General features: G+C 71.0%; 55 protein-coding genes and 1 riboswitch (2 of these 56 cut by a window edge). Of the genes, 17 read left to right on the top strand and 38 right to left on the bottom strand.

The annotated features are described in order from the left end of the window. The 3 genes from ASG74_RS16020 to ASG74_RS16010 all read right to left on the bottom strand — a co-directional run. Window positions 1-341, bottom strand: the beginning of a protein-coding gene (locus ASG74_RS16020; RefSeq protein WP_056146050.1) for a LemA family protein. 406 nt of this gene lie to the left of the window's left edge; only the first 341 of its 747 coding nucleotides appear in the window; its start codon is at window positions 339-341; its stop codon lies beyond the left edge, outside the window. Between the two features lie 75 nt (window positions 342-416). Continuing rightward, entirely contained in the window at window positions 417-971 is a 555-nt protein-coding gene (pyrE, locus tag ASG74_RS16015) for an orotate phosphoribosyltransferase (RefSeq protein ID WP_056145947.1), read from the bottom strand. Between the two features lie 20 nt (window positions 972-991). Next, window positions 992-1,762, bottom strand: a complete 771-nt coding sequence (locus ASG74_RS16010) for an SDR family NAD(P)-dependent oxidoreductase (RefSeq protein ID WP_056145944.1) — start codon at window positions 1,760-1,762, stop codon at window positions 992-994. Between the two features lie 203 nt (window positions 1,763-1,965). Between ASG74_RS16010 and ASG74_RS16005 the strand changes: the two genes are divergently transcribed. The 5 genes from ASG74_RS16005 to ASG74_RS15985 are packed head-to-tail and all read left to right on the top strand — an operon-like array spanning window position 1,966 to window position 6,141. Then, window positions 1,966-2,514 carry a hypothetical protein gene (locus tag ASG74_RS16005; protein WP_056145941.1) on the top strand — a complete coding sequence of 183 codons (549 nt, stop codon included), beginning with the start codon at window positions 1,966-1,968 and terminating at the stop codon, window positions 2,512-2,514. Next, on the top strand, window positions 2,507-3,886 hold the full coding sequence (locus ASG74_RS16000; RefSeq protein WP_156465448.1) for a sensor histidine kinase: 1,380 nt from the start codon (window positions 2,507-2,509) through the stop codon (window positions 3,884-3,886). The genes ASG74_RS16005 and ASG74_RS16000 overlap by 8 nt, the downstream gene beginning before the upstream one ends. Further along, a complete protein-coding gene (locus tag ASG74_RS15995; protein WP_082569846.1) occupies window positions 3,883-4,497 on the top strand; it encodes a response regulator in 615 nt (204 codons plus the stop codon). The genes ASG74_RS16000 and ASG74_RS15995 overlap by 4 nt, the downstream gene beginning before the upstream one ends. 4 nt (window positions 4,498-4,501) lie before the next feature. After that, a complete protein-coding gene (locus ASG74_RS15990; protein ID WP_056145935.1) occupies window positions 4,502-5,287 on the top strand; it encodes an exodeoxyribonuclease III in 786 nt (261 codons plus the stop codon). Beyond that, window positions 5,284-6,141 carry an alpha/beta fold hydrolase gene (locus ASG74_RS15985; protein ID WP_235499051.1) on the top strand — a complete coding sequence of 286 codons (858 nt, stop codon included), beginning with the start codon at window positions 5,284-5,286 and terminating at the stop codon, window positions 6,139-6,141. Before ASG74_RS15990 ends, ASG74_RS15985 begins: the two co-directional genes overlap by 4 nt. 1 nt (window position 6,142) lies before the next feature. Here the strand turns inward: ASG74_RS15985 and ASG74_RS15980 are convergent, their stop codons facing one another. The 3 genes from ASG74_RS15980 to ASG74_RS15970 are packed head-to-tail and all read right to left on the bottom strand — an operon-like array spanning window position 6,143 to window position 9,197. Beyond that, the gene (locus tag ASG74_RS15980; protein ID WP_056145933.1) at window positions 6,143-7,981 is read right to left on the bottom strand and encodes a hypothetical protein; all 1,839 of its coding nucleotides are present in this window, start codon (window positions 7,979-7,981) and stop codon (window positions 6,143-6,145) included. A gap of 44 nt (window positions 7,982-8,025) precedes the next feature. Further along, on the bottom strand, window positions 8,026-8,667 hold the full coding sequence (locus tag ASG74_RS15975; RefSeq protein WP_056145930.1) for a hypothetical protein: 642 nt from the start codon (window positions 8,665-8,667) through the stop codon (window positions 8,026-8,028). Next, the gene (locus ASG74_RS15970; protein ID WP_056145928.1) at window positions 8,664-9,197 is read right to left on the bottom strand and encodes an RNA polymerase sigma factor; all 534 of its coding nucleotides are present in this window, start codon (window positions 9,195-9,197) and stop codon (window positions 8,664-8,666) included. The genes ASG74_RS15975 and ASG74_RS15970 overlap by 4 nt, the downstream gene beginning before the upstream one ends. Before the next feature lie 145 nt (window positions 9,198-9,342). Here ASG74_RS15970 and ASG74_RS15965 point away from each other — a divergent pair, with 145 nt between their 5' ends. After that, window positions 9,343-9,870, top strand: a complete 528-nt coding sequence (locus ASG74_RS15965) for a superoxide dismutase family protein (RefSeq protein WP_056145926.1) — start codon at window positions 9,343-9,345, stop codon at window positions 9,868-9,870. Between the two features lie 488 nt (window positions 9,871-10,358). Here the strand turns inward: ASG74_RS15965 and ASG74_RS15960 are convergent, their stop codons facing one another. The 11 genes from ASG74_RS15960 to ASG74_RS15910 form a co-directional block, all read right to left on the bottom strand. After that, window positions 10,359-11,996, bottom strand: a complete 1,638-nt coding sequence (locus ASG74_RS15960; protein WP_056145924.1) for an MFS transporter — start codon at window positions 11,994-11,996, stop codon at window positions 10,359-10,361. Further along, window positions 11,977-12,672: an LppX_LprAFG lipoprotein gene (locus ASG74_RS15955; protein WP_056145921.1), complete on the bottom strand. Its 696-nt coding sequence runs from the start codon at window positions 12,670-12,672 to the stop codon at window positions 11,977-11,979. The genes ASG74_RS15960 and ASG74_RS15955 overlap by 20 nt, the downstream gene beginning before the upstream one ends. 32 nt (window positions 12,673-12,704) lie before the next feature. Further along, entirely contained in the window at window positions 12,705-15,275 is a 2,571-nt protein-coding gene (gene clpB, locus ASG74_RS15950; protein WP_056145918.1) for an ATP-dependent chaperone ClpB, read from the bottom strand. Between the two features lie 96 nt (window positions 15,276-15,371). After that, window positions 15,372-16,850: an LCP family protein gene (locus tag ASG74_RS15945; protein WP_056145917.1), complete on the bottom strand. Its 1,479-nt coding sequence runs from the start codon at window positions 16,848-16,850 to the stop codon at window positions 15,372-15,374. Between the two features lie 141 nt (window positions 16,851-16,991). After that, window positions 16,992-17,519, bottom strand: a complete 528-nt coding sequence (locus ASG74_RS15940) for a gluconokinase (protein WP_056145913.1) — start codon at window positions 17,517-17,519, stop codon at window positions 16,992-16,994. An 88-nt stretch (window positions 17,520-17,607) separates the two neighbouring features. After that, the gene (locus ASG74_RS15935) at window positions 17,608-18,552 is read right to left on the bottom strand and encodes a sugar kinase (protein WP_056145911.1); all 945 of its coding nucleotides are present in this window, start codon (window positions 18,550-18,552) and stop codon (window positions 17,608-17,610) included. Next, window positions 18,549-19,193 (bottom strand): bifunctional 4-hydroxy-2-oxoglutarate aldolase/2-dehydro-3-deoxy-phosphogluconate aldolase, encoded by a 645-nt coding sequence (locus ASG74_RS15930; protein ID WP_056145908.1) that lies wholly within the window; start codon window positions 19,191-19,193, stop codon window positions 18,549-18,551. Before ASG74_RS15930 ends, ASG74_RS15935 begins: the two co-directional genes overlap by 4 nt. Beyond that, on the bottom strand, window positions 19,193-20,344 hold the full coding sequence (dgoD, locus tag ASG74_RS15925) for a galactonate dehydratase (RefSeq protein WP_056145906.1): 1,152 nt from the start codon (window positions 20,342-20,344) through the stop codon (window positions 19,193-19,195). Before dgoD ends, ASG74_RS15930 begins: the two co-directional genes overlap by 1 nt. Before the next feature lie 6 nt (window positions 20,345-20,350). Next, entirely contained in the window at window positions 20,351-21,166 is an 816-nt protein-coding gene (locus ASG74_RS15920) for a carbohydrate ABC transporter permease (RefSeq protein WP_056145903.1), read from the bottom strand. Beyond that, on the bottom strand, window positions 21,166-22,083 hold the full coding sequence (locus tag ASG74_RS15915) for a carbohydrate ABC transporter permease (protein ID WP_235499049.1): 918 nt from the start codon (window positions 22,081-22,083) through the stop codon (window positions 21,166-21,168). The genes ASG74_RS15920 and ASG74_RS15915 overlap by 1 nt, the downstream gene beginning before the upstream one ends. Before the next feature lie 101 nt (window positions 22,084-22,184). Continuing rightward, on the bottom strand, window positions 22,185-23,477 hold the full coding sequence (locus tag ASG74_RS15910; RefSeq protein ID WP_200942648.1) for an ABC transporter substrate-binding protein: 1,293 nt from the start codon (window positions 23,475-23,477) through the stop codon (window positions 22,185-22,187). Between the two features lie 138 nt (window positions 23,478-23,615). Between ASG74_RS15910 and ASG74_RS15905 the strand changes: the two genes are divergently transcribed. Then, a complete protein-coding gene (locus ASG74_RS15905; RefSeq protein WP_056145899.1) occupies window positions 23,616-24,347 on the top strand; it encodes a FadR/GntR family transcriptional regulator in 732 nt (243 codons plus the stop codon). A 16-nt stretch (window positions 24,348-24,363) separates the two neighbouring features. On the opposite strand, the gene ASG74_RS15900 is transcribed toward ASG74_RS15905, so the two are convergent. The 7 genes from ASG74_RS15900 to ASG74_RS15870 all read right to left on the bottom strand — a co-directional run bounded on the left by ASG74_RS15900 (window position 24,364) and on the right by ASG74_RS15870 (window position 30,501). Continuing rightward, a complete protein-coding gene (locus ASG74_RS15900; RefSeq protein ID WP_056145895.1) occupies window positions 24,364-24,633 on the bottom strand; it encodes a ribonuclease E inhibitor RraB in 270 nt (89 codons plus the stop codon). 55 nt (window positions 24,634-24,688) lie between these two features. Beyond that, a complete protein-coding gene (locus tag ASG74_RS15895; protein ID WP_056145893.1) occupies window positions 24,689-25,147 on the bottom strand; it encodes a heat shock protein transcriptional repressor HspR in 459 nt (152 codons plus the stop codon). Between the two features lie 2 nt (window positions 25,148-25,149). Further along, window positions 25,150-26,196 carry a DnaJ C-terminal domain-containing protein gene (locus ASG74_RS15890; RefSeq protein ID WP_056145889.1) on the bottom strand — a complete coding sequence of 349 codons (1,047 nt, stop codon included), beginning with the start codon at window positions 26,194-26,196 and terminating at the stop codon, window positions 25,150-25,152. A 22-nt stretch (window positions 26,197-26,218) separates the two neighbouring features. Beyond that, window positions 26,219-26,860, bottom strand: a complete 642-nt coding sequence (grpE, locus tag ASG74_RS15885) for a nucleotide exchange factor GrpE (protein WP_442910093.1) — start codon at window positions 26,858-26,860, stop codon at window positions 26,219-26,221. Then, window positions 26,857-28,755 (bottom strand): molecular chaperone DnaK, encoded by a 1,899-nt coding sequence (dnaK, locus tag ASG74_RS15880; RefSeq protein ID WP_056145882.1) that lies wholly within the window; start codon window positions 28,753-28,755, stop codon window positions 26,857-26,859. Before dnaK ends, grpE begins: the two co-directional genes overlap by 4 nt. A 268-nt stretch (window positions 28,756-29,023) precedes the next feature. Then, window positions 29,024-29,731 carry a class F sortase gene (locus ASG74_RS15875; protein ID WP_156465447.1) on the bottom strand — a complete coding sequence of 236 codons (708 nt, stop codon included), beginning with the start codon at window positions 29,729-29,731 and terminating at the stop codon, window positions 29,024-29,026. After that, the gene (locus ASG74_RS15870) at window positions 29,731-30,501 is read right to left on the bottom strand and encodes a CHRD domain-containing protein (RefSeq protein WP_056145879.1); all 771 of its coding nucleotides are present in this window, start codon (window positions 30,499-30,501) and stop codon (window positions 29,731-29,733) included. The genes ASG74_RS15875 and ASG74_RS15870 overlap by 1 nt, the downstream gene beginning before the upstream one ends. 170 nt (window positions 30,502-30,671) lie before the next feature. On the opposite strand from ASG74_RS15870, the gene ASG74_RS17300 reads away from it, so the two are divergent. Then, window positions 30,672-30,869 (top strand): hypothetical protein, encoded by a 198-nt coding sequence (locus ASG74_RS17300; RefSeq protein ID WP_156465446.1) that lies wholly within the window; start codon window positions 30,672-30,674, stop codon window positions 30,867-30,869. Between the two features lie 55 nt (window positions 30,870-30,924). Further along, window positions 30,925-31,818, top strand: a complete 894-nt coding sequence (locus ASG74_RS15865) for an alpha/beta fold hydrolase (RefSeq protein WP_056145877.1) — start codon at window positions 30,925-30,927, stop codon at window positions 31,816-31,818. A gap of 4 nt (window positions 31,819-31,822) precedes the next feature. On the opposite strand, the gene ASG74_RS15860 is transcribed toward ASG74_RS15865, so the two are convergent. From ASG74_RS15860 to ASG74_RS15850, 3 genes are all read right to left on the bottom strand, one after another. Beyond that, entirely contained in the window at window positions 31,823-32,545 is a 723-nt protein-coding gene (locus ASG74_RS15860) for an alpha/beta fold hydrolase (RefSeq protein WP_056145874.1), read from the bottom strand. An 84-nt stretch (window positions 32,546-32,629) separates the two neighbouring features. After that, window positions 32,630-33,649 (bottom strand): NADP-dependent oxidoreductase, encoded by a 1,020-nt coding sequence (locus tag ASG74_RS15855; RefSeq protein WP_056145872.1) that lies wholly within the window; start codon window positions 33,647-33,649, stop codon window positions 32,630-32,632. A gap of 129 nt (window positions 33,650-33,778) precedes the next feature. After that, window positions 33,779-34,702, bottom strand: a complete 924-nt coding sequence (locus ASG74_RS15850; protein WP_056145869.1) for an NAD(P)/FAD-dependent oxidoreductase — start codon at window positions 34,700-34,702, stop codon at window positions 33,779-33,781. A gap of 99 nt (window positions 34,703-34,801) precedes the next feature. Here ASG74_RS15850 and ASG74_RS15845 point away from each other — a divergent pair, with 99 nt between their 5' ends. Then, complete coding sequence (locus ASG74_RS15845; RefSeq protein WP_082569850.1) at window positions 34,802-35,083, top strand: antitoxin; 282 nt, start codon at window positions 34,802-34,804, stop codon at window positions 35,081-35,083. On the opposite strand, the gene ASG74_RS15840 is transcribed toward ASG74_RS15845, so the two are convergent. After that, on the bottom strand, window positions 35,080-36,183 hold the full coding sequence (locus ASG74_RS15840; protein ID WP_082569843.1) for a DNA polymerase IV: 1,104 nt from the start codon (window positions 36,181-36,183) through the stop codon (window positions 35,080-35,082). The genes ASG74_RS15845 and ASG74_RS15840 overlap by 4 nt on opposite strands. Before the next feature lie 72 nt (window positions 36,184-36,255). Here ASG74_RS15840 and ASG74_RS15835 point away from each other — a divergent pair, with 72 nt between their 5' ends. From ASG74_RS15835 to ASG74_RS15825, 3 genes are read left to right on the top strand one after another with little or no spacing between them, the layout of a single operon-like run. Next, complete coding sequence (locus ASG74_RS15835) at window positions 36,256-36,681, top strand: MerR family transcriptional regulator (RefSeq protein WP_056145865.1); 426 nt, start codon at window positions 36,256-36,258, stop codon at window positions 36,679-36,681. Further along, complete coding sequence (lhgO, locus tag ASG74_RS15830) at window positions 36,678-37,910, top strand: L-2-hydroxyglutarate oxidase (protein WP_056145862.1); 1,233 nt, start codon at window positions 36,678-36,680, stop codon at window positions 37,908-37,910. The genes ASG74_RS15835 and lhgO overlap by 4 nt, the downstream gene beginning before the upstream one ends. Continuing rightward, on the top strand, window positions 37,907-38,998 hold the full coding sequence (locus ASG74_RS15825; RefSeq protein WP_156465445.1) for an SLC13 family permease: 1,092 nt from the start codon (window positions 37,907-37,909) through the stop codon (window positions 38,996-38,998). The genes lhgO and ASG74_RS15825 overlap by 4 nt, the downstream gene beginning before the upstream one ends. Here the strand turns inward: ASG74_RS15825 and ASG74_RS15820 are convergent. Beyond that, complete coding sequence (locus tag ASG74_RS15820; protein WP_056145859.1) at window positions 38,985-39,842, bottom strand: alpha/beta hydrolase family protein; 858 nt, start codon at window positions 39,840-39,842, stop codon at window positions 38,985-38,987. The genes ASG74_RS15825 and ASG74_RS15820 overlap by 14 nt on opposite strands. Before the next feature lie 556 nt (window positions 39,843-40,398). Between ASG74_RS15820 and ASG74_RS15815 the strand changes: the two genes are divergently transcribed. Beyond that, on the top strand, window positions 40,399-40,980 hold the full coding sequence (locus ASG74_RS15815; RefSeq protein ID WP_056146031.1) for a L,D-transpeptidase family protein: 582 nt from the start codon (window positions 40,399-40,401) through the stop codon (window positions 40,978-40,980). 32 nt (window positions 40,981-41,012) lie between these two features. On the opposite strand, the gene ASG74_RS15810 is transcribed toward ASG74_RS15815, so the two are convergent. The 3 genes from ASG74_RS15810 to ASG74_RS15800 form a co-directional block, all read right to left on the bottom strand. Beyond that, window positions 41,013-41,855, bottom strand: coding sequence for an SGNH/GDSL hydrolase family protein (locus tag ASG74_RS15810; RefSeq protein ID WP_156465444.1), 843 nt, complete (start codon window positions 41,853-41,855; stop codon window positions 41,013-41,015). Between the two features lie 41 nt (window positions 41,856-41,896). Continuing rightward, a complete protein-coding gene (locus tag ASG74_RS15805; protein ID WP_056145853.1) occupies window positions 41,897-42,988 on the bottom strand; it encodes an alpha/beta hydrolase in 1,092 nt (363 codons plus the stop codon). A 74-nt stretch (window positions 42,989-43,062) separates the two neighbouring features. After that, window positions 43,063-43,953 (bottom strand): hypothetical protein, encoded by an 891-nt coding sequence (locus tag ASG74_RS15800; RefSeq protein WP_056145850.1) that lies wholly within the window; start codon window positions 43,951-43,953, stop codon window positions 43,063-43,065. A gap of 106 nt (window positions 43,954-44,059) precedes the next feature. Here ASG74_RS15800 and ASG74_RS17035 point away from each other — a divergent pair, with 106 nt between their 5' ends. After that, window positions 44,060-47,284, top strand: a complete 3,225-nt coding sequence (locus ASG74_RS17035; RefSeq protein ID WP_082569840.1) for a phosphatidylglycerol lysyltransferase domain-containing protein — start codon at window positions 44,060-44,062, stop codon at window positions 47,282-47,284. Window positions 47,285-47,348: 64 nt separating this feature from the next. Here the strand turns inward: ASG74_RS17035 and ASG74_RS15790 are convergent, their stop codons facing one another. From ASG74_RS15790 to ASG74_RS15780, 3 genes are all read right to left on the bottom strand, one after another. Then, entirely contained in the window at window positions 47,349-48,584 is a 1,236-nt protein-coding gene (locus tag ASG74_RS15790; RefSeq protein WP_056145848.1) for an MFS transporter, read from the bottom strand. 128 nt (window positions 48,585-48,712) lie between these two features. Beyond that, window positions 48,713-50,896: an ATP-binding cassette domain-containing protein gene (locus ASG74_RS15785; protein ID WP_056146028.1), complete on the bottom strand. Its 2,184-nt coding sequence runs from the start codon at window positions 50,894-50,896 to the stop codon at window positions 48,713-48,715. A gap of 55 nt (window positions 50,897-50,951) precedes the next feature. Further along, window positions 50,952-51,623 (bottom strand): ECF transporter S component, encoded by a 672-nt coding sequence (locus tag ASG74_RS15780; RefSeq protein WP_056146024.1) that lies wholly within the window; start codon window positions 51,621-51,623, stop codon window positions 50,952-50,954. An 85-nt stretch (window positions 51,624-51,708) separates the two neighbouring features. Further along, window positions 51,709-51,811, bottom strand: a riboswitch (TPP riboswitch). Window positions 51,812-51,895: 84 nt separating this feature from the next. Between ASG74_RS15780 and ASG74_RS15775 the strand changes: the two genes are divergently transcribed. Beyond that, the gene (locus ASG74_RS15775; protein WP_056145846.1) at window positions 51,896-52,174 is read left to right on the top strand and encodes a DUF4235 domain-containing protein; all 279 of its coding nucleotides are present in this window, start codon (window positions 51,896-51,898) and stop codon (window positions 52,172-52,174) included. 26 nt (window positions 52,175-52,200) lie between these two features. On the opposite strand, the gene hutI is transcribed toward ASG74_RS15775, so the two are convergent. The 3 genes from hutI to ASG74_RS15760 are packed head-to-tail and all read right to left on the bottom strand — an operon-like array spanning window position 52,201 to window position 56,005. Next, window positions 52,201-53,439 carry an imidazolonepropionase gene (gene hutI, locus ASG74_RS15770; RefSeq protein ID WP_235499046.1) on the bottom strand — a complete coding sequence of 413 codons (1,239 nt, stop codon included), beginning with the start codon at window positions 53,437-53,439 and terminating at the stop codon, window positions 52,201-52,203. Beyond that, a complete protein-coding gene (locus ASG74_RS15765; protein WP_056145842.1) occupies window positions 53,436-54,758 on the bottom strand; it encodes a formimidoylglutamate deiminase in 1,323 nt (440 codons plus the stop codon). The genes hutI and ASG74_RS15765 overlap by 4 nt, the downstream gene beginning before the upstream one ends. After that, on the bottom strand, window positions 54,755-56,005 hold the full coding sequence (locus tag ASG74_RS15760) for an allantoate amidohydrolase (protein WP_268766039.1): 1,251 nt from the start codon (window positions 56,003-56,005) through the stop codon (window positions 54,755-54,757). The genes ASG74_RS15765 and ASG74_RS15760 overlap by 4 nt, the downstream gene beginning before the upstream one ends. 104 nt (window positions 56,006-56,109) lie before the next feature. On the opposite strand from ASG74_RS15760, the gene ASG74_RS15755 reads away from it, so the two are divergent. Continuing rightward, window positions 56,110-56,283 carry the start of an aminoacyl-tRNA deacylase gene (locus ASG74_RS15755; RefSeq protein ID WP_056145839.1) on the top strand. It continues 351 nt past the right edge of the window, so only the first 174 of its 525 coding nucleotides appear in the window; the start codon lies at window positions 56,110-56,112; its stop codon lies off the right edge, out of view.

Here is a 56,283-nt window from a genome sequence, read left to right as displayed (position 1 = left end):
GCCTTGAGGTCGGGGTAGGCCTCGGCGATGGCCAGCAGCCGCCCGAGCGCCTGGCTGAGCATGTTCTCGCTCTCGGCCTGCTGCCCCGGGGACTGGTTGGGGGCCATGGCCGCGCTGCGGGCCCTGATGACGTCCTCGAGGGTGCCGCGTTCGTGCGCCGCGTAGCCCTTGACCGTCTCGACGAGGTTGCCGATGAGGTCGTGGCGTCGGGTGAGCTCGACATCGATCTGCCGCCAGGCCTCCTGCACGAGGTTGCGCAGCTTGATGAGGCCGTTGTACATCCCCACGACGATGCCGACGAGCAGGAGGAGGACGACGACGATGACAACGATGATGATGATGGTGGTCACTGGGAACTCCCCTGTCGGTGGCGTCTCGTCCGCGATCCTAGGGCCTGCGGGCCCCAGGGCCCGGGATCAGGCGAGTCCGAGGTCGGCCAGCCCGAAGGCGTGGCGGTACTCCAGGCCGGCCTCGGCGAAGACCTCGGCAGCACCGGTGGCGCGGTCAGCGATGGTCGCCACGCCGACCACGGTGGCCCCGGCCTCCTGGGCGGCCTTGGCGGCATCCAGCGGAGACGCGCCCGTGGTGGAGGTGTCCTCGACGACGAGGACGCGACGGCCCTCGATCGACGGGCCCTCGATGCGCTGCTGCAGTCCGTGGGCCTTGCCGGCCTTGCGGACGACGAACGCGTCGAGGCGCTGGCCAACAGCCGCCGCAGCGTGGAGCATCGAGGTGGCGACCGGGTCGGCGCCCAGCGTGAGGCCACCGACGGCATCGAAGTCGAGGTCGGCCACGAGGTCGCGCATGACACGGCCGACGAGCGGGCTGGCCTCACCGTCGAGGGTGATGCGGCGCAGGTCGACGTAGTAGTCGGCCTCCTTGCCGGAGGACAGGGTGACGCGGCCGTGGACGATGGCCTTGTCCTTGATGATCTCGAGCAGGCGGGCGCGGTCGGCGGAGGTGTCAGTCACGCTGGCGACCCTACCGATCCTCACCTCGCGCTGGGACGGTGGAACCGGCGGGAGCGACCCCTGATGAGCGGACGCGGGACGAGGCGGAGCGCAGCGACGGCCACCTTGTACTGGAGTCCCGGCACGGACACGACCTTGCCCTTGTCGGCATCCGCGAGGGCGTCGCGCACGAGCCGCGGGGCGTCGAGCCAGGCGAAGGAGGGCAGGGCCGACATGTCGAGGTCCGCCCGGTCGTGGAACTCCGTGCGGGTGAAGCCGGGGCACAGGGCGGTGACGCTCACCCCCGTGCCGGCGAGCTCGGACGCCAGCCCCTCGCTGAAGACCGTGACGAACGCCTTCTCGGCGCTGTAGGTCCCCGACGTCATGAACGAGGCGACCGACGACACGTTGATGATCGCCCCGCGTCCCCGCTCGCGCATCGCCCTCCCGGCCGCGTGCGAAAGCACGAGGACCGCACGGGTGAGGACGTCGAAGCGGGCCACCTCGTCCTCGAGCGCAGTGTCGAGGAATCCCTCGGTGAGGGAGTAGCCCGCGTTGTTGACGAGCACGTCGACCGGCCGCTCCCGGGAGGCCAGCCGCTCGGCCACCCGCTGCGTCGCCTCGTGGTCGCTGAGGTCCGCGGGCAGCACCTCGACCTCCACCGCGTGCGCCTCGCCCAGCTTCCGGGCCAGGGCCTCGAGGCGCGCGACGTCCCGCGCGACGAGGACGAGGTCGTCGCCCCGGGAGGCGAGCTGGACGGCGAACTCACGGCCGATGCCGGCGGTGGCTCCCGTGACGAGTGCAGTGCTCATGCGCTCACCGTAGGTGCCCCCTCACCGATGCGCGTGGACGGCCCGCCCGGCGTATGCCCTCCGCGCAGCTGTCGTATGCCGTCCCCGCAGCTGCCGTATGCCGTCCGCCCACCGCGGAGGTACTACGACCATCGCCCAATGGCGCCGGTCCACCACGGCGGCTGACGCTGATCTCCTCACACCCCCTCACCCAAGGAGACATCATGAAGCGCATGGGAATGGTTCTGGCGGGACTCACCGTGGCGGTCTGCCCCGCAGTCATCGGTCTGTGGTCCAACGCGTCCTTCTCGGAGGCCGTCCCGGTGCGGGTCCCGGCCAGCGGTCAGGTCATCCGCATCACGTCGACTCCAACGCCGTCGCTCTCGCCGAGCCCCAGTGCGTCGGCCAGCGACGACCATGGCGGCCGCACCCCCCGCGACCAGCGCACCGAGCCGGGCGACGACCACCGACGGCAGAGTGGCAGCGACGACTCGACCAGCGGCTCGCACTCCGGCCACTCGACCAGCGGCTCGCGCTCGGACGACTCGAACTCCCGCCACCACGATGACACGACTGCCGACGACCACGGTGGCGACGTCCCGCGCGACCAGCGCACGGAGGTCGGCGACGACCGCGACAGCCGCAGCCACGACTCGACCAGCGGCTCACACTCGAGCGGGTCCGGGTCCAGCGGCTCGGGACGCTCCGGTGGTTCTGACGACACCCAGCCCGACGACCACGGTGGCCATGGCGGCCACGGAGCCGATGACTGAGCTGACCCCGACCTCGGAACCGGCGTGGGCGCTCGTCTCGACACCGAGCGCCCACACCGATGCCTCCCCCGCGGTGACGCCACGGCGGGTCGTGACCCAGATGGTCGCGGCGCTGGCCCTCGTGCTCGTCGTCGTCGCCGGCCTCGCCACCTTCGCCGCCAGCCGGCTCGCGGAGCGTGAGGCCGTCAACGACGCGGCGGCCGCCGCCGACCTCATCGCCCAGGCGGTCGTCACTCCACTGCTCACCGACGACCTGCTCGACGGGGCCGACGGGGCATCGGACGACCTGGACAAGGTGGTGCGGGACGTCGTCCTCGGTGACGAGATCGTCCGGGTCAAGATCTGGGCACCCGACGGCACCATCGTCTATGCCGACGAGAGCCACCTCATCGGGCGCACGTTCGAGCTGTCGCAGAACCAGAAGGACTCCCTCGCCGAGCCCCGCACCATCGCCGAGGTGTCGCGGCTCGACCAGACCGAGAACGAGTTCGAGACCGGGGGCCGGCTCCTCGAGGTCTACCGGCCGGTGTGGACGCCGACGGGGCGGGAGATGCTCTTCGAGACCTACACGGCATACGACGTCGTGAGCGAGCGGGCAGCCGAGCTGCGGCGCGGGTTCGTCGGCGTCACGCTGAGCAGCCTGCTCCTCCTCGTCGTCCTCATGGCACCGGTGCTGTCCCGGCTCCTGCACCGGCTGCGGGACGTCACCCGGCACCGGGAGCGTGTGCTCGAGCGCTCGCTGGAGGCCTCGGACGCCGAGCGGCGCCGGATCGCCGGCACGCTGCACGACGGGCCCGTGCAAGAGCTCGTCGCGTCGTCCTTCGCCGCCTCGGGCGCTGCCGAGCAGGCGGCCCAGCGGGGCGACACCGAGCTCGCCGCCACCCTCGAACGGGTCGCCGGCGCCACGCGGGGCAACGCCCGGGCCCTGCGCTCGCTGCTCGTCGAGATCTATCCGGAGAGCCTGTCCGGCGCCGACGCCACCACGGTCCTGGCGGACGTGGCGGCCACGACCCACGGGCGCGACGTCGAGGTCGAGCTCGACGTCGACCCGGGCATCACCCTCCCCGAGGACGAGCAGCGCCTCATCCACCGGGTCGCCCAGGAGTGCCTGCGCAACGCGGCCACGCACGCGGCTCCCTGCCGCGTCCTCCTCCGCCTCACCCGCGAGGACGGGGTCGTCACGCTCCTCGTCGCCGACGACGGGTCCGGCTTCGACCCGGCCGTGCTGGACGACCCGCCCGCCGGACACCTCGGCACCAAGGTCCTGGCCGACCTCGCCTCCGACGCCGGCGCCGAGCTCGCGCTGCGGACGGCTCCGGGGCATGGGACGCAGTGGCGCCTGCGCCTACCTGACGAAGGGAGCTCCCAGTGATCCGCGTCCTCGTCGTCGACGACCACGCGATGGTTCGGGCCGGCCTCACCAGCCTGCTCGAAGCCAGCGGCGACATCATGGTCGTCGGCCAGGCAGCTGACGGTTCTGAGGCCGTCGCACTCGCCGTCGAGCTGCGGCCCGACGTCGTGCTCATGGACCTGTCGATGCCGGGCACGGACGGTGTGACGGCGACCGCAGCGGTGCTCGAGGAGCTGCCGGAGCTGCGCGTCGTCGTGCTCACGTCGTTCTCGGACCGGGCGCGGGTCACGGCGGCGCTCGACGCGGGTGCCGTCGGGTACCAGCTCAAGGACGGCGAACCCGCCACCCTGCTCGCGGCCGTGCGCGCCGCGGCGGCCGGTCATGCCCCGCTCGACCCTCGTGTCGCCCAGGTCCTGCTGCCGACCAAAGGACAGCGGGCCGGCGACGGGCTCAGCTCACGGGAGGAGCAGGTGCTGCGACTCGTGGCGGACGGTTTGGCCAACAAGCAGATCGCGCGCGCGCTCGGGATCAGCGAGCGCACCGTCAAGGCCCACCTCGGCAAGGTCTTCCGCGAGCTCGGGGTCGCCGACCGCACCAGCGCCGCGCTCTGGGCTCGCGACCACCTAGTGTGACGGGGTGCGAATCGCCACCTGGAACGTCAACTCCATCCGCTCCCGCATCGACCGGGTCGAGGCATGGTTGCAGCGCAACGACGTCGACGTCCTCGCGATCCAGGAGACGAAGTGCCGCGAGGACCAGTTCCCGTTCGACCGCTTCACCGCGCTCGGCTACGAGGTCGCGCACCACGGGCTGAGCCAGTGGAACGGCGTCGCGATCGCCTCGCGGGTGGGACTCGACGACGTGAGCCGCGGCTTTCCCGGCGCGCCGCACTGGGGTGAGCCGGCGGTCGCCGAGGCGCGAGCCATCGGAGCGACGTGCGACGGTATCCGCCTCTGGTCCCTCTACGTCCCCAACGGACGCTCGCTCGAGGACCCGCACATGGCCTACAAGCTCGCCTGGCTCGAGCAGCTGAGGGCCCAGACCGCCACCTGGGCGGCCGAGGGACTCCCCTTCGCGCTCATGGGTGACTGGAACATCGCGCCGCAGGACGAGGACGTCTGGTCGATGGAGTACTACCTCGACAGGAGTCACGTCAGCCCGCCCGAGCGCGCTGCCTACCAAGGCGTCCTCGACGCCGGGGTGGTCGACGTCGTGCGGCCGCACACCGAGCCGGGCACGTTCACCTACTGGGACTACCAGCGGCTCGCGTTCCAGAAGCGGCGGGGCATGCGCATCGACTTCATCCTCGCCTCGGACCCGTTGGCCCAGCGCGTGCGCGGCGCCGCGATCGACCGCGAGGAGCGCAAGGGCAAGGGTGCAAGCGACCACGCTCCCGTCGTCATCGAGGTGGCGGACGCGTGAGCGACCGGACGCTGCGCATTCCCGCTCCGAGCGGCGCGATGCTCGCGGCGAGCGAGCTCATGCCGCAGGGCACAGCCGACCCCGGTGCTCCGACCGTGGTCCTGGCTCACGGCTGGACGCTCGGCCGGGAGAGCTGGGCTCCCGTCGTGCGAGAGCTGCAGTCGCACAGGCCCGTTCGCGTCATCACCTATGACCAGCGCGGACACGGCGGCTCGACCTGGGGGTCCGCCAGGTCCATGTCCATCAAGGGCCTGGCCGAGGACCTCGGCGCCGTCATCGAGGCCACGGCTCCCACCGGACCCCTCGTCCTCGGCGGCCACTCCATGGGTGGGATGACGGTCCTCGCGTATGCCGGTGCGCACCGTTCCACGTTCCGTGACCGCGTGCGTGGTGTTGCGCTGGTGTCGACATCCGCCTCGCTCGAGGGCCGGCCCGAGGCCCGGGGAGAGGCGATTGCCATGGCGCTCGCTGCGCGAGTTCCGTTGCTGCGCGCGGGGATGTTCGTGCCGAGCAGGGTCCTGCGCGAGCTCAACTTCGGCGAGAACCCCGACAAGCAGCACGTGCGTGACTTGACGCGCCTCATGGGCCGCACCTCCCTCGCCACCATGGGCCGCTACTTCGCCTCGATCCGCGACCACGACGAGACGGCCTCGCTCGACGAGCTCGCCGGCGTCCCGACCCACATCCTCGTCGGCACCAAGGACCGGCTCACCCCGGTGCGGTGGGCACGCAGCCTGCACGACGGCATACCGGGCTCTCGACTCACCGTGCTGCCCGGCAAGGGTCACCTGCTCACGCACGAGGCGACCGACGTCGTCGCCGACGCGCTTCTCGAGCTGGTCGACCAGCGCTGACTCAGCCGACGTTCTCGCCGGCGCCGAAGGTGTCGAGCAGGACGTTGACCGCACCGATGGCGCCATTGGGTCCGGTCCAGAACTGGGCCGACCTGGGATCGAGCGCGACCACGGACCCGTCGCCGAGGACCGTCGCCTCGCCGCCGGGAACGACGCGGACGGCGGTGTCCTCGTCGATCCCCCACGCGACCTGCTCCGGTGCGAGCTGGCCGAGGTCGAACAGCTTGCCCCAGCGGTAGTCCAGCGTCAGCGACGGTACGAGCGAGCCCGTCACGAGCCCCAGTCCGCGCTGCCACTGGCCGTCACCAGTGCGGAAGTTGGCAATCGCCTCGTCCTCGTAGTTCTCGTCCGTCGGGTCGGCCTTCGTCGAGAACCAGGTCCCGAGCGCGGCGGTGAGGTGGCGGTCGGCGAGGACCACCGGTGCCGTGAGCACGGCCGAGCGCACGAGAGCGGCGAACGCGGGGTCGGCCAGCGCCGTGGCGACGCTGGCGGGGGTCTCGCCCACCAGGAGCGTGCCGGCCGCACCGGAGGTCACGACCTTGGACTTCTTGTCCTGCTCGACGACCTCGACCTTGCCGGTCCAGCCGGTGGCCTTGAGCGCCTTGGTGTAGGCCTTCGTCGCCTTCTTGTCCTTGGACGACGCGGCGAGCACCACGACGCGCGCCTGCGCGCCAGCGGCGACTGCGGCCTGCGCATCGGTGACGAACCGGCTCACGACGGTGCTGGATGCGCCACCCACCACGTCTCCACCCAGGTAGACGGTGCCGGTCGCTCCCGGCACTGCGGGTGCGGGAAGTGCGGCCGGGGTCGGCGCGGGCACGGCGACGCCCGCTCGGGTCACCGCGCGCGTCGCGAGGTCGTATGCCGTCGCGCTGCCCTCACTGTTCGGCGGCAGGAGGTGCGTGAGGACGTTGCGGGTCGAGAGCACCTTGTTGGGCCCCACCCACGAGATGGGCGAGGACAGGGACTCGAGGTCGAGGACCGCCGCCGAGGACGCACCGAACACGTCGGAGAGGGTCCTGTCGCCCGTGTTCTCGATGCCCGTCGCGTAGTCCACCCCGACGCCGACCTTGCTCACGCCGCCGAAGTGCTCGTCCGAGGTGGCGAGCGTGGAGAGGAGCCGCCCGAAGCGACCTCGCTGGTAGAAGTGCTGGTCGAAGATCGCCCGCTCGGAGCCGAAGGTCAGTCCGCGTTCGCGATCACCGTCGTCGCCCCACCAGATGAGCGAGCTGCCCTGTCGCAGACCGTCCCATGGGCCCAGGTCACCGACGTAGCCGTTGATCATCGTGCGTGACTCGACCGCCGCACCGGCGCTCGTGCCACCGACTGCGGCACCGCGTTCGAAAGCCGCCTGCATGGCCGCCTCGGCCGGCGAGTCGGCGAGGATCGACATGGCCAGGCCCTGGTCCCCACCCAGGATGAAGAGCCCGTCCGTCTGCTCGGTGATGCTCGCCGAGTTCGCCGGGTCCTCGGCGTCGGCCCGGTCGAGCAGCGGTGCGAGGACGGCGGTGCACCCGGTGAACGGCGCCGCGACGACCTCGTCGCAGGCGGCGTCGACCTGGTCGGTGCGCTCCTGTGCGAGGGCAAGGTTCTCCTCGCGGTCCGCGGGGGCGTCGCCGTAGGACGAGGGGATGACGACGATGTCCACCGTCGGCCCACTCGCTCCGTCGGCTGCGGCGCGCCCGAAGCCCTGCAGGGTCTCGAGGGCGTAGCCACCGCCGATCGGCGTCATGGTCGTGGGGGCGTCGGCTCGGGCCGCTCCCCCGGCGAGACCGGCACCACAGGCAGCAGCCGTGGCGAGGGCGAGGACACGGGCAGCACGAGCGCGCGAGATGGCCATGGGCCCAACCTAGGGCCACGGAGCCGTTCTCGCTCGGCGAGCGCTCAGCGTCGGAGGCGGTCCTCGTCGAGCGCTCCGGCCACACGCTCGGGCAGGCGGCGGTTCAGCGAGAACAACCTGCCGAGCACCGGCATGAGCACGATGTTGAGCCCGTGGAGGATGCCGATGATGAGCAGGATCCCGCCGAGCCTGATGAGCTCGTAGGTGACCTGTCCCGCGGTGACGTCCGTGACCGGCTGAACCACCGCCCAGGTCGACGTGGGGGCGACCTTGACGGTGAAGAGGATGTAGGCGGCGAAGATCAGGTAGTAGACGATGTCCGTGAGGACGATGTAGCTCTTGCCGGTGAGCGGGTTGTCGTGGAAGACGTCGGCGGCGTAGGCGCGGCCGAACCGCTTGATGAACGGTCCGAGCCACACGGCCATGCCGACGAGGACGAGGTTCGTGGCGACTTCGAGGATCCACCAGGGCATGGCGAGGGTTCCGTTCACTCGGGGCGTGAGGGTGAGGACGGCCGTGGCGGCCACGGCGACGACGAGGACAGCGGCGAGCAACCACCGGAGCACCGAGCGACGGCGGAGCCGGTCGGCTGCGATGCTCTCGACGACGCGGTCGAAGAGGTCGGGAGCGGGTTCCACCGGGTAGTCGGACAGGGCACGGGTCAGCCGGTCCTCGAGATTGCTCATCGGTGGGCCTCCAGGATCGCCGCCAGGCTGGTGAGCCCGCGTTGGAGATGGGTCTTGACGGTGTTGTTCGACAGTCCGAGCGTCTCGGCGATGTCGGGGATCGACAGGTCGAGGTAGTAGCGCAGCGTCACGCAGTCCCGCTGTCGCCGAGGCAGTGAGCGCAGGGCGTCGATGACCTCCTGCCGCTCGGCCTTGGCGTGCGCGTCCTCCTCGGCGGAGGGTGCGTCGGGCAGCGCCGAGGGCCGGTGCCGGAGGGAGACCAGGCCTCGCCGGTTGTGGTCACGCGCCAGGTTGATGACGATGGAACGCAGGTATGCCGCCGGGTTGCCACCGCGACGGATCCGGCCCGATGCTCTCGAGAGCCGGATGAACGCCTCCTGCACGAGGTCCTCGGCCGCGGTGCGGTCGTCGAGGTAGAACCGGGCGAGCCGGGTCAGGGACGTCGCCTCCTGCGCGAACAGCTCGACGACGTCGGGGGCGGTCTCCCCGACGTCGAGCGGTTCGAGATCGATCTCGGCAACGGTCTCCATCGCCCTGACAGACGTCTGGCCGACCCGGTTCGGGTGACGCTCCGGAGCACCTTTTTTCCGTGTCTTCGTGCTGTCACCCGGGAGCGCGACAGGCGCGTCTGCACCGTTGTCGAAACTTCGTCGACTCCGAAGAAGGGACACCCTGATGCTCACCTCCACCCAGAAGCGGGCGGCCGCCACCGCTACGGCGATCGTCCTCCTCACCGCCACCCCCGCGCTGGCACTTGGGCCATTCGTCCGCACAGACGGAGTCCTGCGCGACCTCGCACCCGGCTCGGCGAGTCCCTTCGACGGGGCCCGTGCGCGGGTCCAGATCGTCGAGTCCGGCAACGGCGCCAGCCACGCAGTCCTCACGGTCAAGGGCATCGGCGCCGCGGCCGAGGGCCAGACGTTCGGGGCGCACCTCCACGAGGGCCCGTGCATCGCCGGTGACGGAGCGGCGGCCGGACCCCACTACAACTCGCACGTGCACAGCGGTGCCCCCAAAGAGGTGAGCGACCGGACGGAGTTCTGGCTGGACTTCACCGTCGCGGACGGCACCGGCACCGGGACGACCACCGTTCCGTTCGTCCCCGAGTCCGGCTCACGGTCGGTGGTCGTGCACGCCCTGCCGACGAACCCCGCCAACGGCGGCGCCGGTGATCGCCTCGCCTGCCTGACGGTGGCGTGGTGATGCGGGCCCTGCTGCGCCACGTGGGCGTCGGCCTGGTTCTCGGCACGGTGACCGGCATCGTGGCCCGTGGCTTCATGGCGCTCCTCACCGAGGACCCGCACTTCAGCTGGGCCGGAACCGGATTCATCGTCGGCGTCTTTGCCTTCTCCGGACTCTCCATGGCGGCTGCCTACCACCTGCGGACGAGGCGGCGCTCCCGGTGGTGGAACCTGCTTGCGCTGCCGACAGTCGTCATCGGCTTCGGGCCTGGCATGCTGATGGTGCCGGGCATCGTGGGCATGGCGCTCGCCGCGTCCCGACGCCGCTGGACGAGAGTGCTCGGCGCTCTGGTCATCGTCGGATTCGCCGTTCTGGTGGTCTACCTCACGCTGACGTCCACCGACCCGTTCACTGTGCGCACAGCCGCCGGGCTCGCGGTGATGTTCGCGGTGTGCGCGGCCGTGGCGGCAGGCCTTCGTGTCGCCCTGACAGGTTGGGCGCCGAAGCGGTCAGGAGCTGCGGTGGCGTCGGGTGAGGCCCAGCGTGACCGAGCTGACCGCTCCGAGGGCACCGGCGACGGCCGCTCCGCGGAACACCCACTCGACCTGCACGACGGCGGCGTCGAGGAGCTTCTGGGCGTCGGTCTGGTCCGGCAGGGCGGCGACGGCTGAGTAGTACTGGTGCAGCCCGATGGCCGTGAGGAGCGCCAGCCCGACGACCATCCCGATCATCCGGGCGACGACGACGAGGGCACTGGCCGTGCCGTGGGCCTCCGCGGGCGCGTCGGCCAGTGCCGCGTTGTTGACGGGCGCGAGCGCCAGCCCGATCCCGAGACCGACGAGTGCGAGGACGACGGTCGAGCTGACCTCGGCGAGGGACCCGCGCCCCCACGTCGACATGATGACGAGCCCGAGGGTGGCCAGCGCCAGTCCGGTTCCGCTCACGAGCCCGTCCCCCAGCCACCGCAGGGACCAGCCGCCCACCAGCGCGCCGACCGGGACGGCGACGAGGAAGCGCACGAGCACGAACGCCGCCACCGTCTCGCTCTCGGTGTGGACGAGCCGCGCGAGCAGAGGGACGTCCACGACGACCGCCACGAGCGCGACTCCGACGCAGAGGCTGACGAGGAGCGACCACCGGGTCCGGCCCACGAGCAGACCACGCGGGACGAGTGGTGAGTCGGCACGACGGTGGTGCAGCAGGTAGAGGCCCGCGAGCACTGCCGCTGCGGGCAGGAGCGCGAAGCCGAGTGGGCCGACGATCTCCTTCTCCGGGTCGGCCGCGGCGAAGGTGAGGACGATGCAGCCCAGCGAGCCACCGAGGAGCAGCGCCCCCAGGAGGTCGGCCCGGCGCAGCACCGGCCAGGCGCTGTGCACCCACATCATGAGTGCCACGACAGCCAGCACCAGTGCGGTCACCCCGACGGGCGTCGCCAGCCGCGAGGTGGAGGACCCGAACGGCACGAACGGCACCCCGAGCGACACCGACGTCACGAGCGAGGTCGGCGCGGCCAGCGCCAGCCAGCCCACGACACCGGCCACGAGCGATACGGCAACGGGAAGCGCACGCGGGCGGGCCGGCATACCCCCTCCGACGACCACCACAGCGGCGGCGAGCAGGACACCGAGCAACGCGTTGAGCCAGAAGATCGCGCGCCAGTCAGCGACGACGAGGACGGCCGCGCCGAGCACCGGACCCACGACGGAACCGAGCTCCTGCACGGCGCCGACGACCCCCAACGGCGTTCCTCGGTTGTCGCTGTCCCAGAGCTGCCCGACGATCGCGAGGGTCGCCGGGACGAGGCCGCCACCGCCGATGCCCTGGATGACGCGGCCGCCGACGAGCACCGGCAGCTCGACCGCGAGCGCGGTGATGGCGGAGCCGACCACGAAGATGGCGAGGCAGCCGAGCAGGACTCGTTGTCGTTCGGTCAGGTCCGCGAGGCGGCCGATCAGTGGCAGCACGGCAATGTAGCCGAGGAGGAAGCCCGAGATGATGGGGGTCGCGCGCTGCAGCGAGTCGATCCCGATGCCGACGCCGGACATCATGTCGGTCAGTGCGAGGACGACGACGTAGGTGTCGGCCGCCGCGAGCGCGACCGCGACGGATGCCGTCGCGAGCAGCGCCCTAGGGGCGGGTGATCGCAACCGCGGTCCCGTAGTCCTTGAGGCGCAGCGTGTAGGTCGAGGTCGCCCCGGCGAAGAACGGGCCGGTCACCGTGGCGAGCTGGAGCTTGTTCCCGTCGGCGATCCCGTAGGTCACCTGGAACTCGCTCGTGCCGTCACCGAGGTTGAGCAGCTCCTTGATGCGCGCGCCGGGCAGGGTGCCGGTGTACTGCTGGAGCACGACGGCGCCGTCACGCACCTTGTCGCCCGCGACGGGGCTGCCGGTCTGGACGAGGAGCGAGGAGATGCCCTTGTCGGGGGAGAAGAAGTTCGAGGGGTTCGGCGCGCCGAGATCGGCGAGGTCGGCCGGGTTGTAGGTCGGCGTGAAGAACTTCATGAAGGCCTCGTCGCCGATCGTGATGACCTCGGCCGAGCCACTGACACCCTTGATCGTCGCGGTGACGCTGCCCTTGAACTTCGGCTCGGTGGCGCTGATCGCGCCCGTGCCCACGGCGCCGGTGACGCCGTTCTCGGTCTGGGGGACATCCTTGCTCGACAGGGTGAGGCCCACGAACTTGGCCTCGTCGAACGTCTTCTTGGCCGCGGCGAGCGCGTCCTTGGGGCTCGTCGTGGCCACGGGTTCGTCGCTCCCGGAGCAACCGGTGAGCAGGACGGCGGCCACGGTGACGGAGCTGGCCAGCAGGGCACGTCGTCGCATGACGCACACCCTACTGGCCGGTCGCCCTGCCCTCAGTGCAGCGTGAGCCCGTCGTCACCGCGGTCCACGGTGACGCTCTGTCCGTCGCGCACCTCGCCGGCGAGCAGGGCTCGGGCCAGCCGGTCGCCGATCTCCTTCTGGACGAGCCGACGCAGCGGACGTGCACCGTATGCCGGGTCGTATCCGGTGTCCGCCAGCCACTCGCGGGCCGCTTCGGTCACCTCGAGCTCGATGCGACGGTCCTTGAGGCGCGCGCCCAGGGCACGCACCTGGAGCTCGACGATGTGGGTGAGCTCGTCGCGGGTCAGCGGGTCGAAGATGACGACCTCGTCGAGACGGTTGAGGAACTCCGGCTTGAACGCGGTGCGCACGGCAGCCATCACCGCGTCGCGCTTGGCCTCGGGGTCCAGCGTGGGGTCGATGAGGAACTGGCTGCCGAGGTTGCTCGTCATCACGAGGATGACGTTGCGGAAGTCGACCGTGCGGCCCTGACCGTCGGTGAGCCGGCCGTCGTCGAGCACCTGCAGGAGGATGTCGAAGGTCTCGGGGTGGGCCTTCTCGACCTCGTCGAGCAGCACGACCGAGTAGGGCCTGCGTCGCACGGCTTCGGTGAGCTGGCCGCCCTCCTCGTGCCCGACGTAGCCGGGAGGAGCACCGATGAGCCGCGCGACGGCGTGCCGCTCGGAGTACTCACTCATGTCGATGCGGACCATGGCCCGCTCGTCGTCGAAGAGGAAGTCGGCCAGCGACTTGGCGAGCTCGGTCTTGCCCACGCCGGTCGGGCCGAGGAAGAGGAAGCTGCCCGTGGGCCGGTCGGGGTCGGCGATGCCGGCACGGCTGCGCCGCACCGCGTCGGACACGGCCTCGACCGCGCTGGACTGGCCGATGAGGCGGGAGCCGATGATCGACTCCATCGACAGCAGCTTCTCGGTCTCGCCCTGCAGCAGTCGCCCGGCGGGGATTCCGGTCCAGGCAGAGATGACCTCGGCGATGTCGTCGGCACCGACGCGCTCCTTGACCATGAGGTCGGAGCCCGAGCCGGTGTCGGCCTCCGCGGCGGCGTTCGCGGCCGCGAGCTGCTTCTCGAGCTCGGGGATCTCGCCGTACAGCAGGCGCGAGGCGCCCTCGTAGTCCCCGTCACGCTGGAGGCGGTCGGCACGCGTACGGGCCTCGTCGACCTGGGCCTTGAGGTCACCGACCCGGTTGAGGCCGGACTTCTCCGCGTCCCACCGGGCATTGAGGGCCGCGAGCTCCTCCGTCTTGTCGGCGAGGTCCTCGCGCAGTCGCGCCAGCCGTTCGATCGAGGCGTCGTCGGTCTCACGCTCGAGGTGCAGCTCCTCCATCTTGAGCCGGTCGACGGCGCGACGCAGCTCGTCGATCTCGACCGGGCTGGAGTCGATCTCCATGCGCAGCCGGGACGCAGCCTCGTCGACGAGGTCGATCGCCTTGTCCGGCAGCTGGCGGCCGGTGATGTAGCGGTCGGACAGTGAGGCAGCCGCCACCAGGGCGGCGTCCTCGATCTCGACCTTGTGGTGGCCCTCGTAGCGCTCCTTGAGCCCGCGCAGGATCGCAATGGTGTCCTCCACCGAGGGCTCACCGACGAAGACCTGCTGGAAGCGACGCTCCAGGGCCGGGTCCTTCTCGATGTGCTCGCGGAACTCGTCGAGGGTCGTGGCCCCGACGAGGCGCAGCTCCCCACGAGCGAGCATGGGCTTGAGCATGTTGCCGGCGTCCATCGCGGAGTCGCCGGTCGCGCCGGCCCCGACCACGGTGTGCAGCTCGTCGATGAAGGTGACGATCTGGCCGTTGCTCGCCTTGATCTCCTCGAGGACGGCCTTGAGCCGCTCCTCGAACTCCCCGCGGTACTTCGCACCGGCGACCATCGCGCCGAGGTCGAGACTGATGAGTCGCTTGTCCCGCAACGACTCGGGGACATCACCGTCGACCATGCGCTGGGCCAGGCCCTCGACGACGGCCGTCTTGCCGACACCGGGGTCGCCGATGAGCACGGGGTTGTTCTTGGTGCGGCGCGAAAGCACCTGGACGACGCGCCGGATCTCGGAGTCACGCCCGATGACCGGGTCGAGCTTGCCGTCACGCGCCTCGGCGGTGAGGTCGGTGCCGTACTTCTCGAGCGCCTCACTGCCGCTCTCCTGGGCCTCGGACGTCACCTTGCGACCGGCTCGCAGCTCGTCGATGCGTGCCTCGACCCCCCCGGCGGTGGACCGGTCGACACCGGGCAGCGCGCCCCTCTCGACGAGGGCGAGGACGAGCAGGTCTGTTGCGAGGTGGGTGTCGCCCTTGGCGGACATCAGGGTGCTCGCGTGCTGGAGCACCCCCAGAGCCGCCTGGCTGAGGGACGGGGTGGCCGCGCTGGGACCGGAGCTCACCGGCATACGGGACAGCGCGGAGCGCGCCGCGGCGGTGACGGCCGCGGCAGAGGTGCCGGCAGCCTCGAGCAGCGCCGGGGTCGAGGTGTCCTCCTGCTCGGTCAGCGCGAGGACGAGGTGGTCGGGCGTGATCTCGGGGTTCCCCGCGCTCTGCGCGGTCCGCTGAGCCAGCGCAAGGGCCTCGGCAACCCGGGTCGTCGGGGTGAGTTCCATCTGGGCGGTCTCCTCAGGGGTCGTGGCAACACTCTTCATGAGGTCCAACGAGCACGGAGTTGAGTTGATTCCGCTCAACTCTGGGGACGTGCCGAGTCAGCAGGTGGCGGCCAGGTCCTCAACCTCGTCGGTCGGCTCACTGGGACTCGGGCTGCTGCTCGGCGTCGTCGTGGTGGGCGTCGCACTCGCTGTGGGGCTCGCGGTGGTCGGCTTCGGCTTGGGCGTCGCCGGCCGGGGCGTGATCGCCGCCTGGACGAGGCTGCGGATCTTGTCGTAGTCGGGGTTGCCGACGCGGACGACCTTGTTGGTGATCGGCAGGCTGCGGATCGACCCCGTCGACTGCACGGTGCCGATCAGCTGCGCCCACGCGGGCAGCTCGGACGTCGGGATGTCGACGGTGACGTTGTCCTTGACCACCTTGGCCAGCGCCGGGTAGTTGCGCAACAGCTCGGTGGGGTTGGCCTGGTCGAGGATCGCCCCCGTGACGCAGCGCTGGCGACGCATGCGGCTGAAGTCGTCGCTCCCCGCGCGCGACCGGGCGTACCAGAGGGCGTGGAACCCGTCGAGGTGCTGCAGTCCGGGCTCGATCCACTCCTCCTTGTCGGTGGTGAACTCGGTGCGGCCGTTGACGAGGTGGCAGCGGACGCAGACCCGTTCCTTGACGTTGATGTCGACCCCGCCCATGGCGTTGACGAGTGCCTGGAAGCCGCGCAGGTCGACGACGAGGCTGCGGTCGATGTCGAGGCCGAGGATCTCGGCGATGACGTCACGGGTCGTCCTCAGCCCCGGGTTGGTGTCACCCGGGAAGAGGTCGGGGTGCTCCGTGGCCAGGGTCCACACACCGTTGAGCAGGCACTCGTCGCCGCAGTCGTAGCCGTTGGGATAGAGCTTCGACAGGGGGTTGGACGAGGGGATCGGCACCTTCTCGAGGTTGCGAGGGAGGCCGAAGAGGACGGTGTTGCCCGTCTTCGTGTCGATGCTGGCCACCATCATCGAGTCGGTGCGCACCCCGACCCGGTCCTTGCCGGCGTCCGAGCCGAGGAGCAGCACGTTGACCCGTGGCTTGTCCGCCCACGCGTTGGCGGTGGCCTCGTCACTGTCGTTGGTGAGGACCCGGATGACGCCGTGCTGGATGCTCAGGTAGCGCACGGCAGTGGCTGCCGGGGCGACGACGAGCAGGCAGCACAGTGCGGCGAAGGCCACCCTCCACTCCCTGCCCGGACCGCGCGGGGCGGTCTCGCGGGCGGTGAGCACGATCCCGATGCACCACACCAGGGCCACCGCCACCGTCGCGACGATGAGGCCCACGAGGACGCGCGGCCGCACGGCGAGGTCCAGCGCGCCGGCGACGAGGCCCTTGCGCCAGAGGTAGAACAGGGCGAGGGCCCCGACGAGCAGTGCCGCGAGCAGCAGCGCCAGTCCGTAACCGCGACGACGGGTCGGCAGGAGCCCGGCACCGGGGATGAGCGTGCTCAGTGCGGTGAGCCCGAAGAACCGGCCCGTGTCCTCGCGACCGTCGGCATCGTCCAGGTCGTCGTCGAGGTCGTCCTCGAAGGCATCGTCGCGGGGGGGCACTGGGTCATCATGCCGTCCGAAGCCGGAAGATCCCTGAGGCTGAGCAGAACGCGCCGCCAGAACGTTGCCGACGCCATGGTCGGCGGCGCGGTGGGCGCCGACGCCATGGTGGGCGCCGAGGTGCGCGCCGCGGTGCGTGACCTAGGGCGTCGCCGGGGGGATGTCCAGCCAGTCGAGGGCACGCTCGATGAGCACCTCCGGCGGCTCGCGCAGGTCCAGCACGATGCCGCTCTCGTCGGGGTCGAGCGGTTCGAGGGTGTCGATCTGCGACTGGAGCAGGCTGGTCGGCATGAAGTGGCCCTCACGCTGGGACATGCGGCCCCTGATGAGCTCGGCTGGGCCGTCCAGGTGCAGGAAGTCCACGGAGGGCGGGCCGTCGCGCAGGACATCGCGGTAGGTGCGCTTGAGGGCCGAGCAGGTGATGACCGTGGACACCCCGGCGTCCGCCCTCGAGGCCATCCACTGCGCGAGCGCGCGCAGCCAGGGCCAGCGGTCCTCGTCGGTCAGGGCGATGCCGGCTTCCATCTTGGCGATGTTCTCGGGCGAGTGGAACGCGTCGGCCTCGGAGAACTCCAGGCCGGTGGCCTTGACGAGCCCCCGGGCGATGGTGGTCTTCCCGCTGCCGGACACCCCCATCACGACCACGTGCCTCGTCGGTGTGTCGGTCATGACGGTCAGTCCTTCCGTGTCGGCTTCGTGCCCGGCTCAGGGTTTGTTCAGGGTCCGTTCCTACCGCACCGTATGCCGTGCGGCACCGCTAGCGCGCGGTGTCGCCGGGCCGATGGGTGGCGAGGTCGTGAAGCTCCTCGCGGGTGGGGAGCCCCTGCCAGTCCCCACGAGTGCTGACGGCCCACGCACCGAGCAACCCCGCCCTCTGCAGCCGCGCCCGGGGGTCAAGGCCGTCGAGGATGCCCGAGATCAGCCCGGCCGAGAACGCGTCTCCAGCACCGACCGTGTCGACGGGCGTCACGGGAAGGGCGTCGGCGTCGTACCGTCCCTCTGCGAGGAAGAGGGTGGCACCGGCGGCGCCCCGCTTGACGGCGACCTGCTCGATGCCGCTGTCGAGCAGGCTTGCCACGGCATCGTCCTCGGGTCCATCGCCCAGGACCGCGAGCTCGTCCTCGCCCGCGACCACGAGCGAGACGTGGGGCAGGAGCCGGCGAAGCGTGGTCGAGGCGGCCTCGCGCGACCAGAGGCGCAGGCGGTGGTTGACGTCGAGCGAGACGAGAACGCCCGCGGCAGAAGCCTGTTCGACGGCCGTCTGGATGGTGGCCGCCGCTGACGCCGAGAGGGCCGGCGTGACGCCGGTGACGTGCAGGACACGGATCCCTTCGAGGTCGGCCCCTGCGAGGTCGTCCGGCGAGAGGGCGGCACCGGCAGAGCCGGCTCGGCGGTACTCCACCCGCGTGAGGTCGGCAGTGCGTTGCTCGAGCAGCATCAGGCCAGTGGGTGCGCCATCGTCGACACCCACGTGGTCGACCGCCACGCCCTCGGCACGCAACGTGCGTACGACCTCGGCACCGTAGGCGTCGCGGCCGACCCTGCCCAGCCACTCGACGCGGTGCCCGAGACGAGCCAGGCCAATGGCGACGTTCGTCTCGGCGCCTGCGAGGTCGGGAGCCAAGGGGGCGCCGAACGCCAGCGGCCGGTCCGAACGCATCGAGACGAGAGCCTCGCCGAGGGTGAGCACCTCGACGGTCACAGGGGCTCCCCCGCCTGCTCGGCCCAGGCCACGAAACTCCGGGCACGGTCACGCAGCGCCTCGAGCGAGCCTCCACTGGCGGCATCGCCGACGAGCGGACCGCCGACACCGGCCCCGATGGCGCCCGCCGCCACGAAGGCCCGGGCCTCCTCAAGTCCCACGCCACCCACGACCATGAAGGGGATGTGCGGCAGTGGGTCACGCAGGGCCTTGAGGTAGCCCGGTCCCGCCGCGGAGGCCGGGAAGAGCTTGACCACCTCTGCCCCAGCCGCGTGGGCGGCATAGGCCTCGCTGGCCGTGAAAGCGCCTGCGGCACAGGGGATCGAGCGGCGACTCGCCTCCGCCACCGCCGGGACGACCGCCGGCGTGACGATGAACTGAGCCCCGGCCTTCTCGACAGCGGCCACGTCCTCGACGCTCAGCACCGTGCCGGCACCGACGAAGGTGCCCTCGGGCGCATGGTGGCGCAGTGCACCGATGGTCGCGAGCGCCCCGGGGGTCGTGAGCGTGATCTCGATGAGTCGGATGCCCTCATCCAACAGGGCCTTGCCGGTCGCGAGAGCGGCCTCCTGCGACGTGCCACGGACGATGGCCATGACCCGGTGCGCCCGGACGAGCGCCGGAAGCTGCCCCGCGTCCATCACCACTCCGCGAAGGTGCCGTCGAGCTGGCGCCACACGGGCCCACGCCAGGCGTGCCCGACCTTGTCGGCGGCCCGCACGGCGGCCTCGTCGATCTCGATGCCGAGACCCGGACCGGTCAGGCGCTCGATGTGTCCGTCGACGAACTCCAGGGGCGAGGTGTCGACGAGGTAGTCGAGGACGTCGGCGCCCTGGTTGTAGTGGATGCCGATGCTCTGCTCCTGGATGAGGTGGTTCGACGTCGCGAAGGCCACCTGCAGGGAGGACGCGAGAGCGAGGGGGCCCAACGGGCAGTGCGGCGCCAGGGCTGCGTCGAACGTCTCGGCGAGGGAGGCGATCTTGCGCACCTCGGTGATCCCACCGGCGTGCGAGAGGTCCGGCTGGACCACGGCCACCCCGGCCTCCAGCACGGGCAGGAACTCCTGGCGCCCGTAGAGGCGCTCCCCCGTGGACACGGGCGTGGTCGTCGACCTGACGAACGCGCCGATGAGGTGTGAGTTCTCGGGCGTCACCGGCTCCTCGAGGAACATCGGCCGGAAGGGCTCGAGCAGTGGCGCGACCCGGCGGGCGTTGGCGAGGCTGAAGCGGCCGTGGAAGTCCACGGCAACGTCCCCGTCCTCACCGAGCACCTCACGGGCGGCAGCCACCCGCGCGACGACACCGTCGACCTCGGCCACGGACCCGAGCGGCGACATGCGACCGCTCGCGTTCATCTTCACCGCGGTGAGCCCGGCCTCGACCTGCTCGGCGATGTGGTCACTGACCTCGTTGGGCTCGTCACCGCCGACCCAGCCATAGACACGGACCCGGTCACGCACGGCCCCACCGAGGACCTGGTGCACGGGCACGCCATACCGCTTTCCCTTGATGTCCCACAGCGCCTGGTCGATGCCGGACACGGCACTGCCCAGGATCGGGCCACCGCGGTAGAACGACCCCTTGGTCATGACGACCCAGTGGTCCTCGATGCGCTCCGGGTCACCACCCAGGATCATCTCGCTGAGCTGCTCCACGGCGGTGCGCACGGTCTCGGAGCGGCCCTCGCACGAGGCCTCGCCCCAACCGACCAGTCCGTCGGAGGTCGCGATGCGCACGAAGAGCCACCGCGGTGCGACGAGGAAGGTCTCGACCTGCTCGATCGTCGATGCCATCGCCGCTCAGCCCTTGGTCGCGCCGGCGGTGAGGCCGGAGACGACGTACTTCTGGGCGAAGAGGGCGATGAGCATGATCGGCACCGTGACGACGGTCGCGGCTGCCATGAGGCCACCCCAGTCGATGGCGGCGTATCCGACGAAGTTGAAGATCGCCACTGGCAGCGTCTTGGTGTCGGCTCCGGAGAGCACCAGCGCGAACATGAAGTTGTTCCACGAGAAGATGAACGCGAGGATCCCCGCCGTCGCGATGCCGGGCGTCGACAGGGGCAGGGTGATCCTGCGGAAGGCGCCGATCGGGGTGAGCCCGTCCACCTGCGCCGACTCCTCGAGCTCGAGCGGCATGCCGTCGAAGTAGCCCATCATGATGTAGACGACGAGCGGCAGCCCCACGAACATGTGGCTGAGGATGAGGACCGTGAAGCCCCCGACCAGCTTGAGGTTGGAGAAGACGTAGAACCACGGCACGAGCAGCGACACACCGGGGATGACGCGCGCCATGAGCACCACGAGCGCCGAACGCTTCATGGCGAACCGGCTCATCGAGTACGCCGCGGGAACTCCCAGCAGAAGCGACAGCACGGTCGAGGCGAACGCCACCCAGAGGCTGTTGAGGATGAACGTGACGTAGTTGGCCTGGTCGAGGACCTTCGCGTAGTTCTCGGAGGTCGGCGAGAAGAGCAGGGCCTTGCTCGTGTCGTAGATGTCGACGTTGGTCTTGAGTGATGCCGCGACCATCCAGATGAGGGGCATGAGGAGCCCGACGACGACGAGGACGAGGGCACCGACCCGAAAGGCCTTGTATGCCGTTCCGCTGCGCATCAGTAGTCCGCCTTCCGGCGCGAGGTGAGGACCCACATGGACCCGATGATGAGGAGGAAGAAGATGATGAGCACCGTTGAGCTGGTGCCGTACTCGTTGTAGTCGAAGCTCAGGCCGTAGGCGTAGACGTTGAGCGTCTCGACCTCGTGGTAGCTGCCGCCGCCCTTGCCCTTGGTCGCATAGAGGATGTCGAAGGTCTTGAGCGCGTCGATGCCGCGCAGCAGGACCGCGACGAGCACCGTGGGCATGAGCAGCGGGAGGGTGATGAAGCGAAAACGCTGCCAGCCACTGGCCCCGTCGATGAGCGCGGCTTCCTGCGGCTCGTCCGAGAGAGAGGTCAGGCCGGCCAGCAGGATGAGGACCACCATGGGCGTCCACTGCCAGATGTCGATGAGCATCGTCGTCCACAGCGCCGACGTCTCGCCGGCAAGCCATGGCTGGGCCGGGATGCCGAACCAGCCGATGACCTGGTTGGCCAGGCCGATGTTGGGGTCGAAGATGAGCCGGAACATCATGCCCACCGCGACAGGGGTCGCCACGAGCGGCATGAGGATCGCGACGCGAACCCACTTCTCGCCCCGGAACGGCCGCCACAGGAGCAGGGCGATGGCCATGCCGAGGACGACCTCGACGATGAGCACGACACCGGTGAACTGCACCGTGCGCCACACCGCGGGCCAGAACCGCGCGGTGTCGCTGAGGACGTCGAGGTAGTTGCGTCCGCCGACGAACTCCTTCTCGGCGCGCACCGACCCCTCGGCGTCGGTGAGGCTGAGGTAGAGGGTCCACGCGACCGGGAAGATGATGAGCACTGCGACGAATGCCATGGCGGGAGAGGCAAAGAGCCACTTGCGATGGTTGTTCGCCCAGCGCGAGAACCCGGAGGTTCCCGTCACGGGCAGGGTGTCAGCGGACATGGGCGCTCACCTTCGATGCTGGTTCTGGCGGGGGGGTGGTGCCGAGCGCCCGCGAGCGCTCGGCACCACCCTCAGGGATGCGTGACCGTGAGGTCAGGCGGTCACTTGGCCTCGTCGTCGAGCAGGGCCTGGAACTTCTTGGCCGCTTCCTCGGCCGACGCAGCCGCGTCCTTGCCGGTGATCGCGTCGACGATCGGCAGACCGACGATCTCGCGGGCCTCGGGGACCTTGACGACCTTGGGGCGGTCGAAACCGACTCCGTTCTTGGCGCCCTCGGCCGCCGCGGCGACGAGGTCCTTCGGGTAGGTCGACGTGGCCTCCGGGTCGTTGGCGACCGAGCTGCGCGCACCAGGGACTCCGGCCTTCTGGTTGGCGAGCGTCTGCTCCTTGCTGGTCGCCCACTCGATGAACTTCCAGGCGTTGGCCTTGTTCTCGGAGGACTCGTTGATGCCGAGCGCCCACGACGGGACGTTGTAGGGCTTGGAGCCGGCGGGGCCGGCCGGGAACGCTGCGAAGCCGACGGTGTCGGAGACCTTGGACTTGGCCGGATCGGTGGCGTTCTTGTACAGGGAGCTCGCCTCGGTGTAGAAGGCGGACTTGCCCTGCGTGAAGATCGCCATGGCCTCGGGCCAGCTCATGTCCGTGCTGACGTTCTTGGGACCGTGGTCGTGGATGAGCCCCCCGTAGTAGGCGTAGGCCTGCTTGGCCTCAGGGGAGTCGATTGCAGCCTTGTCGTCGTCGGTGGCCCACTTGCCACCGAAGCTGTAGAGGTAGCTCGAGAACTGGGTCACTGCGGCGGACTTGCCGGTGCGGGCCACGAAGCCCGCCACGCCGGGGTTGGCGGCCTGGATCTTGGCCGACTGCGCCTTGAGCTCGTCGAGGGTCTTGGGCGGCTCGGAGAAGCCGGCCTTCTTCAGCAGGTCCTTGCGGTAGTACAGGACCTCGGTCTCGGTGATGAGCGGGACCCCCTCGACCTTGCCGTCGTAGGTGGTGGCCTCGACCGGGCCGGGCTGGAAGTCGCTCCAGTTCCAGTCCTTGGCGCCCTTGACGTCCTTGGTGAGGTCGGCGAGGTAGCCGTTCTTGCCGAAGAGCTTGCCCTCCTGCAGGGGGCGGTACATCATCACGTCGAGGTCGCTCGTGCCCGCGTTGAGCTTGACGTTGTACTGGTCGGAGAGCTGGTCCTCGCCGAGCTGGGTGAGCTTGACCTTGAGGCCGGTGGACTTCTCGAACTCGGGCAGCGCTGCCTTGATGTTCTCGGTCCACACGTGGTTGGCCAGGGTGACCTGGATGGTCTTGGAGCCGGTGCTCTGGTCGTCGCCACCGCCGCCGCACGCCGACAGGCTGAGCGCCGCGGCGAGTGCGAGAGCGGAACCGGTTGCTGTGCGTCGCAACACGTCGATCTCCTTCAGTGTCGTGGCCGCTCCCTCGTTGGAGCCGTCGCCGCGGCGGACTACGTCCGTCTAATCGAGTAACTCTAGATACATAAGTATGACTTAGGCAAGCCCCGAAGCCTGATGAGTATGATTTGTTACATGACCACCGCCCCTCGACCCGCCGATGAGATCACCGGCCTGCATGCTCGCCTGGTCGAGAACCTGGGACTGGCCATCTGTGGCGGCACACTCGCTCCCGGCACCGTCCTGTTCATCGACGAGCTGGTCAGCGAGCACGCCGTCTCACGCTCGGTGGTGCGTGAGGCCCTGCGGGTCCTGGCGTCCATGGGTCTGGTCGCCTCGCGTCGCCGGGTCGGCACCCTCGTCCTCGACCACGGGGCCTGGAACGTCTACGACCCCCTCGTCATCCGCTGGCGTCTCGCGACCGACGGCCGCATCGCGCAGCTGCGCTCGATCACCGAGCTGCGCACGGCCGTGGAGCCCCAAGCCGCCCGACTGGCCGCCGAGCGTGCCCTCCCCCTCGAGGCCAGCGAGCTCGTGACCCTTGCCGGCCAGCTCTGGGCCGCGGGTCGGGACGGCCGGATGGACGACTTCCTCGCCCTCGACATCGAGTTCCACCGACGTGTTCTCGCCGCCTCCGGCAACGAGATGTTCGAGCACCTGCACCGCCAGGTGGCGGAGGTGCTCACCGGTCGGCACGCCTACGGCCTCATGCCCCACCACCCCCACGTCGACGCCCTGCAGCTGCACACCGACGTCGCCTCCTCGATCCAGCGTGGGGACGGGGACATGGCCCACGCCGCGATGGTCGCGATCATGGACCGCACCATGGGCGAGACCCGGCAGTTCTGGGCCGACCAGGGTCACTGAGCGACAGCTGGCGCGGTCAGGAGGGCGTCGGTTCCGGGTCGTACCAGCCGTCGCGCTCGTCGGCCAGCGCCCGGAACCGTTCGCGCAGGCCACCCTCGACCGGGCCGGACTCGTCCGCGACCATCTCCTCGCGCACGTGGACACCCCATTCGTGGTCCTCGGCGTCGTCCTCGCCCGCATGCGCGACGCGCAGCACCCGGACCTCGGTGAAGCCCTCCTGGGTGAGCTCGGCCGCGATCTCGTCAGCGGTGTCACGGTCGGGGAAGAGAAGCAGATGCTCGCTCATGACCCGAGAGTATGCCGTCCGCCCACGTCTTGACCTCGTCCCCAGCCGGGTCCGGTCAGGGGCGCCAGAGGACGAGGGCCTGGGACGCCGAGCCCCCACCGGGCCGACGTCGCGGGCGCTCGCCCAGACGGCTCGCGCGGATCTCGCCGCCCGGGCCGACGGAGAAGACCCGAGAACCCCCGGCAGTAGCGATGCGCAGCCGGTTGACCTCGTGGCTCGCCTCGGCCAAGCGGGCCTCGAGCAGGCTCACCTGGTTCTCGAGCTCGAGGATGCGGGCGATCCCGGCGAGGCTGACTCCCTCGTCCTGGGACAGTCGCTGCACCTCACGCAGCAGCTCGACGTCGTGCGCGGAGTAGCGGCGACCACCGCCCCTGGTGCGCGAGGGGGTGACGAGCCCGAGCCGGTCGTACTGGCGCAGTGTCTGGGCGTGCATGCCCGCGAGCTCGGCCGCGACCGAGATGACGAAGAGGGGCGCCTCGTCATCCGGTCGCGGCAGGCGCTGGCGCGTGGACATGGTCAGGCCCTGGCCCTTTCGGTGAGCTCGGCGCGTGGGTCGACACCGTCGGCCTCACGGCGCAGCACCTCGACGGCCTCACGAGCCTTGTCCGACAGCGTGTCGGGCACGATGACCTGCACCTTGACGAGCAGGTCACCGGTCGAGCTCTTGCCCTTGACTCCACGCCCCTTGACGCGCAGGACGCGGCCGGACGGCGTGCCGGGGGCGATGCGCACCTTGACGCTCGTCCCATCGAGGGTGGGGACCGCGACGGTGGCCCCGAGCGTGGCCTCGGCGAACGTCACCGGCAGGTCGAGCGTGAGGTTGTCGCCCTCACGTCCGAAGACCGGGTGCTTCTCGACCGAGACGGCGAGCAGCAGGTCGCCGGCAGCGGCGCCCGGTTCTCCGGGCTGTCCCTTGCCACGCAGCCGGATCTTCTGGCCGTCCTTGACCCCGGCGGGGATGCGGGCGTTGATCGTGCGCCCCTCGGCGGTGCGCAGCGACACCGTCGAGCCCTCGACGGCATCGCGGAACGGCAGCGTCGTCGACGCCTGGACGTCGGCTCCCTTGCGCGGACCACGGGGGGCGCCGTAGCCGGCATAGCCCGCCTGTCCGCCGCGCCCGGCGGCACCCCCGGCTGCCCCACCGAACATCTGGGACAGCAGGTCGTTGATGTCTGCGTCGCCGCCGCCCGGGTAGCCGCCGTAGGACGACCCACCGCCGGTGTCGAAGCGCACTCGTGAGCCGCCACCCCCACCGCCGAAGGCGCTGAAGATGTCGTCGAAGCCACCGTTGCCTCCGGCACCGCCGGCGGTGAAGCGTGCTCCGCCCTGCGACATCTGCCGCACGGCGTCGTACTCCTCGCGCTGCTTGGGGTCCGACAGCACCGCGTTGGCCTCACCGATGTCCTTGAACTTCTGCTCGGCCGCCGCATCACCCGGGTTCTTGTCCGGGTGATGCGTGCGGGCCAGCTTGCGGTAGGCCTTCTTGATCGCCGCGGCGTCGGCGTCCTTGGAGACGCCGAGGATCGCGTAGAAGTCCTTCTCGAACCAGTCCTGGCTGGCCATCAGCGCCTCCTCTCAGGCATCGTCATTCAGGGTCGGCGACCGACACACGGGCCGGGCGCAGGACCTGCTCGCCGGCGCGGTAGCCGGGCTGGAGCACCTGGATGACCGTGGTGGTCGTCGCATCGCTCGGCAGCTCGGTGTTGGTGGGGTCCCACGCGGCGTGCATGAGGGCCTCGTGGTGCATCGGGTCGAAGGCCTCACCCACGGCACCGAAGCGGCTCAGGCCGAACTTGCCGAGGCTGCCCTCGAGCTTGTCGGCGATGGCCGCGAACGGGCCGTCGGTGAGGTCACCGTGCTCGCGGGCGAGGTGGATGTCGTCGAGCACCGGCAGGAGGGTCTCGAGGACGTCGCGCACCGCCCGCTCCTGGACGGCAGCCCGGTCACGGTCGACCCGACGCTTGTAGTTGACGTACTCGGCATTGAGCCGCTGGAGGTCGTCGAGCCGCGAGGCCGCGAGCGCCGTGTCCGGGTGCTCGCCGCTGTCACCGTAGACCGGCGTCTCGTCCGTCACGGGGGTGGCGGCCCCGGCTGCTGCCGGAGCCACCTCCTCACCGTCGTTGGCGGACTCGGTGTTGATCGCGTCCGAACCCTCGTCCGCGACCTCGCCGTCCACGATCTCGCCGTCGAAGATCTCGCCCTCGTCCGGCATACGTGAGTCCGTCACTTCTTGTCCTCGGACTCGTCGTCCTCGACGACCTCCGCGTCGACGACGTCCTCGTCGGAGGGTGCGTCACCCGCCGGGGCGCCCTCGGAGCCGTCGCCGGGAGCCTCGCCGGACTCGCCCTGCTCGGCCGCCGCGGCATACATTGCGGCGCCCATCTTCTGGGACTCCTCGTTGAGGGTGTCGATCTTGGCCTGAATGTCCTCACGGGAGGCCTCGGACTCCGGCTTGATGGCGTCCTTGAGTGCGACGAGCGCCTCGTCGACGGGCTTGCGCGCGTCGTCGCTGAGCTTGTCGCCGGACTCGGCGAGGAACTTATCGGTGGAGAAGACGAGGGACTCGGCCATGTTGCGGGTCTCGGTCTCCTCGCGACGCTTCTTGTCCTCGTCGGCGTGGGCCTCGGCGTCCTTGACCATGCGCTCGATCTCCTCCTTGGACAGCGCGCTGCCGCCCGAGATGGTGATCTTCTGCTCCTTGCCGGTCCCGCGGTCCTTGGCCGTCACGTGGACGATGCCGTTGGCGTCGATGTCGAAGGTGACCTCGACCTGCGGGACGCCACGCGGGGCGGGCGCGATGCCGGAGAGCTCGAAGGTGCCGAGCGCCTTGTTCTGCTGGGCGATCTCGCGCTCACCCTGGAAGACCTGGATGAGGACGCTGGGCTGGTTGTCCTCGGCGGTCGAGAACACCTCGGAGCGCTTGGTCGGGATCGCGGTGTTGCGCTCGATGAGCTTGGTGAAGAGCCCACCCTTGGTCTCGATGCCGAGCGAGAGCGGCGTGACGTCGATGAGGAGGACGTCCTTGCGCTCACCCTTGAGGACACCGGCCTGAAGCGCAGCGCCGAGCGCGACGACCTCGTCGGGGTTGACGCCCTTGTTGGGCTCCTTGCCGCCGGTGAGCTCCTTGACCAGCTCGGTCACGGCGGGCATGCGGGTCGAGCCACCGACGAGGACCACGTGGTCGATGTCGGCGAGGTTGATCCCCGCGTCCTTGATGACGTTCTGGAACGGCTGCTTGGTGCGGTCGAGCAGGTCCTTGGTCATCTGCTCGAACTGCGCACGCGTGAGCGTCTCGTCGAGGTGGATGGGACCGTTCTCGCTCATCGAGAGGTACTGCATCGAGATGTTGGTCGAGCTGGCCGAGGAGAGCTCCTTCTTGGCCTGCTCGGCGGCGTCGCGCAGACGCTGCATGGCGATCTTGTCCTTGGACAGGTCCACCCCGGTGTTGTTCTTGACGATGGTGAGGAGGTGCTGGACGACACGGTCGTCCCAGTCGTCTCCACCGAGCTGGTTGTCACCGCTGGTCGCGCGGACCTGGATGGTCGCGAAGCCGTCCTCCGGGTCCTTGCCGACCTCGAGGAGGGACACGTCGAAAGTGCCACCACCGAGGTCGAAGACGAGGATGAGCTCGTCCTCCTTGCCCTTGTCGAGGCCGTAGGCGAGGGCCGCAGCAGTCGGCTCGTTGACGATGCGCAGGACGTTGAGGCCCGCGATCTCACCGGCCTCCTTGGTCGCCTGGCGCTCGGCGTCGTCGAAGTAGGCGGGGACGGTGATGACGGCGTCCGTGACGGGCTCACCGAGGTAGGACTCGGCGTCGCGCTTGAGCTTCTGCAACGTGCGCGCGCTGATCTCCTGGGAGGTGTACTTCTTGCCGTCGATGTCCTCGCTCGTCCAGTCGGTGCCGATGTGGCGCTTGACCGAGCGCAGCGTGCGGTCGGCGTTGGTCACGGCCTGGCGCTTGGCGATCTCGCCGACGAGGACCTCACCGCCCTTGGAGAAGGCGACGACCGACGGGGTGGTGCGGCCACCCTCGGAGTTCGCAATGATCGTGGGCTCGCCGCCCTCGAGGACGGCGACGGCGGAGTTGGTGGTGCCGAGGTCGATTCCGACTGCACGGGCCATGTGGGTGTCTCCTTGTGTTCGGTGGTGCGGAGTTGAGTTGCCTTCACTCAAGTTAGAACGCGGTGTGCCGTGTGGCAAATCGGTGGCGCTCAAACTTGCGTTCACCTGACTCAACTCTTGACCGGGCCTCGTTGTTCCCCGGGACGCACGAAAGGCCCCCTCTCCGCTGCGGGCACCTGGCGGGGGACGGCAACGACGTGCGGATGCCCTGATGGGGCATCCGCACGTCACGTCGGGCTGTCAGGCCGTCAACCAAGGGGCCCGGGACTCAGCCCACCAGATGGGCGTAGGCCACGACGTTGTCCGCGTAGTGACCGGTCCGGGGGTCGATCTCCCCGCCACAGGTGATGAGCCTGAGCTCGGCGCGGCCGGCCGTGTCGCCGTAGACCTCCGCCGTCGGGAACTTCGCCTTGGGGTAGCGGGCGACGCGGTCCACGACGAACGTGGCGGTGGTGCCGTCCTTGCGGTCGACGATCGCCTTGGCGCCCTTCTTGAGCCTGCCGAGGTTGTAGAAGACCGCGGGGATGCGGCTGCTGTCCACATGGGCGGCGATGACCGCCGGGCCGAACTCACCGGGGGTCGGACCGCCGACGTACCAACCGGCCCGCTGGGCGTCGCGAGGTGCCTCGAGCTCGCCCTTGTCGTCCAGGTTGAGGTCGACGAGGCCCTTGGTGCTGACCTTGATGGAGGGAATGCGCAGTGCCACCGGTGCACTGGGTGCCATGAGGGTGCCGAAGTCCGACGCCGGCACCACGGCCTCCGGAGCCGCCGTGGGCGCGGTCGACTCGGCGGGGGCAGGGTCCGAGGTGGCTGGGGTGGGCGCCGCGGCGGACGCCTGGCTGCTGTCGGGCTGCGGGGGCGGGCCGGGGGCAGTGGCGGCCCTCGCGAGAATCCCGCCGCCGAGCACGAGAAGCACCACGGTGACCACCGCGGCAAGAGCACCGCGGCGGTCACCGAACTTCGTGGAGAGGGACATCAGATGCGGTTGGTCACCTTGCGGGTGGCGAACGCACCGGTGCCCATGGCGGCGAGGAGGAGGCCGCCACCGAGGGCGAGCCCGAGGGCCTGGTTGTTGTCGGCCGTGCCACCGCCACCGGTCTGCACGCCACCGGAGGGGGCCGAGGCGAGCACGCCACAGATCGCCGGGTCGGTCGCCTCGGTCGGCAGCTTCGGGTCGAGTTCGCTCTTGGTCTCCCCGTCGTACTTGCCGTTGTCGTTGTGGTCCACGCCGTGCACGACGACCGCGCTCTTGCCTGCGGAGATCGCAGCGGCGACGTCGGAGGAGACGTTGATGCTGCCCCGCTCATAGCTGATCTTGCCGCCCGGAGCGGTGTCGAAGCGGTCGATGGCGAGTGCGCTCTTGGGAGAGGTGTCCCCGCTCTTGGTGAGTGACACGACGATGGGCCCGTATGCCGGTCCACCCTCGGTCGTGTTCAACGTGCCATTGCCATCCTTGTCGTCGGAGGCGGTGGGGCACTCGTTGCGCGCCTCGGCCCCGAAGTGGATGTGGGCAGCGTGCGGGCTGTCGGCGAGCAGTCCGGAGGCAGCCATGGTCACGTCGATCCGGTTGCCGGTGACGGTGACCATCGCGGTGCCGCTGGCGTCGACCCCGTTGAGGGCCACGGGTCGCAGCTTGGCCATGGTGTTGCCGTCGGCCGAGGTGGCTGCCTGCGCCATGCCGGCGCCGAGCGTGAGCAGAAGCGCCGACCCGAGGGTGGCGGTGCCGAGCTTGATGGTGGTGCGCATGCGGGAACTCCCTTGTTGGTGGGCCCGGCTGGGCCCGTCGCGTGCATCGGACCTTCCTTGTTCGGCGCGGCGGGACCGACGGATTGGATCCTTGGTCGACGAATTTCCCAGCGCTCGGTGTCGCGATCCCCCAGCCTTGGGTGTCAGTGCCGCGTCATACCGTTTCCGGCATGGAAGAGCAGCACCGCACAAGGCGCCTTCGAGTGGTCCGAACCGCCTCGATCCCGCGGGGCTCGGTTTGGGGCAGCGACGGGGAGGTGGGTCTGGACGCGAGCGTCGGCGTGGGCCCGGCTGAGCCCGACCGGGCCGCCTACTGGGCTCAGGTCAACGCCCTGCGGGCCGAGCGGCAGCGCCTGAACGCCAGCTGAGCTCGATTGCCGTGAGAGCGTGAGACCCGTCGGCCACCAGGGAAGGACCACCACCATGCCGTCGTCGGACACGCCGCTGTTGGAGCCGGGCTGGCGCGAGAGCGTCCGAAGCGTCAACGGGGTCGACCTGCACGTGGTCGAGGCCGGAGCCGAGGGCGCACCGCTGCTGGTCCTGCTGCACGGCTTTCCGGAGTTCTGGTGGGCCTGGCGCCACCAGATCACACCCCTGGCCGAGGCCGGTCACCACGTCGTCGTGCCCGACCTGCGCGGCTATGCCACCAGCTCGGCTCCCCAGCAGCTGGACGCCTACCGGCTCGACGTCCTCGCGCGGGACGTGCTCGGGCTCGCCGACGAGCTGGGCGCCGAGCGCATCGACCTCGTCGGCCACGACTGGGGCGGGGTTCTCGCCTGGGAGTTCGCCGCGCGCCATCCCGAGCGGCTCCACCGGCTCGTGGTCCTCGCCGGGCCCCACCCCGACACACTGCTCCGGCAGATCCTGCGGCACCCCACGCAGGGGCTGCGCAGCGCCTATGCCGGCTTCTTCCAGCTGCCGTGGCTGCCCGAGACCGCCCTGAGGGCGTTCGGGTTCGCCGCGCTGCGGGCGTCGATGCAGCGGTCCGCACGCGCAGGGACCTTCGAGCCCGGAGCCCTGGACCGCTATGCCGCGGCTTGGTCGCAGCCCGGCTCCCTCACCGCGATGCTCAACTACTACCGGGCCGTGCGCCTTCGGCGGCCGGGGTCGTCGCCGTCCCGGCACGCGCACCCCACCCTCGTCCTCTGGGGCGAGCACGACGACTTCCTCGAGCAGCACGTCGCCCGCCAGAGCCTCACCCGGTGCGACGACGGACGCCTGGTCGTCATCGAGGACGCGGGGCACTGGCTCCACCTCGAGCAGCCCGACCTCGTCACGGCCGAGATCCTCAGCTTCCTGGGCGCCCCCGGCGACTGACGGCTCAGGTCGTCGCCACCTGCGGCGCCGACGGCGTCGGTTCCTCCCGTGACAGGAAGGGCAGCACCGCCTCGAGGAACTCCGCCGGCCGGCCGGCATGGATCTCGTGGCCCGCATCGACCGTCACCATTGCGGCATCGGGGACGACGGCGACGAGGTCCTCGACCCACTCCACCGGCACGAAGCTCGTGCTGCCGCCGCTCACCGCCAGGACGGGAACCGGCAGCGAGCGCAGGACCTCGCGCCACCGCCGCGACGGGCTGTCGACCTCGGGACGGACCTGCTCCACCACCGCCCAGTCGAACGGCAGGGTGCCCGGCGGCCGCTCCAGCGGCGCCGGCGTCCGAGGGCGCAGGAGACCCACGTCCTCCAGCACGAGCCGCCGGACACCAGGCGACGACACCCCGACGAGGCAGGCGACCAGGCCCCCGAGGGAGTGGCCGACAAGGTCGAGGCGCGCACCAAGGCGCGGGAGCAGCCGGGCGACGTCACCCGCCATGAGCTCGATCGAGTAGGTGCCCGGCCAGCTGCTTGCGCCATGACCGCGCAGGTCCACGGCGTGGACGCGCCGGGCGTGGGCGAGGTTCGCCGCGACCGGCTCCCAGTCGGTCGCGGTGAGCCCGGTGCCGGGCAGCAGGACGACCGGTGGGTGCGTGGGGGCAGCACACGACCACGTGCGGACGTGCAGGCTGACCTCGCCACACTCGTACGACGCGCTGGTGGGCATGGCCCCAGTGTGCGACCTCTGCGGCGATGCAGGAGCCGGGCGCTGGCCGAGGTCGCAGTCGAACGTGACCGGTGTCGCCGGGTGTCAGCCCAGCGAGACGATCATCTTCCCGGTGTTCTCCCCGCGCAGGAGCCCCAGGAACGCCTCCACGCCGTTCTCGATGCCCTCGACCGCTGTCTCCGAGTACTGGAGCTCGCCCGAGGCCAGCCAGTCAGCGACCTCCTCGAGAAACTGCGGCTGAAGGGAGGCGTGGTCCCCGACGAGCATCCCCTGCAGGCGCAGGCGCTTGCCGATGACGAGGGCGAGGTTGCGCGGGGCCGGGGTGGGCTCGGTCGCGTTGTACTGCGCGATCATCCCGCAGACCGCGACGCGGCCGTGCACCCTGAGCGACGAGATCGCGGCCTCGAGGTGCTCGCCGCCCACGTTGTCGAAGTAGACGTCGATGCCGTCGGGCGCGGCCTGGCGCAGCTGCCCCGCGACCGGCGCGTCCTTGTAGTTGAACGCCGCGTCGAACCCGTACTCCTCGACGAGCAGGCGGACCTTCTCGTCGGACCCCGCCGAGCCGATGACCCGCGAGGCGCCCTTCAGTCTCGCGATCTGGCCCACCTGGCTGCCGACCGCGCCCGCTGCTCCGGAGACGAAGACGACGTCACCGGGCGCCAACGACGCCACCTCGAGCAGGCCTGCGTAGGCCGTGAGGCCCGTCATCCCGAGCACCCCGAGGTAGGCCGAGAGAGGGGCGAGAGAGGGGTCGACGGGCACCACGGCGGAGGCGTCGAGGTCGGCGTACTCGCGCCAGCCGAGGTTGTGCAGGACATGGTCACCGACCTCGATGCCGTCGGCGGCGGACGCAATGACCTCCCCCACGGCCCCGCCCTCCATCGGATGATCGAGGCGGAACGGGGGGCTGTAGGACTTCACGTCGTTCATCCGGCCGCGCATGTAGGGGTCGACCGAGAAGTGCACGTTGCGCACGAGCACCCGGCCCTGCTCCGGAGCCGTCACCGCCGCCTTCCGCAGAGCGAAGTCGTCCGGTGTGGGCCAGCCCTGGGGGCGGGCGACGAGGTGCCACTCACGGCTGGACGTGGGAAGTGCTGCAGGCATGGACGGCGTCTCCTCGAGGTGGGGCAGGGAATCGGTACCCGCACCACCATGCTCCCCCGGCGGTGCGAACGATCGGCCGGGAAGGCCGGGCCAGCGACGAGGCCCGGCGCGCCCTGCTCGAGCTGCCGGTCAGCGCAGGCCGCGGGCAAGCAACCGGGCGATCGCGGAGTGGCCGGCCAGCTGGCCGCCGCCGGCGGCCATGAGGACCGTCGCCATGGGCATCGGGAAGGCTGCCAGGTGCGCGAGGTCACCGCCCGCCGTCACCCCGGGCACGCTCGTGCGAGCGAACTCGTCGATCCGCACGCACCCCGACGGGTTGAGCTCGAGACCCAGCTGCTCGGCAAAGGGTGCGGACTGGTGCAGCGTCGGCACGACGAACAGCACCGCGACGTCCTGCGTCGTGCCGTCGTCGAGGCTGACGCGCAGCCCGTCGCCGGTGCGCTCGACGGAGGTCATGCGGGCGGTGAGTACCGGCGCGTCGACGCTGACTCCCTCGCCCAGCTCCTGGCCCTCTGCGAAGACGACGAACCCGCCCGCGATCGGCCCCATCAACGCCGTGTAGTGCCCTGCGGCGCTAGCGCCGATGATCCCGATCCGCGTGCCCTTGAACTCGAACGCGTGGCAGAACGGGCACTGCGCGGCGAGGTCGCCCCAGACGTCCTGCAGCCCGGGGATGGGCGGCAGCTCGTCGCGGACACCGGTGGCGAGCACGACGGCATACGCCGAAAGGACGTCACCACTGGCCAGGGTGAGCCGGAAGTCCTCACCGTCACGCTCGATCGTCTCGACGCGCTCCTCGCGAACGCAGACGGTGTCGTATGCCGTGAGCTCGGCTCGTGCGGCCGCCCGGAACTGAGCGGGTGGTGTGCCGTCGTGCGTCACGACGTTGTGCATGTGGCTCACGGTGGCGTTGCGGTAGGTGCCGTCGTCGAAGAGCGTGGCCTGTCGACCGACCCGCCCAGCGGTGAGGGCGGCCTGGAGCCCCGCCGGGCCCCCGCCGAGAATCGCGATGTCGGTGTGGGAGCGGAGTTCGGTGCGCTGGGAGGTCCTCATGACCCGATCGTCAACCTTCAGGTCGACCTGAAGGCAACCCCGGGGCTCCGCGCGGTTTACGGTGGAGATCCTGACGACCCCCGACGCAAGGAGCACGACATGCCCAGTCTCAAGAAGCTGGCGGTCCTCGCCACGGCCGCGAAGGCCGCGCAGAGCTACGTCCGCGAGAACCCGGAGAAGGCGGACCGCTATCTCGGCAAGGCCGCCGAGTTCGCCGACAAGCGGACGAAGGGCAAGTACTCACGCCAGATCAACGGCGTCGCGTCCAAGGCTCGCAGCACCGTCATCGGCACGGGCCCCCAGGTCGGCGGCACCAGCACCGGGCCGACCACGCAGCCCACCACCCCCAGCGAGCCGGTCGACCCGAACCACACGGCCTAGGGCGGAGCCGCGGCCGGTCCACCCCGGCCCGTGGTGCGCGGCTGCTCGTAGCCACCCTCCGGCGGCACCATCTCGGCCCGCACGCCCAGGAGGCGGATGGGCCGGCGGTCGTCGAGGCCGCGCAGCAGCTCGATCGCTGTCGCGGCGACGACCTCGGGGTCGAAGGTCGGCTCGGGCAGCGTGCGGATGCGGGTCGTGGTGAAGAAGGGCGCGAAACGCACCTTGAGATGCACCCGCGCGCAGGCGCGCCCCTCCCGTTCGATGTCATCGACGACCTGCGCGGCGAGCGTCCGCAGCGCGGCCTCGATCTCCTCGTCCTCGACGAGGTCGGCCTGGTAGGTGGTCTCACGGCCGTGGGCCCGTGCAACCCAGGGTGTGTCGTCGATGACGGTGGGACCCAGCCCACGGCCCAGTCGACCGTAGTGCGGCCCCATGCGCGGCCCGAACTCCGCGGTGAGGACGTCGTCCGAGGCGTTGGCGAGCTGTTGCACCGTCTCGTAGCCGTGTGCGGCAAGGCGCGCGGCGATCCGGTTGCCGACTCCCCAGAGCGCCGTCGTCGGGCGCTCCCCCATGATGTCGAACCAGTTGTCGCGGGTCAGGACGAAGGTGCCCTGCGGCTTGCCGAAGTCGGTGGCGATCTTGGCGCGCACCGTCGTGTCACCGACCCCCACGGAGCAGTGCAGCGACGAGGCCTCGAGGACCTCTGCCCGGATGGCGTCGGCGTGGGCGACGGCCTCGGCCACATCCGAGCCCGGAGTCTCGATACCGACGAAGGCCTCGTCCCAACCCAGGACCTGCACCACTGCGCCGGGATGGGCGCGCAGTGCCTCCATGACGACGGCCGAGGCCGCGTCGTAGGTGGGAGCGTCGACGGGCAGGAACACGGCGTCGGGGATCTTGCGCACAGCGAGCTTGAGCGGCATGCCCGAGCGCACGCCGAAGGCACGCGCCTCGTAGGACGCCGTCGACACGACCGCACGCTCGGTGGGGTCGCCGCGCCCGCCCACGACGAGCGGCAGTCCCGCCAGCTCCGGGTGGCGCAGGATCTCGACCGCGGCGAGGAACTGGTCGAGGTCGACATGGAGCACCCAGCGAGCCATGCGACCCAGTGTGCCGTGCGGACGGGGTCGGCAGGAGGAGTACCTTCAGGTGGACGTGAAGGAGGTGGCGGCGTGGGTGACACGGACGAGAACTGGTCCATCAGCGACCTCGCGAGCCGGTTCGAGCTGCCCACGCACGTGCTGCGGCACTGGGAGTCCATCGGGCTCCTGCAGCCACGACGGGACGCGTCCGGCTACCGGCGCTACGGCCAGGACGAGCTCGTGCGCATCGCGGTCATCCAGCGCAACAAGCTGGCGGGCATGACCCTCGAGCAGATCCGGGTCCTGCTCGACGCTGAGGCCCAGGACCGGCACGAGGTGCTCGAAGGACACCTGCGTGACCTCGAGGGGCGGATGCTCGCCCTCGAGCGGTCGCGCGAGATGACCGAGCACGCCCTGCGGTGCCGAGCCCACGACATCACCGCCTGCCCGCGCTTCGTCGCTGCCGTGCAGGACGTCATCGACGGCCGGGCCCACTTCGTGCCCACGGCCTCATGAGCACCGTGCGCGACCTCACCGTCGTCGGCGGCGGGATCGTGGGTCTGGCCACTGCGGCCGAGCTCCTCCGCCGGCGACCGGGCGCGGACGTCCTCGTCGTCGAGAAGGAGTCGGCGGTCGGGCAGCACCAGAGCGGTCACAACAGCGGCGTCATCCACGCGGGCGTCTACTACGAACCCGGCAGCCTCAAGGCCCGCTTCTGCACCGAGGGCGCTGCCCGCACGCGCGAGTTCTGCACCGAGAAGGGCATCGCCTTCACGAACACGGGCAAGCTCGTCGTCGCCACGACACCCGTCGAGGTCTCGCGGCTGTCTGCCCTGACCGAGCGCGCGCGGGCCAACGGCCTCGCCGTGACCCCCCTCAGTGCCGGGGAGCTGCGCGAGCAGGAGCCCCACATCGTGGGTCTCGCGGCGCTGCGCGTGCACGCCACGGGGATCACGGACTACCCCGCCGTATGCCGTGCGCTCGCCGACGACATCTCGGCCGCCGGTGGGGTGGTGCGCACGTCCACCGAGGTCGCGGCCATCGACGAGTCGTCCGGCTCGGTGACGCTCACCCTGCGCGGTCGTTCCGGCGAAAAGGGCTGGGACACAGTGGAGTCCGCGAGGCACGTCATCGTCTGCGGTGGCCTGCAGGCGGACCGACTCGCGGCGATGTCGGGACTCAACCACGGAGCCGACACCTTCTCGATCGTGCCGTTCCGTGGCGAGTACCACCGCCTGCCCACCTCACGCAACGGGCTCATCGAGGCGCTCATCTATCCCGTGCCCGACCCGGACCTGCCCTTCCTCGGCGTCCACCTCACCCGCACCATCGACGGGGGCATCACGGTCGGGCCCAACGCCGTCCTCGGCTTCAGCCGGGAGGGTTATGGCAAGGGCTCCGTCGACCTGCGCGACCTCGCCGACGTCGCCCGCTTCCCCGGGACGTGGCAGGTCGCCCGAGCCCACTGGCGCACCGGGCTGGCCGAGCAGCGGAGCTCCTGGCGCCGCCGCGCCTACCTCGAGCTGGTCCGGCGCTACTGCCCCGAGCTCACGCTCGATGACCTCCTGCCCGAGCCGGCCGGCATCCGCGCGCAGGCGGTGCTGCGGGACGGGACGCTCGTCCACGACTTCCTCATCCGCCGGACCGACCGCACCGTGCACGTCTGCAATGCGCCGTCGCCCGCGGCGACGTCCGCCTTCCCCATCGCGGCTCACGTCCTCGACCTCGCGGCCGTCGCCGGGTGACCTGGCAGGAGCTCGCCGACCTCGCGGCCCGGATTGGTCCGGTCATGGTCTTCCTCGTGGCCATGACCGTCGTGGCGGAGGTGGCCGAGGTTGCAGGGGTCTTCGACGTCGCGGCGCACTGGACAGCGCACGCCGGCCGGCACCGCACGTGGCTCCTGTGGATCCTCGTCGTCGTGCTGGCCACGGCCTGCACGGTGGTCCTGAGCATCGACACGACCGCTGTGCTGCTCACCCCGGTGGTTCTCGCCCTGACCCGCCAGCTCGGGGTGGCCGCGATGCCCTTCGCCCTGACGACGGTCTGGCTGGCCAACACCGCGTCCCTGCTGCTGCCGGTGTCCAACCTCTCCAACCTCATCGCGCTGCACCGGTTCTCGGCCCTGGGAGTCGGAACGCACGAGTACATCGCTCTCGCCTGGCGACCGGCGCTGGCCGCGATCATCGCGACGGTCGTCGTGCTGTTCCTGCTCCACCGCCGTGAGCTGATGACCCGCTACACCCAGGACCCGCCCGCGGCCCCCCGCGACCGCGTCCTGCTCTGGGTGGGCGGTGCCGTGTGTGTCGCCCTTGGCCCGGCGTTCGTCAGTGGAGTCGCCCCGGCGGTCCCCGCGGCCATCGCCGCGGTGCTCCTCGTCGGGACCCTGGCGTGGCGCTGGCGCGCCCGGGTGTGGACGATCCGGGTCCCGTGGCTCATGGTGCTCGCGGTCTGCGCTCTCTTCGTCGCCGTGGACATCGCGATGCGGCACGGGCTCGAACCGGTGCTGACCGACCTCGTTGGACCGGCCGGTGACAACGACCTGTGGCGCGTAGGCGCCGTCGGTGCCGTGAGCGCCAACGTGGTCAACAACCTGCCGGCCTACCTCGCGCTCGAACCGGTGTCGGACGGCTCACCACAACGGCTGATGGCCCTGCTCGTCGGCGTCAACGCAGGGTCGGTCGTCACCGTGTGGGGCTCGCTCGCGACCCTGCTCTGGCGGGACCGGTGTCGACGCGCCGGAGTCCGGGTCGACGCCTGGCCGTATGCCGTCCGCAGTCTGGTGTGCGCTGTGGCCGCCGTGTCCGCTGCCCTCCTCGCGCTCAGCCTGGCGTGACGGCCTGCCGCAGCCAGGCGGCGACCTCGGCGGCGAAGCTGCCCGGGTGGCGGGCCCAGACGAAGTGGTCGAACGCCGGGCCCTCCTCACCGGCGCCGCGTGAGACGAACCGGTGCTCCACGCGGGCGCGAGCGAGCTTGCCGACGAGGTTGTCGACCGAGCCCTGCGGTGCGAGCGGGTCGTTGTCGAGGGTGACGGCGAGGACGGGCAGGTCGATGCCGGCGAAGTGCGGTTCCACTGCTGCGGGGCCGCTCCCGAGGACGAGGTCGCCACGTCGGGCAAAGCGGGCCCACTCACGCATCAGCCGTCGGGGCTGGCGCCCGCCGAAGCCCAGCCGGTCACCCGGCCAGTGGCCACTCAGGGCCGCGACCGCACCGAGGAGCTGCGTCTGGGCGAGGAGCCTGAACCGACGCGGGAACCCGCGCCAGTAGGGAGACCCCGAGCCGATGAGCACGAGGGCGCTGACCCTCAAGGGGTGGGCCGCGAGGTGGATCATCGCGACCTGGCCACCGAAGGAGTGGCCGACGAACGCCAGCGGACGCCGGGCATACCGGGCCTGCGCCACAGCGACGGTGGCAGCGACGACGTGATCGGACACCGCGGCATACCCGAAGTCGTTGCGCCGGCTGGCCAGCGGACGGCTGGCACCTTGGCCCGGGAAGTCGGCCACCAGGGTCGCGACCCCCTCTCGGGCCAGCGCCGCGGCGAAGGGGCCGTAGTAGCCGGCGCCCACCCCCAGAGCGGGGAGCAGGATGGCCACGGGGTCACCGACACCTCCGCCGTCGACCCCGACGACCGACGTGTGGCCCCCACCGGGCAGGTCCAGGTCGCTCACGTGATCCACGCGAGAACCGTAGGCCAGTGCCTCTCAGCGGTCACGAATTGGACACGCGCCCCGTGGCGCCCTTCCCTCACGCGGCGCCCCCGTGCAGGATCGGCCACGAGGACAGGGGACGACAGTGCGAGACAACATCCGACGGGCCATGGCAACGGCGCCAGCCGGGGCAGTCGTCGCCGCAGCCCTCGGAGCCTGTGGCGCACTCCCTGCTGACGGTCCCGTGGCCGGCCCGCAGCCCACGGCCCAGTCGGCGGCCATGGCCACGACGGCCCCACCGACGGTTGACGAGGCCACCACCCCCACGCCCGCGACGACGTCTCCGTCCACTGCGCCGACCGCGACCCTCACCACGACACCGAGCGCATCCCCACGGGCCAGCGCGCCGGCGAAGCCGAGGCCCACCAAGACCCGCTCGACGTCCACACCGAAGCCGACGACCCCGGCGCCCGGGCCAACCGCCACGCGAACCCCCACGCGGAGCGCGACACCGACGGCCACGGCGACCCCGGACAAGCCCCAGCCGGAGCCCACCCCGACGGTTGCCCCGCGCACGGACCTCCGCATGGGCGACCACGGCCCCAAGGTCCTCGCCCTCCAGAACCGCCTGTCCGAGCTCGGCTACTGGCTCGGCCAGCCCGACGGCGACTTCGGCTTCCTCACCGTCCAGGCCGTCTGGGCACTCCAGAAGTCCGCCGGTCTCTCCCGCGACGGCGCGGTGGGTCCGGCGACCCAGCAAGCGCTCACCAACGGCGTCCGGCCACAGACCCGCCTGAGCGGCAGTGGCATCGACATCGACCTCGGCCGCCAGATCCTCATGATCGTGCGCGACGGCCGCGTCCAGCACGTGCTCAACACCAGCACCGGCGGGGGGTACGAGTACAAGCAGAAGGACGGCGACACCGCCATCGCGCAGACCCCCAAGGGCACCTTCTCGGTCTACTACGTTGTCGACGGCGAGGACCAGGGCTTCCTCGGTGACATGTGGCGGCCCCGATACTTCAACGGCGGGTATGCCGTCCACGGCTCACCGTCGATCCCCGCGTACCCGGCCTCGCACGGCTGCGCCCGGGTGAGCAACGCGGCGATGGACATGATCTGGGCGCGCGACCTCATGCCCAAGGGCTCGACCGTCCTCGTGCGCTGAGCCACGCATCGAGGAGGCGGAGCCCGTGCCGGTCACCCGCGGCCGAGTGCCCGCACATCGGTGGCCCCGATGAGGCGGCCGACGATCGCGTCGACCCCGGCGGCGTTCGGGTGGTCGCCGTCGTCGTCCAGCAACGGCCCGGCTCCTCCAGCCCCGACGAAGGGAGCTGCGAGGTCGACGCAGCGGGTCGACGAGAACTCGGCTGCCCGGCAGATGGTCTCGTTGGTGTCCACCGTCAGGGCCCTGCTCCAGGCGAGCTCGGCCGCCCCACCCGGCACGATCGAGGGTTCCCCGTCCGGGGAGACGTTCCAGTAGGTCCCGACGAGGACCTGTGCGTGCGGACCGGCCAGCTGCCGCACATCTCGCAGGAGGGTCTCGAGGTGCTCCCCCATCACCGAGACCAAGGGCCCGTAACAGGCTGGGTCACAGCCCCCGGCTTCATACCGGTCGTCCGCGGGCCCGAGGTCGTTGGCGCCGACGATGACCAGCAGCACGTCGGCCGAGGCGACCACGTCCCGGTCGATGACGCTCGCCCTGAGGTCGCCCTCGGTCGATTCCGCGGTGGACCCGGGCTGCCCGAGGTTCACGGCAGAGACCCGCCCTCCCGAACGCGCAGCGAGCGCGCGCGCATAGTCGGCGGGGATCCCCTCGCAGTCGCAGGCCGTACCGGACATCACGGAGTCACCGATCCCCACCACCCTGGTCGTCGGGGCGCGTGCACCAGGGGTGGGTTGGGTGGAGGTGGGGGATGGCCGGTGAGGCGGGTCGGCCGTGTGCGTGTGTGCCCCGGGCAAGCCGGGCAACCCGGGCAAGCCGAGCAAGCCGAGCAAGCCGAGCAAGCCGAGCAACCCCAGCACTACGACGGTCGCAGCCATGGCGGCGAGAAGGACCACTCTCGCGCTCCAGCGAGCTGGCACTAGATGCCGGACTGGTTGAGCCAGCGCAGGGCGGGAAGGAGGTAGGCGCGATAGTTCTTGTAGTTGTGGCCGCCCTGCGGGAAGGTGATGCGGCTGAGGTTCTGGTCAGATCCGCCCAGCGCCAGCAGCGGAGTCGATGCGGACCACGCCTCGCGGTCCTGCTTGCCCACGACCACGAGCAGTCGAGCGCCACCGAGCCCGTGCCGCCCGTAGAGCCACTGAGGGGAGTTCTGCTCGCGAGCAGTTCTGCTGCCATGGAAGAGGTCGCCCGTCGTGTCGTCGGTGATCGCGTCGAAGTAGCCGCCGAAGGAGACTCCCGCATGGAACTCCGTCGGTCGACTGAGCAGGACCTTGGCAGCGCAGAACCCTCCCGTGCTCCAGCCCATCACTGACCACTCGGACCCCGGAGGGGACACCCGGAAGTGCCGCGTGAGGGCGGAGGGGACGTCCTTGGTCAGCCAGCTCAGGGCCTGCGGGCCACCGGGGACGTCGGTGCACTCGGTGTCGCGCGGCGGGTCGATCATCAGCGGAGGGAAGACCGCGACGAACGGCTTGACGCTGCCGGCGGCGATGGCGCGGCTGGCGACTGCCCCGAAGTCGTACTGCTGGAACACCCTCTTCGGCGCGCTCGGCTGCCCGGGAAGGAACATGACGACCGGGAACCTCGTGGCCGCGTACCGATGCTCGCTGTACTGGGGTGGGAGCCACACGAGGGTGTCGAGCCGACTTCTCGAACCCGCCACCCCGACAGTCATGACGTGACGCGTCCCCGAGCCGTGTCCGCCAAGACGGGGGCCCTGCACGAAGTGGGCGGTGCCCGATGCTCCGCCGGCCACGATCGGCGCCGCCTGCGATGTCTGGCCGAGGAGGTCAGCCCAGGTGTCATAGAAGCCGTACTGGTTGTTGACGACAAGGAAGACCGTGAAGACCGCCAGCACCTGCGCGGCCACGACGAGACCGCCTCGAGCCGCAAGCTCTGCAGCGCGACGGTCTGGGCCGCCCCGAAACCGGACCACCACGGCGGTCACGGCAGTCGCACCCGTGAGGAGGACGCTGAGGACCAGCAGCGGCTGCGAGGTGAGATCGAGCACGGCACCCTCCTGAGTCCTGTTCTTGGACAGTAGGTCCTCAAGGAAACGCGTGTCACACGGCGTTCAGCCGCGGCTCAGGTGAGCGGCGGGTCGGCGATCTCGGCGCGCCTCGCCAGGGCCAGACAGCCGCCGACGGTGGACACGAAGCCGAGGAGGGCGAGGACTGCGCCGCCGGCGCGGACGCTGTCGCCGAGGAAGGCGAGGCCGATGCCCGCCGGGACCACTGTCTCCACGCCGAAGGTCACGGCCGCCACCACGGTCACCGGTCCGGCGGTGAGCGCGAGTGCGTAGCAGGCGAAGCCCACGACCGAGTATCCGACCAGGGCCCAGAGAACGGGGTCACGAGTACCCGACCACCAGGGGTGCGGGATGACCAGAACTCGCGCCGCCAGGCCGACTCCGCCGAAACCCAGCCCAGCCCCCACCGACAGGAGGACCAGCGAGGGGCGGCGGCGGGGGAAACGGATCCGGAAACCCGTCCAAGGGCTTGCCGCCTCGGCCTCGCCGGCACGGACTGCTCCGCCCGCCGCGAGGAGAGCGAGAGGAAGGACTCCGGCCAGCAACAGCCAGGTCTGGGGTCGGGTCAGGGTCCCTGCCTCACTCGGTGAGGCGCTTGCCGCCAGCGCCACGAGCCCGACCCCGATCGCGACCAGGGCCACGAGCTCACCAGTCCTCACGCGGACCCCGAGGAAGAGGATGGCGAGCACGACGGTCACTGCGACGCTCGAGGCGACCACTGACTGCACCAGGAACAGCGGCAACGTCCTCAACGCCACCACCGAGGCCAAGAAGCCCGCGCCATCGAGGAGCATTCCGACGCCGAACAGGCGCGCAGACCAGAGCCGGTGTGCCAGGCGACTGGCCGGCGGCACGGCTGCAAGACGGCGCATGCCGACCGCTTGGAGCACGGTCGCGGCACCGTAGAAGAGCGCTCCTGAGAAAGCGCCGAGAAGGCTGAGGACCACCGCCCGATCCTCTCAGCAGGCAACGCCGTGCTCCCGTCTGCGTTCGGTACTGTGACGTGACGGGACCCGGTTGCACGTCCCGCTCACCGCGCGCACGGAGGTATCGATGGGTTTCGGCGGCGGGAGGTCTGACCGGGCCGCCGGGATGGACGACTCCGAGATCTCCTCGAAGACCTGCCCGGACATCCTCAACGTCGTGGTCCCGGCGGGCGCGGTCCTCGTGGCCGTGAGCGACCTCCACCTCGCCCCCCGCGCGACCGAGATCTCCTCTCGCACAACGGATGCCATCATCGAGCGGCTGGCCGCGGACCCGGTGCACACCGTGGTGCTCGCGGGGGACATCCTCGAGCTCCTCGGCTTCCCTGAGTCCGGACCGGCGCAGGTCCTCGACGCCCACCCCCGCTTCGTCGACGCCTTGGCTGCCGTCGTGGCTGCTGGTGGACAGGTGGTCTACGTGGTCGGCAACCATGACGGTGACCTGGCCTGGGACCAGGACGCCGTGACGCAGGTCCTGGCTCGCCTGGAGGTGAGGCTGGGCCTCGCAGCGGAGATCCTCTTCGAGGGCTCCCCTCAGGCTCCACCTCATCGGGTGTGGGTGGAGCACGGTCACCAGCTGGACCCGTTGAACAGCTTCGTCGACCAGCGCAACGCCCTCGACTCACCGCTGGGCCACCACGTCGTCCGGCAGGTGCTGCCGCAGGTGGAGGCGGTGGGAGCGACGTGGCTCAGGGACACCCACGAGCTGGCCGACGCCAGTGGCTTCCCCTCCTACGTCGCGTCACGACTGACCTACCGCAGGATGGGTCGCCATCTGTGGTGGCTGCTCATACCGCTGGCGATCCTGGCCCTGCGCACGCCGGAGCTGGTCGAGCTCCTCTCCGGGAATCCGACGGCCACCGCCTGGTCCCACCGCGCCCAGTCCGTCGCGGTGGGCGCGCTCCTCGACCTGGTGCTGGTGGTCGTCGTGGTGAGCTACGTGCTGCGTCGGACCTGGCGCACGCTGAGCAGTCTGGGTCTCGGGGAGCGGGGCAGCGGGCAGAACGTCGCGGCCCGGCAGCGCGCCCTCGAGCTCGTGGACGCCGGCTACTCCGGCATGATCACCGGCCACACTCACCGTGCCGAGCTGCACTCGGTGCGCGCCGGTTTCTACGCGAACACCGGGTCCGGAACCGCCGTGGTCGAGGCCGTCCGGGCCAGGTTCGGTCTCCCACCGGCCTACCTGAGGTCCCATCAGGTGTGCTGGGTCGAGTGCGTGGTGGCGCAGCGACTCCAGGTCCGGCTCGTACTCGGCCGTTCCCCCCTCCCCGGGGCGAACCGGCTGGAGCGCCTCGTCACCATCGGCCACAGGCCGCCCCAGCACACCGTCAGCGTGGTCGCGGCCTGGCCCGAGGGCCCGCCGGGCGAAGCCGCGCGCGCAGTCCCGGGCAGCGATCCCGCAGTGACCCCTCTCGTCACCCCTGCTGCGAACAGCTCGGAACAGGCCCCGGTCTCCCCACGTGCAGTGTCTCCGCGAAGGGTTCCGGACGCGGGTGCGAAGTCGCCGGCCCCCACCGCCCGCTGGAGCTCACCGGGTCGGTTCGCGCCCTCCGCGCTCGGTTGGCTTCTGCTGGCCTTCGGGGTCGCCACGCTGGTGAGCGCGCTGGTACCACGGAGCCGGGAGCGACTCGACGAGATCGCGCTCGTCGTGCCCGAGCCCGCCTCCGCGGCGGCCACCGCAGCCACGGCGGCCCTCGGCCTCCTTCTCGTCTACCTGGCTCACGGCCTCCGGCGGCGCAAGGCGAGGGCCTGGCGCGTGGCCGTCGGTGCGACGGCCCTGCTGTTCGCGATCCAGGTGTTCGACAGGCGAATCCTGCATGCCATCGTGGCGGTCGTCGTCCTCGGCGTGCTGGTGCTCGCCCGCCGGGAGTTCTACGCCCTGGGCGACCCCGCCACCAAGCGCCGGGCCGGCCGGGTGTTCCTCGTGCTGCTCGCGGTGGCCCTCGCCTCGGGAATGCTGCTCATCCGCCTCTACCGTCACGAGGTCGTCGGGCACCCGTCCTGGGTCGAGCAGGTGCAGCACGTGGTGCTGGGGCTGGTCGGCGTGACGGGGCCGGTCCCGTTCCTCACCGATCGGGCCGACGACGTCGTGTCGTTCACCCTCATCGCCTTTGGTCTCCTCATCGCCTTCATCACGACGTACCTCGTGCTGCGTCCACCGGACTCCTCCGCGGCATCGAGCGACGAGGACCAGCAGCGACTCCGAGCCCTGTTGGCCATGCAGGGGCATCGCGACTCCCTCGGCTACTTCGCCCTGCGCCACGACAAGGTCCTCGCCTGGTCACCGAGCGGCAAGGCGGTGGTGGCCTACCGGGTGATCGGTGGCGTCGCCCTGGCAAGCGGTGACCCCATCGGGGACCCCGAAGCCTGGCCGGGGGCGCTGGAGGTCTTCCTCGAGCGTGCCCGCACCCATGCCTGGGTCCCGGCGGTGCTGGGCTGCAGCGAGGCCGGTGGCAAGGCATGGCGACGTGCTGGCCTGGACGTCCTCGAGCTCGGTGACGAGGCGGTGCTCGACGTCGGCCGGTTCAGCCTGCAGGGTCGCGCCATGCGCAACGTGCGCCAGGCCGCCGGCCGCGCCGTCCGCGCCGGCTACCACGTCCGGGTGCGACGGATGGCCGAGATCCCCGACGACGAGCTCGCCCAGCTGAGCAGCGCCGTCGCTGGGTGGCGTGGGGCGGGCAGGGAGCGTGGCTTCTCCATGGCGCTCTCACGGTTCGCACAGCGCGAGGACGACGAGTGCGTCGTCGTGAGCGCCCACGTGGCAGGGCGCGTGGTGGGGGTCCTCAACTTCGTGCCGTGGGGCGCCGATGGTCTGTCCCTGGACCTGATGACCCGCGACCGTGAGGCCGACAACGGCACCAACGAGTTCCTCATCACCGAGCTCGTCGCGGCCGCACCCGGGCTGGGCGTCACCCGGGTCTCACTGAACTTCGCGGTCTTCCGGTCCACCCTCGAACGCGGTGAGCGCCTCGGCGCGGGTCCCGTCACCCGGGTGTGGAGCAGGCTCTTGGTGTGGGCCTCGCGCTGGTGGCAGATCGACTCGCTCTACCACTTCAATGCCAAGTTCGCGCCGAACTGGTACCCCCGCTACGTCTGCTTCCCCAGCGGGAGGGACCTGCCCCGGATCGCGGTCGCCGCACTGGAGGCCGAAGCGTTCCTCGCTCTGCCCCGACCGGGTCTGCGGTGGCTCCGTGAACCCGTCGCGGGTGAGGAGGAACAAGACGTGGACCGCGGTGTGGCTCCCGCAGCGGGTGAGCACGCTCCTCCACCTCCGACGCCGCGCTCGCGCCGCTGACGGACAGTCCGTCTGGCACCGCCGCGTTCCGCTCCACTCGCCGGAATCTCGGCGCGTCGAGCGCTCAGCGGCGCATCGAGGGAGCCGAGGCCTCGACGGCTTCGCGCGGGAGCGTCTCGCGCGCCCGGGTCCACGGGACGGCCGCGACCAGGCTGAGCACCCCGGTGACCCCGAACGCGAGCGCGAAGCTGCCGGAGTCCACGAGAGCGCCCGCCAGGACGGGTCCGATGATGGCACCCGCGTCGGCCGACATCTGGAACGCCGCGAGCGCCGGTCCACCGTTGCGCTCGCGCCCGATGACGTCGGCGATGGCGGCCTGCTGGGAGGGGTTCAGCGCTCCGGAGCCGAGGCCGGCAATGATTGAGAACACCACGAGGATGGGGAAGGTCGTCGCCAGCCCGGTCGCGATCGTGGCGACTCCAGCGACGACGAGTCCACCGATGATGAAGGGGCGGCGTCCGACGGTGTCACTGAGCCGCCCGGCGACGTTCATGCCGACCGCGTTGCCGGCGGCATAGATCGCGAGGACGGCTCCCGCGAGCCACGGCTCCTTGCCGATGTTGGCCGCGACGAAGAGCGGGATGATGGCGTTGCGCACCCCGAAGTTCGCCCACCCGTTGGCAAAGCCCGACACGAGTCCAGCTCGATAGGCGCTGTCGCGCAGGCCTTCTCGCGCGCTCATCATGGGCAGCACCGGAGCGTCGGGCGGGGGCCGCAGCGAGTGTCCGTTGATGAAGATGGCGACCAGTGCCGCCGCGAGGACGAGCGCACCGGCATACGCCAGGAAGGGCACGCGCAGGCCGAGCCCACCGAGAGCGCCACCCACGGCGGGTCCGCCGATGCCGCCGATGAGGAAGGCCGAGCCGTAGGCCGACGACACCCGTCCGCGGATCGACGGGGGCGCGAGTCGCACCATGAGCGCAGTGGCGGACACGGTGAACATCACCGAGCCGATGCCGCCGAGGCCGCGGAAGACGACGAGCTGCCAGTAGCTCTGGGCGAAGGCCGTCGCCGCCGTCGACGCAGCCACGATGAGCAGCCCCGTGAGATAGATGGGCCGCTCGCCGAGCCTCACGATGAGCGCACCACCGGCCGGCGCGAAGACCAGGCGGAAGAACGCGAAGACGCTGACGACGATGGCGCTGGCCGTGGCACCGACCCCGAAGCTCTGGGCGAACTGCGGCAGGACCGGTGAGATGAGCCCGAAGCCGAGCGCGATGACGAAGGCTGCGGCGACGAGGACCCAGATCTCGCGCGGGATGCGGATACGCGCGACCGGCGCGGAGATGGGGGTGGTCATGGCAGGGACAAGTATGCCGCGCATCCGGGGCATTCCCCCCGCGTGCATTTCTCACCCAATTCCCCCCAAAAGCACGGACACGCCGACGGGGCGTGCATATCGGGGGAATTGGGTGAGATGCGTACGGGTCAGGGGGTGAGGAGGAGGGCTGCCGCGATGGGGATGAGCGATGCCACGACGACGAGCGTGTCGGCCGGGCGCCATGGTGCGGGAGCGAACCACGTGCGCCTCGACGCCGACGCGAAGCCGCGCGCATCCATCGCCACGGCGAGGTCGGCCGCCATGCGCAGGGTCCGCACGAGCAGCCCGAAGGTGGCCGTCGCGAGGTCGCGCACCAGAGCCACCGGCCGCCGCGCGTCCGTGCCGAGACCACGCACACGCCGGGCCAGTGAGATCTCCGACCAGACCGCACCGAGGGTGTGGACCCGCTGCAGCGCGGCGGCGAGGGCCACGACCGGGCGGGCCGGCATACGCAGGCGTTGGGCGAGATGGTCACCGAGCCGGTCCGGGTCGACCAGGGGAAGCAGCACGGCCGACGGCAGGACGATGATGACCACGCGCAGGCCCGCCGTGACGGCGGTCGCCGTGTCGTGCCCACCGAGCAGCCAGGTCGACCAGCCGACCGAGAGCCCACCGAGCAGTCCGGGCACCAGTCGGAGGACCACGCGCCGCAGCCGGCCACTGGGCCGAGCTCCCACCCCGGGAGCCGACAGGGCCAGGCAGGCCAAGGCCACCTGGACGGCAAGGACGACGAGCGAGGTGTGCCAGTGGCCCGGGAGGATTCCGGCCGGGATGGCGACGATCGCCGACACCAGCAGCGCCAAGGGTCCGGCGTGGGCGGCGAGGACGCGGCGCGGCTGGGGAGGCGGCGGTTCCTTCGGCGGCGGGGTCAGCTCGACCACTCCGTCGGAGCGTTCGACCACTGCCGCATCGTGGGTCGAGACGAGCACGGCACCCCCGGCGCGTCGATAGGAGTCGAGCAGCCCGACGACCGCGGCCCAGGTGTGCCGGTCCTGGCCGACCGTGGGCTCGTCGGCGAGGAGCAAGGGCGGCTGGTGCAGGATCGCGGAGGCGATGGCGAGGCGCCGCTGCTCGCCGCCGGAGAGCTCGCGTGGGTCGGCGGTCTCGAGGTGACCCAGTCCGAGGCTGCTGAGCAGGGCGTGCGCCTCGACGACTCGCTCGGGGGTCTCCTCCCCCAGCGCCCGGCTCGTGACCAGGACCTCGTCGAGGACGGTGCGTCCGAGAATCGTGGAGCTCGACCACTGCGGCACCCAGCCGAGTCGACCGGCGAGCGCGTGCGTCGACAGCTCGGAGACCGGCTCGTCGCCGGCGGTGACCGCACCGTCCGACGGTGCAAGCGCCCCGGCGAATGCGAGCAGGACCGTCGACTTGCCCGAGCCGCTCGGCCCCACGAGCGCGGTGGCCGTGCCCGGCGCGGGCGCGAGCTCGGCCTCGAGACGAGCAGCGGTGGAGGTGCGGGTCGAGCCGTCGAGGAGACGAACGGTGCGCTCGATCGTGAGCGGCGTCGCTGTGACCTCCTGCCCTCGCGCGGATGCCGGGGCAGCCGACAGGGCTCCGGACACGAGTGGGGTGGGCGGCGGCGCGTCCGGGACCCAGATGCCCATGTCGAGCAGCCGCTCCCGCTCGCCAGCCAGCACGTCGCGCACCGGTCCGTCGGCGACGAGTGCGCCCTGCGCGTCGAGGACGAGCAGGCGGTCGACGAGGTCGACCCATGGTCCGAGGACGTGCTCGACGACGACGGTCGTGATCGGGTATGCCGCGAGCGCGCGTCCCACGCTCGTCCTCACCTGGGCGGCGTGGCCGGGGTCGAGCATGGCGGTGGGCTCGTCGAGCAGCAGGACAGTGGGGGCCAGCGCCAAGGCGCCCGCAAGTGCCAGCCGCTGCGTCTCACCTCCGGACAGCGCACCGGTGGGGGTGTCGAGGGGCAGGGGCAGTCCCACCGCGCCCACTGCGGAACGGACGACGGCCGGCATGTCCGCACGCGGCATACCGACGTTCTCGAGACCGAACGCGACGTCTCGGCCGATCGAGGAGGCGACCACCCCGGCACCCGGCTCCTGCAGGACGAGCCCGACCTCGCCGGCGCGCGCACCCGGTGCGTGCCCGTCAATGAGGACCGAACCCGTCAGCTCGCCGGCGTCGGCGGTCTCGAGCAGCCCGGCGATGGCGCGCAGCAGGGTCGACTTGCCCGACCCGCTCGGACCGGCGAGGAGCACCCGCTCGCCGGGCGCGAGGGACAGCGAGATGTCGCGCAGGACGGGTTCGCGCCGGCCGTAGGGGCGCCATGTCACGCCGTCGAGCGTGACGTGGCCACCCGTGGCCGGCGTGGCAGGGCTCACCGCCTGCTCAGACAGCGCGCGTCTCCCGATGCTCCTGGCCGGGCGGAAACGCGTTGAGGGCACCTGCCGCAGCCAGGGCCCGGATGAGCAGCCACCCACCCGCACCGGCGACGACCGCGCCCGAGAGGGCGAGGATTCCGGCGTAGGCGAGCTTCCACGCGAAGGACCAGTCCGGGAACCAGGTGAACGACTCGTAGACCGCCTCGAACGGCCCGGCGAGCGCGCCGGCGAGCACGGCCGCAGCGATGCCGAACGCGCGGTAGCCCAGGAGCGCGAACGCGATCTCGGTGCCGAGCCCCTGGACGATGCCGGAGACGAGGGTCGTGGCGCCCCACTCCGTGCCCGGGACCATCGAGACGAGCGCGGCGACGACCTCGCAGAACAGGGCAGCGCCCGGGCGACGCACGACGAGGCCGCCGACGACCCCCGCAAGGAACCAGGGTCCGACGAAGAGGCCACCCAGCGGGGCGAACCCGAAGGTGAGCGCGCTCAGGGGACCGTTGTAGAACACGCCCCAGCCCCAGAACGCGACGCCGAGGGCCGCGCCGAGGAAGGTGATCGTGAGGATGTCGACGGTCCGCCACCCCGTGAGGGGGCGGGTCGCGAGGATGCTCCGGGCGCGCGGGAAGCCGCCCGAGGTGCCGGCGTCGGTGGCCGGCTCCGTGGTGTGTGTGTCCATGAACTCTTCTCCCGTGGTCTCCGGCACAGGGCCGTTGGATACCTCGGGGAGGTGGCCCGACGGCCTACGCGGTGCAGGCCGTGGGTTCACCTGAGACTCGACTCCCTACGCCGGTGCGAACCGGATCAGGTGTGAGGGTCAGCGGTTTCCCGCACTCTCAGCGCTGGTGCGCTCCCCTGTCGTTTGACGCTCGTCACCCTACTCCCTGTGTGGCAGGGTGGAGAAGGAGAGGGCCTGCGTGTGCGGGCGCCGACGACGTTGAAGGAGTGACCATGGGCAGCATGGTGTGGAAGATCCTCGGGACCGGCTCGGCGATCGTCGCGGGCATCGCCGCGACCAAGGTGGCCGACCAGATCTGGCAGAAGGCGGGGCAGGACGCCAAGTTCGACCCCAAGGACCCGGACTCGCCGTTCGTCACGGCGCTCGCGTATGCCGCCCTCACGGGTCTCGCCGCCGGCGTCGCCCGCACGCTGACGACCCGCAAGGCCGCCCAGTTCTATGCGAAGTCCGCGGGTCACAAGCCCAAGGAGATCCTCGACCGCGACATGTGACGCGTTCGCCTGCTGCGCCGAGGACCTCAGGTCAGGGCGCGGGCGATCGGGACACCGGCCCGGTAGGCGAGGTGCAGGTGGCTCGGTGCGTCGAGCACGGCCAGGTCGGCTGGCCCACCGACGGCGATCCGGCCGACGTCGGTGCGTCGCAGGGCCTTGGCCGACCCGGCCGTCGCTGCCCACACCGCCTCACCGGGCGTCATCCCCATCTCGCGCACGGCGAGGGCGATGACGAACGGCATCGAGCTCGAGTAGCACGTGCCCGGGTTGCAGTCGGTCGCGAGCGCCAGGGACACCCCGGCGTCGAGCAGGCCCCTCGCGTCCGGGTAGGGCGAGCGCGTGGAGAACTCGACTCCCGGCAGCAGGGTCGCCACCGTCGTGTCCGCGGCTGCGACGAGGGCGTCGACGTCGGCTGCGGAGAGGAAGGTGCAGTGGTCGACGCTCGCGGCACCGAGCTCCACCGCCAGCTGCGCCCCTGGCCCGTGACCGAGCTGGTTGCCGTGGACGCGCAGGCCCAGCCCAGCCTCGCGGGCGGCCAGGAGCACCGCCCGGGACTCGTCTTCAGTGAAGGCGTGAGGCGAGTTCGGCTCGCAGAAGACGTCGGCCCACTTCGCATGGGGCGCACAGGCCTGCAGCATGGGCCCGAGGACGAGCTCGAGGTATGCCGCCCGCTCACCGCGCGCTTCCGGTGGCACCACGTGCGCACCGAGGAACGTCGTCTCCGTGGTGAACTCACTCGCCAGACGCAGGGCGCGCGCCTCGTCCTCGACGGTGAGACCGTAGCCGCTCTTGATCTCGACGGTGGTGGTGCCCTGGGCCCGCATCTCGGCGACGCGTGCCCCGACGAGCTCGCGCAGCCGCACGTCGGAGGCGGCCCGGGTGGCAGCGACCGACACGCCGATACCTCCTCCGTCGTAGCGCTCCCCCGTCATCCGGGCGGCGAACTCCGCGGAGCGGTCCCCGTCGAAGACGAGGTGGCTGTGGCTGTCGACGAAGCCGGGGAGGACGGCGCGGCCCTCGAGGTCGACGCCGCGGTCGGCCTCCGGGGCGGCTGCCGAGTCGCCGATCCACGCGACGCGCCCCTTGTCGACGACGACCGCGGCGTCGCGGCGCACACCCAGGCCGGCGTCGCCGGTGCCGTCACAGGTGACGAGCTCCCCGATGCCGGTGAACACCGTGGCGTCTGCGGAGGTGGTTGCTCCAGCAGCCGCTTCCGCACACGTTGCCGAGGGGCGGGGGGCGCCAGACGCGTCATCGTCGCTCATGGAGCGCTCCGCACGGCGACGATGGCCTCCGTCACGAGGTCGTCGATGGGGCCGATCGCATGCCGGCCCGCCGAGACCACGTGGCGTCCGCCGACGACGACGTCGCTGACGTCGGCTCCGGTCGCACCGAAGATGATCTGGGACGGCGCGACGCCACCGGTGCGCCGGCTGTCGAGGCGGACGGCGACGAGGTCGGCGAGGGCGCCGACGGCGATGCGGCCACCGTCCCAGCCCAGGCTGCGGTAGCCCGCCGAGGTCCCCATCTCGAGCAGCTGCGCGACGCCGAAGCGACCACGCTCATGGCTCTTGAGCCGTTCGTGCATCTCGATGCCGCGGATCTCCTCGAACGGGTCGATGACGGCGTGCTGGTCGGACCCGAGGCTGATCGGCACCCCACGCTCGGCGAGCTCGCAGGCCGGGCCGATCCCGTCGGCGAGGTCGCGCTCGGTCGTCGGGCAGAAGCAGGCGTCCGCACCCGAGTGGCCCATGAGGTCGAGGTCGACCTCGGACAGGTGGGTGGCGTGGACAGCGGTGAAGCCCTCGCCCAGCAGGCCGGTGTCGGCGAGGTGCTCGACCGGGCTCGCGCCATAGACGAGCTGGGTCGCGAGGTTCTCGCCCATCTGCTCGCTCACGTGGGCGTGGACGGGGCGGTCGCCAACCACCTCGGCGAACTCCGTCAGCTGGTCGCCGGTGAGGGCGCGGACCGAGTGCGCGGCTGCTCCGATGCGCACCAGCTCGCTGTCGCGCAGTGCAGCCACGCGCTCTGCCCAGGCCTGCACCGACCCGTCGGAGAAGCGCACCTGCACCTCATCGAGGGGGAGGTGGCCCGAGGAGTCCAGCCCACCCGAGAGGTAGCAGGCGTCGAGGAGCGTGAGCCGGATCCCCGCCTCCTCTGCGGCTGCGATGAGGGCTTCCCCCATGGCGTTGGGGTCGTCGTAGGGCCGCCCACCCGGGCGGTGGTGCAGGTAGTGGAACTCCCCGACCACCGTGTAGCCCGAGACCACCATCTCGGCGAAAACGGCTCTCGCGAGGGCGAAATAGGTGTCGGGGTCGAGACGCTCGGTGACGGCATACATCTGTTTGCGCCACGTCCAGAAGTTGCCGCCGTCGCCGTGGGTGCGGCCTCGCAGCATGCGGTGGAAGGCGTGGCTGTGGGCGTTGGCCAGGCCCGGCAGGACGACGCCGTGCAGCCGGATGTCGGAGTCGCCCGGCTTCGTGTCGGTGGCGATCTCGCTGATGCGCCCGGAGTCGACGGTGAGCCGCACACCTCGGTGCACCTTGTCGGGCAGCTGGGCGTGCTCGCACCAGTAGGTCGTCACGATGCTCCCCCTGCGAGGTCGAGAAGGACGGTCGTCAGCGCCGCGACACCGGCGAGGCAGTCCTCGGAGGTCGCGAACTCCTCCGGTGAGTGGGAGATGCCCGTCGGGTTGCGGACGAAGAGCATCGCGGTCGGTACGCCCGCGTTGGCGAGGATGCCGGCGTCGTGTCCCGCGCCGGTCCCCAGAACCGGTATGCCGCCCAGTCGCGTCGCGATCCGCCGCGCCAGTCCCGGGTCGAAGGGTGTCGTGCCCGTCCAGGAGTCCTCGACGACGAGGCCGCCGAACTCCTCGACCACCTCGGTCACGTCGGCGACGACCCGGCGGACCGCGGACTCGTCACTCCCCCGCGCGTCGAGCCAGCCGGTGACCTCGCTGGCGATGGCGTTGACCCCGCCGGGCGTGACGACGACCTTGCCGATCGTGGCGACGCAGCCGTGGGACTCGGCCGCCCGACGAGCAGCGATGACGGCGGCCGCGAAGCCCAGCATGGCGTCGTCGCGGTCGGCCAGACGCGTGGTCCCCGCGTGGTTGGCCTCGCCCAGGGTGTGGAGGCGCCACCGTCCGTGCGGCCAGATGTCGCTGCCGACAGCGACCGGCTGGTCGACCTCCGGCAGCGACAGGTGGCGGCCCTGCTCCACGTGGAGCTCCACGAAGGTGCCGACCCGCCGGACGTTGTCCGCGTCGGGGCCGAGCTCCTCCGGGTCGCGGCCGGCCGCACGCAGTGCCTCGGCCATCGAGACACCGTCGGCGTCGGTGAGCGAGCGCGCCCGGTCCGCGGTCATCGCGCCGGTGAGGACGCGTGAGCCGGCGCAGGCGACCCCGAAGCGGGCACCCTCCTCGTCGACGAAGTTCACGACGGCGATCGGCCGGTCGGGTTCGAAGCCACGTTCGCGCAGGGCGTCCACGGAGGCGAAGGCCGACACCACACCCAGGGGCCCGTCGAACGCTCCACCGTCGGGGACCGAGTCGAGGTGCGATCCCGTGGCGATGCCCGGCCGGCCGGCGGCCAGGGCGGCGTCGGGGTCGCCCCACCACGCCCACTGGTTGCCCACGCGGTCGACCGTCAGGTCGAGTCCACGCCGCTCGGCCTCGCTGGCGAACCACTCACGAAGGGTATGGTCCTCGCGGGTCCAGGCGAACCGCTGGTAGCCGCCGCTGCGACCGTCGCGACCGACCGGGGCGAGGTCTCGCCACATGCCCGCAAAGGTCGCCTCAGCACCGGCCGTGGTCGCGTCGTTGGAGGTCACGGGCCCATTCCACACCCCGCAGGCGCTTCGGGGCCGGGACCACACGGCATACCTGTCCGATATTCCAGACGGAGGTGCGCGACGGGCGGCCCTAGAGTCGTGCCATGAGTGAGCAGACGCCAGAGACCGATGGTGCGCGACGGGCCCGGGAGGCGCTCGAGGACAGCGGGATCGACCACCGGATCCTCGTCTCGACCGAGCGCGCGTCGTCGCTGGCGGAGGCGGCCGCGCAGCGTGGGATCGAGCCCCGCGACATCGTCAAGTCGTTGGTCGTGCGG

It is taken from the genome of Knoellia sp. Soil729 (assembly GCF_001427985.1).
Classification (GTDB): Bacteria; Actinomycetota; Actinomycetes; order Actinomycetales; family Dermatophilaceae; genus Knoellia.
This window is presented reverse-complemented; position numbering and strand designations above follow the sequence as displayed.

Coding starts and splice junctions, on each gene's coding strand:
- ASG74_RS15860 (WP_056145874.1), bottom strand. CDS start 32,545: ATGCCCACCAGCGCGTCGTACGAGTGTGGCGAGGTCAGCCTGCACGTC.
- ASG74_RS15920 (WP_056145903.1), bottom strand. CDS start 21,166: ATGCGCAGCGGAACGGCATACAAGGCCTTTCGGGTCGGTGCCCTCGTC.
- ASG74_RS15930 (WP_056145908.1), bottom strand. CDS start 19,193: ATGGACGCGGGGCAGCTTCCGGCGCTCGTCCGGGCGCACCGGGTCATG.
- ASG74_RS15870 (WP_056145879.1), bottom strand. CDS start 30,501: ATGCGCACCACCATCAAGCTCGGCACCGCCACCCTCGGGTCGGCGCTT.
- ASG74_RS15850 (WP_056145869.1), bottom strand. CDS start 34,702: ATGAGGACCTCCCAGCGCACCGAACTCCGCTCCCACACCGACATCGCG.
- ASG74_RS16000 (WP_156465448.1), top strand. CDS start 2,507: ATGACTGAGCTGACCCCGACCTCGGAACCGGCGTGGGCGCTCGTCTCG.
- lhgO (WP_056145862.1), top strand. CDS start 36,678: ATGAGCACCGTGCGCGACCTCACCGTCGTCGGCGGCGGGATCGTGGGT.
- ASG74_RS15855 (WP_056145872.1), bottom strand. CDS start 33,649: ATGCCTGCAGCACTTCCCACGTCCAGCCGTGAGTGGCACCTCGTCGCC.
- ASG74_RS15900 (WP_056145895.1), bottom strand. CDS start 24,633: ATGAGCGAGCATCTGCTTCTCTTCCCCGACCGTGACACCGCTGACGAG.
- ASG74_RS16010 (WP_056145944.1), bottom strand. CDS start 1,762: ATGAGCACTGCACTCGTCACGGGAGCCACCGCCGGCATCGGCCGTGAG.
- ASG74_RS15780 (WP_056146024.1), bottom strand. CDS start 51,623: ATGGACACACACACCACGGAGCCGGCCACCGACGCCGGCACCTCGGGC.
- ASG74_RS15905 (WP_056145899.1), top strand. CDS start 23,616: ATGACCACCGCCCCTCGACCCGCCGATGAGATCACCGGCCTGCATGCT.
- ASG74_RS15815 (WP_056146031.1), top strand. CDS start 40,399: ATGGGCGACCACGGCCCCAAGGTCCTCGCCCTCCAGAACCGCCTGTCC.
- dgoD (WP_056145906.1), bottom strand. CDS start 20,344: ATGGCATCGACGATCGAGCAGGTCGAGACCTTCCTCGTCGCACCGCGG.
- ASG74_RS15965 (WP_056145926.1), top strand. CDS start 9,343: ATGCTCACCTCCACCCAGAAGCGGGCGGCCGCCACCGCTACGGCGATC.
- hutI (WP_235499046.1), bottom strand. CDS start 53,439: ATGAGCGACGATGACGCGTCTGGCGCCCCCCGCCCCTCGGCAACGTGT.
- ASG74_RS15790 (WP_056145848.1), bottom strand. CDS start 48,584: ATGACCACCCCCATCTCCGCGCCGGTCGCGCGTATCCGCATCCCGCGC.
- ASG74_RS15845 (WP_082569850.1), top strand. CDS start 34,802: ATGCCCAGTCTCAAGAAGCTGGCGGTCCTCGCCACGGCCGCGAAGGCC.
- ASG74_RS15975 (WP_056145930.1), bottom strand. CDS start 8,667: ATGAGCAATCTCGAGGACCGGCTGACCCGTGCCCTGTCCGACTACCCG.
- clpB (WP_056145918.1), bottom strand. CDS start 15,275: ATGGAACTCACCCCGACGACCCGGGTTGCCGAGGCCCTTGCGCTGGCT.
- ASG74_RS15970 (WP_056145928.1), bottom strand. CDS start 9,197: ATGGAGACCGTTGCCGAGATCGATCTCGAACCGCTCGACGTCGGGGAG.
- ASG74_RS15955 (WP_056145921.1), bottom strand. CDS start 12,672: ATGCGACGACGTGCCCTGCTGGCCAGCTCCGTCACCGTGGCCGCCGTC.
- ASG74_RS17300 (WP_156465446.1), top strand. CDS start 30,672: ATGGAAGAGCAGCACCGCACAAGGCGCCTTCGAGTGGTCCGAACCGCC.
- ASG74_RS15895 (WP_056145893.1), bottom strand. CDS start 25,147: ATGTCCACGCGCCAGCGCCTGCCGCGACCGGATGACGAGGCGCCCCTC.
- ASG74_RS15810 (WP_156465444.1), bottom strand. CDS start 41,855: ATGGCTGCGACCGTCGTAGTGCTGGGGTTGCTCGGCTTGCTCGGCTTG.
- ASG74_RS15915 (WP_235499049.1), bottom strand. CDS start 22,083: ATGTCCGCTGACACCCTGCCCGTGACGGGAACCTCCGGGTTCTCGCGC.
- ASG74_RS15980 (WP_056145933.1), bottom strand. CDS start 7,981: ATGGCCATCTCGCGCGCTCGTGCTGCCCGTGTCCTCGCCCTCGCCACG.
- dnaK (WP_056145882.1), bottom strand. CDS start 28,755: ATGGCCCGTGCAGTCGGAATCGACCTCGGCACCACCAACTCCGCCGTC.
- ASG74_RS15890 (WP_056145889.1), bottom strand. CDS start 26,196: ATGGCCAGCCAGGACTGGTTCGAGAAGGACTTCTACGCGATCCTCGGC.
- ASG74_RS15940 (WP_056145913.1), bottom strand. CDS start 17,519: ATGACCGACACACCGACGAGGCACGTGGTCGTGATGGGGGTGTCCGGC.
- ASG74_RS15875 (WP_156465447.1), bottom strand. CDS start 29,731: ATGTCCCTCTCCACGAAGTTCGGTGACCGCCGCGGTGCTCTTGCCGCG.
- ASG74_RS15865 (WP_056145877.1), top strand. CDS start 30,925: ATGCCGTCGTCGGACACGCCGCTGTTGGAGCCGGGCTGGCGCGAGAGC.
- ASG74_RS15775 (WP_056145846.1), top strand. CDS start 51,896: ATGGGCAGCATGGTGTGGAAGATCCTCGGGACCGGCTCGGCGATCGTC.
- ASG74_RS15840 (WP_082569843.1), bottom strand. CDS start 36,183: ATGGCTCGCTGGGTGCTCCATGTCGACCTCGACCAGTTCCTCGCCGCG.
- ASG74_RS17035 (WP_082569840.1), top strand. CDS start 44,060: ATGGGTTTCGGCGGCGGGAGGTCTGACCGGGCCGCCGGGATGGACGAC.
- ASG74_RS16005 (WP_056145941.1), top strand. CDS start 1,966: ATGAAGCGCATGGGAATGGTTCTGGCGGGACTCACCGTGGCGGTCTGC.